Source organism: Arenimonas malthae CC-JY-1, assembly GCF_000747075.1.
Taxonomy (GTDB): Bacteria; Pseudomonadota; Gammaproteobacteria; order Xanthomonadales; family Xanthomonadaceae; genus Arenimonas; species Arenimonas malthae.
In genome coordinates, this window is sequence record NZ_AVCH01000203.1 from 1 (window position 1) to 53,834 (window position 53,834).

The 53,834-nt window shown below is 71.0% G+C and carries 47 protein-coding genes; 18 read left to right on the forward strand and 29 right to left on the reverse strand.

Translation table 11 applies throughout. The annotated features are described in order from the left end of the window. The 11 genes from N790_RS13560 to nirK all read right to left on the reverse strand — a co-directional run. The coding region (locus tag N790_RS13560) for a heavy metal translocating P-type ATPase (protein WP_043805069.1) at positions 1 to 1,742 on the reverse strand (1,742 nt) is incomplete at its 3' end. Next, complete coding sequence (locus N790_RS15390; RefSeq protein WP_052385970.1) at positions 1,739 to 2,236, reverse strand: FixH family protein; 498 nt, start codon at positions 2,234 to 2,236, stop codon at positions 1,739 to 1,741. The genes N790_RS13560 and N790_RS15390, both read right to left, overlap by 4 nt. After that, positions 2,236 to 3,789 carry a 4Fe-4S dicluster domain-containing protein gene (locus N790_RS13570; RefSeq protein ID WP_043805070.1) on the reverse strand — a complete coding sequence of 518 codons (1,554 nt, stop codon included), beginning with the start codon at positions 3,787 to 3,789 and terminating at the stop codon, positions 2,236 to 2,238. The genes N790_RS15390 and N790_RS13570 overlap by 1 nt, the downstream gene beginning before the upstream one ends. A 6-nt stretch (positions 3,790 to 3,795) precedes the next feature. Continuing rightward, complete coding sequence (locus N790_RS13575) at positions 3,796 to 4,089, reverse strand: hypothetical protein (RefSeq protein ID WP_043805073.1); 294 nt, start codon at positions 4,087 to 4,089, stop codon at positions 3,796 to 3,798. Then, positions 4,086 to 5,009, reverse strand: a complete 924-nt coding sequence (gene ccoP, locus N790_RS13580; RefSeq protein WP_043805076.1) for a cytochrome-c oxidase, cbb3-type subunit III — start codon at positions 5,007 to 5,009, stop codon at positions 4,086 to 4,088. Before ccoP ends, N790_RS13575 begins: the two co-directional genes overlap by 4 nt. Beyond that, a complete protein-coding gene (locus N790_RS15795; RefSeq protein ID WP_084062951.1) occupies positions 5,006 to 5,146 on the reverse strand; it encodes a cbb3-type cytochrome oxidase subunit 3 in 141 nt (46 codons plus the stop codon). Before N790_RS15795 ends, ccoP begins: the two co-directional genes overlap by 4 nt. 3 nt (positions 5,147 to 5,149) lie before the next feature. Beyond that, positions 5,150 to 5,755, reverse strand: a complete 606-nt coding sequence (ccoO, locus tag N790_RS13585; protein ID WP_043805143.1) for a cytochrome-c oxidase, cbb3-type subunit II — start codon at positions 5,753 to 5,755, stop codon at positions 5,150 to 5,152. 10 nt (positions 5,756 to 5,765) lie between these two features. After that, positions 5,766 to 7,208 carry a cytochrome-c oxidase, cbb3-type subunit I gene (ccoN, locus tag N790_RS13590; RefSeq protein ID WP_043805079.1) on the reverse strand — a complete coding sequence of 481 codons (1,443 nt, stop codon included), beginning with the start codon at positions 7,206 to 7,208 and terminating at the stop codon, positions 5,766 to 5,768. 131 nt (positions 7,209 to 7,339) lie between these two features. Further along, positions 7,340 to 7,930 carry an SCO family protein gene (locus tag N790_RS13595; protein ID WP_052385971.1) on the reverse strand — a complete coding sequence of 197 codons (591 nt, stop codon included), beginning with the start codon at positions 7,928 to 7,930 and terminating at the stop codon, positions 7,340 to 7,342. Next, complete coding sequence (locus N790_RS13600) at positions 7,927 to 8,706, reverse strand: formylglycine-generating enzyme family protein (protein WP_043805082.1); 780 nt, start codon at positions 8,704 to 8,706, stop codon at positions 7,927 to 7,929. The genes N790_RS13595 and N790_RS13600 overlap by 4 nt, the downstream gene beginning before the upstream one ends. A gap of 1 nt (position 8,707) precedes the next feature. After that, on the reverse strand, positions 8,708 to 10,234 hold the full coding sequence (nirK, locus tag N790_RS13605) for a copper-containing nitrite reductase (protein WP_043805084.1): 1,527 nt from the start codon (positions 10,232 to 10,234) through the stop codon (positions 8,708 to 8,710). A gap of 244 nt (positions 10,235 to 10,478) precedes the next feature. Here nirK and N790_RS13610 point away from each other — a divergent pair, with 244 nt between their 5' ends. Further along, the gene (locus N790_RS13610) at positions 10,479 to 11,678 is read left to right on the forward strand and encodes an alginate export family protein (RefSeq protein ID WP_052385972.1); all 1,200 of its coding nucleotides are present in this window, start codon (positions 10,479 to 10,481) and stop codon (positions 11,676 to 11,678) included. 70 nt (positions 11,679 to 11,748) lie between these two features. On the opposite strand, the gene N790_RS13615 is transcribed toward N790_RS13610, so the two are convergent. After that, complete coding sequence (locus tag N790_RS13615) at positions 11,749 to 13,851, reverse strand: cytochrome D1 domain-containing protein (protein WP_043805086.1); 2,103 nt, start codon at positions 13,849 to 13,851, stop codon at positions 11,749 to 11,751. Positions 13,852 to 14,060: 209 nt separating this feature from the next. On the opposite strand from N790_RS13615, the gene N790_RS13620 reads away from it, so the two are divergent. From N790_RS13620 to fabB, 6 genes are all read left to right on the forward strand, one after another. Beyond that, positions 14,061 to 16,259, forward strand: a complete 2,199-nt coding sequence (locus N790_RS13620) for a TonB-dependent receptor domain-containing protein (protein WP_084062953.1) — start codon at positions 14,061 to 14,063, stop codon at positions 16,257 to 16,259. 176 nt (positions 16,260 to 16,435) lie between these two features. Then, entirely contained in the window at positions 16,436 to 17,290 is an 855-nt protein-coding gene (ubiT, locus tag N790_RS15395) for a ubiquinone anaerobic biosynthesis accessory factor UbiT (protein WP_052385973.1), read from the forward strand. After that, positions 17,287 to 18,321: a quinolinate synthase NadA gene (gene nadA, locus N790_RS13630; protein ID WP_043805089.1), complete on the forward strand. Its 1,035-nt coding sequence runs from the start codon at positions 17,287 to 17,289 to the stop codon at positions 18,319 to 18,321. The genes ubiT and nadA overlap by 4 nt, the downstream gene beginning before the upstream one ends. 2 nt (positions 18,322 to 18,323) lie before the next feature. Continuing rightward, a complete protein-coding gene (locus tag N790_RS13635) occupies positions 18,324 to 19,811 on the forward strand; it encodes an L-aspartate oxidase (RefSeq protein WP_245593793.1) in 1,488 nt (495 codons plus the stop codon). A gap of 66 nt (positions 19,812 to 19,877) precedes the next feature. Beyond that, complete coding sequence (gene fabA, locus N790_RS13640) at positions 19,878 to 20,393, forward strand: 3-hydroxyacyl-[acyl-carrier-protein] dehydratase FabA (RefSeq protein WP_043805090.1); 516 nt, start codon at positions 19,878 to 19,880, stop codon at positions 20,391 to 20,393. A gap of 2 nt (positions 20,394 to 20,395) precedes the next feature. Further along, positions 20,396 to 21,610, forward strand: a complete 1,215-nt coding sequence (gene fabB / locus N790_RS13645) for a beta-ketoacyl-ACP synthase I (protein WP_043805092.1) — start codon at positions 20,396 to 20,398, stop codon at positions 21,608 to 21,610. On the opposite strand, the gene N790_RS13650 is transcribed toward fabB, so the two are convergent. Then, on the reverse strand, positions 21,611 to 22,489 hold the full coding sequence (locus tag N790_RS13650; RefSeq protein ID WP_043805094.1) for a U32 family peptidase: 879 nt from the start codon (positions 22,487 to 22,489) through the stop codon (positions 21,611 to 21,613). Between the two features lie 4 nt (positions 22,490 to 22,493). Continuing rightward, a complete protein-coding gene (ubiU, locus tag N790_RS13655; RefSeq protein WP_043805097.1) occupies positions 22,494 to 23,492 on the reverse strand; it encodes a ubiquinone anaerobic biosynthesis protein UbiU in 999 nt (332 codons plus the stop codon). A 147-nt stretch (positions 23,493 to 23,639) separates the two neighbouring features. Here ubiU and N790_RS13660 point away from each other — a divergent pair, with 147 nt between their 5' ends. After that, the gene (locus N790_RS13660) at positions 23,640 to 24,107 is read left to right on the forward strand and encodes a hypothetical protein (protein WP_043805098.1); all 468 of its coding nucleotides are present in this window, start codon (positions 23,640 to 23,642) and stop codon (positions 24,105 to 24,107) included. Here the strand turns inward: N790_RS13660 and N790_RS13665 are convergent. From N790_RS13665 to N790_RS13690, 6 genes are all read right to left on the reverse strand, one after another. Continuing rightward, positions 24,065 to 25,552 carry a UbiD family decarboxylase gene (locus N790_RS13665; RefSeq protein WP_043805100.1) on the reverse strand — a complete coding sequence of 496 codons (1,488 nt, stop codon included), beginning with the start codon at positions 25,550 to 25,552 and terminating at the stop codon, positions 24,065 to 24,067. The genes N790_RS13660 and N790_RS13665 overlap by 43 nt on opposite strands. Further along, positions 25,549 to 26,616, reverse strand: coding sequence for a PLP-dependent cysteine synthase family protein (locus N790_RS13670; RefSeq protein ID WP_043805101.1), 1,068 nt, complete (start codon positions 26,614 to 26,616; stop codon positions 25,549 to 25,551). The genes N790_RS13665 and N790_RS13670 overlap by 4 nt, the downstream gene beginning before the upstream one ends. Then, positions 26,613 to 28,532, reverse strand: coding sequence for a pyridoxal phosphate-dependent decarboxylase family protein (locus tag N790_RS13675; protein ID WP_043805103.1), 1,920 nt, complete (start codon positions 28,530 to 28,532; stop codon positions 26,613 to 26,615). Before N790_RS13675 ends, N790_RS13670 begins: the two co-directional genes overlap by 4 nt. Further along, positions 28,529 to 28,930 (reverse strand): SirB2 family protein, encoded by a 402-nt coding sequence (locus N790_RS13680; protein ID WP_043805105.1) that lies wholly within the window; start codon positions 28,928 to 28,930, stop codon positions 28,529 to 28,531. Before N790_RS13680 ends, N790_RS13675 begins: the two co-directional genes overlap by 4 nt. A gap of 19 nt (positions 28,931 to 28,949) precedes the next feature. Next, on the reverse strand, positions 28,950 to 30,164 hold the full coding sequence (locus tag N790_RS13685; protein WP_043805106.1) for an NnrS family protein: 1,215 nt from the start codon (positions 30,162 to 30,164) through the stop codon (positions 28,950 to 28,952). Positions 30,165 to 30,246: 82 nt separating this feature from the next. Further along, entirely contained in the window at positions 30,247 to 30,918 is a 672-nt protein-coding gene (locus N790_RS13690; RefSeq protein ID WP_043805109.1) for a Fe2+-dependent dioxygenase, read from the reverse strand. 74 nt (positions 30,919 to 30,992) lie between these two features. On the opposite strand from N790_RS13690, the gene N790_RS13695 reads away from it, so the two are divergent. The 9 genes from N790_RS13695 (at position 30,993) to N790_RS13735 (ending at position 42,952) form a co-directional block, all read left to right on the forward strand. Next, positions 30,993 to 31,931, forward strand: a complete 939-nt coding sequence (locus tag N790_RS13695) for a pseudouridine synthase (RefSeq protein ID WP_052385974.1) — start codon at positions 30,993 to 30,995, stop codon at positions 31,929 to 31,931. Next, positions 31,928 to 32,347 carry a hypothetical protein gene (locus N790_RS13700; protein WP_043805111.1) on the forward strand — a complete coding sequence of 140 codons (420 nt, stop codon included), beginning with the start codon at positions 31,928 to 31,930 and terminating at the stop codon, positions 32,345 to 32,347. The genes N790_RS13695 and N790_RS13700 overlap by 4 nt, the downstream gene beginning before the upstream one ends. 130 nt (positions 32,348 to 32,477) lie before the next feature. Continuing rightward, entirely contained in the window at positions 32,478 to 33,770 is a 1,293-nt protein-coding gene (locus N790_RS13705) for a TolC family protein (RefSeq protein ID WP_052385975.1), read from the forward strand. A 152-nt stretch (positions 33,771 to 33,922) separates the two neighbouring features. Further along, entirely contained in the window at positions 33,923 to 35,074 is a 1,152-nt protein-coding gene (locus N790_RS13710; RefSeq protein ID WP_052385976.1) for an efflux RND transporter periplasmic adaptor subunit, read from the forward strand. A 1-nt stretch (position 35,075) separates the two neighbouring features. Continuing rightward, positions 35,076 to 38,222 carry an efflux RND transporter permease subunit gene (locus N790_RS13715; protein ID WP_043805114.1) on the forward strand — a complete coding sequence of 1,049 codons (3,147 nt, stop codon included), beginning with the start codon at positions 35,076 to 35,078 and terminating at the stop codon, positions 38,220 to 38,222. Positions 38,223 to 38,293: 71 nt separating this feature from the next. Further along, complete coding sequence (locus N790_RS13720; RefSeq protein WP_043805116.1) at positions 38,294 to 40,378, forward strand: copper-transporting P-type ATPase; 2,085 nt, start codon at positions 38,294 to 38,296, stop codon at positions 40,376 to 40,378. Between the two features lie 119 nt (positions 40,379 to 40,497). After that, on the forward strand, positions 40,498 to 41,091 hold the full coding sequence (locus N790_RS13725) for an ester cyclase (protein ID WP_156970095.1): 594 nt from the start codon (positions 40,498 to 40,500) through the stop codon (positions 41,089 to 41,091). Between the two features lie 8 nt (positions 41,092 to 41,099). Next, entirely contained in the window at positions 41,100 to 42,194 is a 1,095-nt protein-coding gene (locus N790_RS13730) for a sensor histidine kinase (RefSeq protein WP_156970096.1), read from the forward strand. After that, positions 42,191 to 42,952 carry a LytR/AlgR family response regulator transcription factor gene (locus N790_RS13735; RefSeq protein ID WP_043805117.1) on the forward strand — a complete coding sequence of 254 codons (762 nt, stop codon included), beginning with the start codon at positions 42,191 to 42,193 and terminating at the stop codon, positions 42,950 to 42,952. The genes N790_RS13730 and N790_RS13735 overlap by 4 nt, the downstream gene beginning before the upstream one ends. A gap of 60 nt (positions 42,953 to 43,012) precedes the next feature. On the opposite strand, the gene N790_RS13740 is transcribed toward N790_RS13735, so the two are convergent. The 9 genes from N790_RS13740 to miaB all read right to left on the reverse strand — a co-directional run bounded on the left by N790_RS13740 (position 43,013) and on the right by miaB (position 53,524). Beyond that, positions 43,013 to 45,292, reverse strand: coding sequence for a nitric-oxide reductase large subunit (locus tag N790_RS13740; RefSeq protein WP_043805120.1), 2,280 nt, complete (start codon positions 45,290 to 45,292; stop codon positions 43,013 to 43,015). 75 nt (positions 45,293 to 45,367) lie between these two features. Continuing rightward, positions 45,368 to 46,117, reverse strand: coding sequence for a helix-turn-helix domain-containing protein (locus N790_RS13745; protein WP_043805122.1), 750 nt, complete (start codon positions 46,115 to 46,117; stop codon positions 45,368 to 45,370). A gap of 19 nt (positions 46,118 to 46,136) precedes the next feature. Beyond that, positions 46,137 to 47,531 carry an oxygen-independent coproporphyrinogen III oxidase gene (gene hemN / locus N790_RS13750; protein WP_043805125.1) on the reverse strand — a complete coding sequence of 465 codons (1,395 nt, stop codon included), beginning with the start codon at positions 47,529 to 47,531 and terminating at the stop codon, positions 46,137 to 46,139. 63 nt (positions 47,532 to 47,594) lie between these two features. Next, positions 47,595 to 48,593: a magnesium and cobalt transport protein CorA gene (locus tag N790_RS13755; RefSeq protein ID WP_043805127.1), complete on the reverse strand. Its 999-nt coding sequence runs from the start codon at positions 48,591 to 48,593 to the stop codon at positions 47,595 to 47,597. 37 nt (positions 48,594 to 48,630) lie between these two features. Beyond that, positions 48,631 to 49,830, reverse strand: a complete 1,200-nt coding sequence (locus N790_RS13760) for a lipoprotein N-acyltransferase Lnb domain-containing protein (protein ID WP_043805129.1) — start codon at positions 49,828 to 49,830, stop codon at positions 48,631 to 48,633. Further along, entirely contained in the window at positions 49,817 to 50,665 is an 849-nt protein-coding gene (locus N790_RS13765; RefSeq protein WP_043805131.1) for a CorC family transporter, read from the reverse strand. Before N790_RS13765 ends, N790_RS13760 begins: the two co-directional genes overlap by 14 nt. Before the next feature lie 71 nt (positions 50,666 to 50,736). Continuing rightward, positions 50,737 to 51,198, reverse strand: a complete 462-nt coding sequence (gene ybeY, locus N790_RS13770) for an rRNA maturation RNase YbeY (protein ID WP_043805133.1) — start codon at positions 51,196 to 51,198, stop codon at positions 50,737 to 50,739. Further along, positions 51,195 to 52,166 carry a PhoH family protein gene (locus N790_RS13775; RefSeq protein WP_043805134.1) on the reverse strand — a complete coding sequence of 324 codons (972 nt, stop codon included), beginning with the start codon at positions 52,164 to 52,166 and terminating at the stop codon, positions 51,195 to 51,197. Before N790_RS13775 ends, ybeY begins: the two co-directional genes overlap by 4 nt. Then, positions 52,163 to 53,524: a tRNA (N6-isopentenyl adenosine(37)-C2)-methylthiotransferase MiaB gene (gene miaB / locus N790_RS13780; protein WP_043805136.1), complete on the reverse strand. Its 1,362-nt coding sequence runs from the start codon at positions 53,522 to 53,524 to the stop codon at positions 52,163 to 52,165. Before miaB ends, N790_RS13775 begins: the two co-directional genes overlap by 4 nt. A 96-nt stretch (positions 53,525 to 53,620) precedes the next feature. On the opposite strand from miaB, the gene N790_RS13785 reads away from it, so the two are divergent. Beyond that, positions 53,621 to 53,834: DUF4124 domain-containing protein (locus tag N790_RS13785; protein WP_043805138.1), on the forward strand; the 214-nt coding region annotated here is incomplete at its 3' end.

Here is a 53,834-nt window from a genome sequence, read left to right on the forward strand (position 1 = left end):
AGGCGCCATGCGCGCCCGTCCACCACGCCGGACACGCCTTGCCCGGGCGCGGCCACCACGTGCGAGGCCACCGGCACCGCGCCGTCGGCGAAGGCGGCGGCCAGCGGGTGGCCGGCGTTGGCTTCCAGCGCGGCGGCGATGCGCTGCAGTTCGACCACGTCGCCGTCGCCGACGGCTTCCGCGCGCACCAGGCGCGGGCGGCCCAGCGTAAGCGTGCCGGTCTTGTCGAGCACCACGGTGTCGGCCTGGGCCAGGGTTTCCAGCGCGTCGGCGCCCAGCGCCAGCACGCCGCGTTTCGCCAGCGCGCCGTGCGAGGTGGCCAGCGCCGCCGGCACCGCCAGCGACAGCGCGCAGGGGCAGCTGACCACCAGCACCGCCAGCGCGATCTCGAACGCGCGCGCCGGTTCCACCTGCCACCAGGCCCAGAACACCAGGCCGGCGGCGATGAACAGCGCCACCACGAAACGCATCGCCACCGCGTCGGCGAAACGCGCCAGCCGCGGCCGCTGCGCCTGCGCCTGTTCCACCGCGCGGGTGAGCTGAGAAAGCCGCGTGTCGCTGCCGGTGCGGGTGACGCGCAGGCGCGCGGCCGATTCGCGGCAGGTGCTGCCGGCGTAGAGCAGGTCGCCCGCGGCCTTGGGTACGGGCACCGATTCGCCGGTGAGCAGGGATTCGTCCATGGCCGCGGCGCGGTCGAGCAGTTCGCCGTCGGCGGGTACGGTGTCGCCGGCAGCCACCTGCACCACGTCGCCCGCGGCGAGCGCGGTGACGGGCACCTGTTCGCGGCCGGCAATGGTTTCGCGCCAGGCCAGGGCGGGCTGGGCGCGCGCCAGCGTGTCGAGCTGGGCGCTGGCCTGGCGGCGCGCCATGCGTTCGAGGAAACGCGCGGCCAGCAGGAACAGCACGAACATCACCGCCGCGTCGTACCAGACATGGGCGCCGCCGCGCAGCGTTTCCACCAGGCTGGCGAAGTAGGCCAGCAGCACCGACGTGGCCACCAGCGTGTCCATGCCCGGGCGGCGGTGGCGCAGCTCGGCCACCATTCCGGTCAGGAAGGGCCAGCCGGAGAAGAACACCACCGGCGTCGAGACCAGGAAGGTGATCCAGCGGAAGAAATCGCGCGTCGCCGGCGCCATTTCGTTGGCGGTGTCGAGGTAGAGCGCCTCGGCGAACATCATCGCCTGCGTGGCGCCCAGCGCGGCCACGCCCAGGCGGGCGATCAGGCGGTTGCGTTCGCGCCGGCGCTCGCGTTCGGCGGCTTCGCCCTGGGCCAGGTGCGGGCGGTAACCCAGTGCGGCCAGGCGCGAGAGTACGGTCGAAAGCGGCGTCGCGGCGGGGTTCCAGCCGATGCGCACGCGGCCGGTGACGGCGTTGGCGCCCACGTCGCAGACGCCCGGCTCGCGCCGCAGCGCGTGGTCGATGAGCCAGGCGCAGGCGGCGCAGCGCATGCCTTCCACCACCACGGTGATCTCGCGGCCTTCGGGCGTGGCCACGGCGTGGCCGGCCTGCACGTCGCCGCGGTCCCAGGCGCTGTAGTCGCCGGGGGCGATGTCGACGCGGGCGCCGTCGGCCTGGCGCAGGGTGTAGTAATCGGCCAGGCCGGCGTCGCGGATCCAGTTGGCGGCGGCGCCGCAGCCGGTGCAGCAGACCAGGCGGTCCTGGTCGCCGATGCGCACCTTCACCGGGTCGGCGGGCAGGGCTTCACCGCAATGGAAGCAGCGCAGGTCCAACGCGCGGTTCACGGCGTGGTGACCGCCGGCTCCAGGCGCAGTTCGGTGTCACCGGGCTGGTAGCGGCCCACCAGGCGCCAGCTGCCGTCGGCGGCCAGCAGGCGCACGTGCCAGCCGTGCGGCGCGGCGATGGATTCGCCGGCGCGCCAGCCGCGCGGGTCGGGCGAGAGCGCGACCTGGCGGTCGAGCGAGGATTCGATCGGGTGCACCAGCTGCAGCACCGGGGCCACCGGGCCGGCGGACTGCCCGAGCACCACCAGCGCGGACTCCGGGCCCAGCGTGAGCGTGGCCGCCAGGCCGCGCGCAGCGGCGGTTTCGTCGGCTTCGATGGACGCCACCTGCACCTGGGCGGTGCGGCGCACCTTGTCGGGGTTGGCGTCGGTGGCGCTGTCGCCCATGGCCACGGCCAGGGTCCAGAAGCCGGCCACCACCGTGGCCGCGGGGATGCCCAGCACCAGCCAGGCCACGGGGTTTCCGAAACGGCTGCGCTTGCCTTCGCCGTCCATCAGAAGGGCCCGAAGAACCGGGTTTCCTCGGTCTCGCTCACGCCCTCGGCGTCGGACTCGACCACGAAGTCCACGTCCACGCGGCCCTTGGCCAGGCCGGCCGGCGCGCGCAGCGTGACGGGCACGGTGAGCACTTCCTCGGCGGCCGCGGCGTGCACGGCGTCGGCTTCCACCAGGGTGATGCCCTCGGGGCCGACCACGCGGATGCGGAAATGGCGCGCCTGCGTGTCCTTGTTGACGATGCGCAGGGTGTAGCCGTTTTCGATGCTGCCGTCGGCGGCGGTGCGGTAGAGCGCGTTGCGGTCGCGCATGACGTCGACGATGAGCGGGCTGCGCTGCACGATGCCCACGGCGGTGCCGATGGCCAGCGCGCACAGCAGCGCGGCGTAGACCAGCACGCGCGGGCGAACGACCTTGTTGGGCTTGCCCTCGACCGCGTTCTGGGTGGTGTAGCGCACCAGGCCGCGCGGGTAGCCGATCTTGTCCATCACCTCGTCGCAGGCGTCCACGCAGGCGCCGCAGGCGATGCACTCGTACTGCAGGCCGTTGCGGATGTCGATGCCGGTCGGGCAGACCTGCACGCAGATGGTGCAGTCGATGCAGTCGCCGAGGTCCTCGGGCGAATTCACCACGGGCGGCGGCGGCAGGCCCGACTGCGCGTCCACCACCAGGCCGGTGGTGGCGCGGGCGCCGAGCTGCAGGTCGGCGGCGCTGCGGTGCTGGGCGGCGTGCACGACGGCGCTGGTGGCCACGTCCACGCCCAGCAGGCCGCGGGCGCGCTCGAGCACGCTGGCCACTTTGCCCTTCTTGCGCGGGCCGCGCGGCTCGCCGCGCATCGGGTCGTAGGCGATGATCAGGGTGTTGCGGTCGAACATGGCGCCCTGGAAGCGCGCGTAGGGGCACATGTACTTGCACACCTGCTCGCGCAGCACGCCGGCGTTGCCCCAGGTGGCCAGCGAATAGAACAGCACCCAGAAGGTTTCCCAACCGCCCCAGGCGAAGGGCAGCAGGCGGTCGGCCAGGTCGCGGATGGGGGTGAAGTAGCCGACGAAGGTGAAGCCGGTCCAGAGCGCGAACACGAACCACAGGATGTGCTTGGAGACCTTGCGCAGGGCCTTTTCGCGGGTCCACGGCGCCTTGTCGAGCTTCATGCGCTTGGCGCGGTCGCCCTCGGTCCAGCGCTCCATCCAGATGAAGACTTCCGTCCACACCGTCTGCGGGCAGGCGTAGCCGCACCACAGGCGGCCGGCGAGGGCGGTGAAGAAGAACAGCGACAGGCCCGCCATGATCATCAGCAGGGCCAGGAACAGGAAATCCTGCGGCCAGAACACCAGCCCGAACACGTAGAACTTGCGCGCCGGCAGGTCCCACAGCACGGCCTGGCGGTCGTCCCACTGCAGCCAGGCGAAGGCGTAGTACATGCCCAGCAGCCAGATCACCGCCGCCTTGCGCAGGCGCTGGAAGCGGCCGTCCTGCTCGCGCGGGTAGACCTTCTTCTCGGAAACGTAGAGGGAGACTTCCTCCACGAGCTCGCTGGGGATTTCCTTGGCCACGTCGGCTCAGTCCTTGGGCAACGGCTTGTTGTAGCGGCTTGCCGGCCGCAGCAGGATCCAGGTGAACAGGCTGCTGCTGGCGGTGCAGGCCCAGAACATGAAGAAGCCGATCGTGTAGCCGACGCCGCGGCTGACTTCGATGTCCGGGAAGGTCATGTCGCGCAGCAGCAGCGGGTCGACGAAGGCGAAGAACACCATCGTGGCCACGCCGGCGGCGAAGAAGCTGGGCCAGAGGATCGCCCCGAGCCGCTGCGCGAGCGGCCGGGGCGGGTGGTCGAAGCGGGCGTCGGCCGGGGTCACGGCGTGGCCTGGGCGGCCGCGTCCTTGCCGTGGGTCAGCGACCACACGTAGGCGCCCACGAGGCGCACGCGGGTATCGCCGATGATCGGTTCATGCGCCGGCATCATGCCCTGGCGGCCCTTGTTGATACCTTCGCTGATGGTGGCGAAGTCGCTGCCATAAAGCCAGACGTCGTCGGTCAGGTTGGGCGCGCCCAGCATCGGGTTGCCCTTGCCGTCCACGCCGTGGCAAGCCGCGCAGACGCCGGCGAAGCGGGCCTTGCCGGCTTCGGCCAGGGCCGGGTCGGCCTTGATGCCCGACAGGCTCTGCACGTAGGCCGTCACCTCGGTCACGCCGACGTCGCCGCCGATGGCCGCGGCCAGCGGCGGCATCGCCGCCTGGCGGCCCTGCAGCAGGGTCGTCAGGATCTGGTCGGGGCTGCCGCCCCAGAGCCAGTCGTTGTCGGTGAGGTTGGGGAAGCCCTTGGCGCCGCGCGCGTCGGAACCATGGCACTGGGCGCAGTGGTTCGCGAACAGGCGGGCACCGAAGGCCACGGCCTCGGGGTGCTTGGCGACCTCGTCGATGGCCATGCCGGCGAAGCGGCCGTAGGCCTCTTCCAGGCGGGCGTCGGCCTCGGCCTTCTCGGCGTCGTGCTCCTTGGCCGAGGTCCAGCCCGAGGTGCCGGCGAAGTTGCCGAAGCCCGGGTACCAGGCCAGGTAGCCGATCGAGAACACGATGGTGATCCAGAACAGGTTGATCCACCAGCGCGGCAGCGGCTTGTTGTACTCGGTGAGGTCGCCGTCCCAGACGTGGCCGGTGGTTTCGGCGGTGTTCTTGCCGTCGTTGCCGCGGCGGCGGGAGGTGACCCACAGCAGCCAGGCGCAGCCGACGATGTTGATGACGACCAGGATGATGACGTAAAGGGACCAGCCGGTGTTCATGGGGTGTTCTCGCTCTGGTCTTCAAGGGGAAGGCGGGCGGCGGCGTCGAACTCGGCCTTTCGCTTCTTGCTGAAGGCCCAGCCCACGCCACCTAGGAAGGTGGCCAGCAGGATGGCGGTGGTGATTCCGGCGATCATGGTTCAGCCCTTGGGTGCGTTCTTGCCGAGGCCCTGGAGATAGGCGACCAGCGCGTCCAGCTCGGACTTGCCGGTGACCACGGCGGCGGCGCCGTCGATCTCCTCGTCGGTGTACGGGTCGCCCAGGCGCTGGAGGGCGCGCATGTTGGCGGCGACCGCGGCCGGGTCCACCGGCGTTTCGGCCAGCCACGGGTAGGCGGGCATGTTCGACACCGGCACCACGTCGCGCGGGTTCATCAGGTGCACGCGGTGCCAGTCGTCGCTGTAGCGGCCGCCGACGCGGGCCAGGTCCGGGCCGGTGCGCTTGCTGCCCCACTGGAACGGGCGGTCGTACACCGACTCGCCGGCCAGCGAATAGTGGCCGTAGCGCTCGGTCTCGTGGCGCAGGGTGCGCACCATCTGCGAGTGGCAGTTGTAGCAACCCTCGCGGACGTAGACGTCGCGCCCGGCCAGCTCGAGCGGGCCGTAGGGCTTCACGCCCGGCAGCGGCTGCACGGTCTCGGCCTGGTACATCAGCGGGATGATCTCGGCCAGGCCACCGAAGGAGATGGCGACGGCGATGAGGATCGCCATCCAGCCGACATTGGTTTCGATTTTCTCGTGGCTCATGTCGGGGTCCTCAGGCGTGGGCTTCGGCGGCCGGCGGCAGCACCGGGGCATCGACCCGGCCCTTCGCCAGCTTGAAGGTGCGGATGGTGTTGACCGTCATCAGGCCCATGCCCGCGATCACCAGCACGCCGCCGATCAGGCGCACCAGGTAGTACGGGTAGTTGAACTCGACGATCTCGGAGAAGGCGTAGGTGAGCGTGCCGTCGTCGTTGGCGGCGCGCGCCATCAGGCCCTGGTAGATGCCGGCGATCCACATCGACACGGTGTAGAGAACCACGCCGATGGTGTGCACCCAGAAGTGCTGGTCGATCATCTTCGTGCTGGCCATTTCCTTCAGGCCCAGGCAGCGCGGGATCAGCATGTAGATCGAGCCGATCGAGATCATGGCCACCCAGCCCAGCGCGCCGGAGTGCACGTGGCCGATGGTCCAGTCGGTGTAGTGGCTGAGCGCGTTGACCGTCTTGATCGACATCATCGGGCCCTCGAAGGTGCTCATCATGTAGAACGAGATGGCCACCACGAGGAACTTGATGATCGGGTCGGTGCGCAGCTTGTGCCAGGCGCCCGAGAGGGTCATCACGCCGTTGATCGCGCCGCCCCACGAGGGCGCCAGCAGGATCAGCGAGAACACCATGCCAAGGCTCTGCGCCCAGTCGGGGATGGCCGTGTACTGCAGGTGGTGCGGGCCGGCCCACATGTAGATGGCGATCAGGGCCCAGAAGTGCACGATGGACAGCCGGTAGCTGTAGATCGGGCGGCCGGCCTGGCGCGGCACGAAGTAATACATCATGCCCAGGAAGCCGGCGGTCAGGAAGAAGCCCACCGCGTTGTGGCCGTACCACCACTGCACCATCGCGTCGACGGCGCCGGAGTAGACCGGGTAGCTGTGCATCGCGCTTGCCGGCATGGCCAGCGAGTTGACGATGTGCAGCAGCGCCACGGCGATGATGTAGGCGCCGTAGAACCAGTTCGCGACGAAGATGTGCTTCACGCGGCGCTTGGCGATGGTTCCGAAGAACAGCACGCCGTAGGCCACCCACACCACCGCGATCAGGATGTCGATGGGCCAGGCCAGCTCGGCGTATTCCTTGCCCTGCGTGTAGCCCAGCGGCAGCGAGATGGCCGCGGCCAGGATGACCAGTTGCCAGCCCCAGAACACGAAGGCCGCCAGCTTGTCGCTGATCAGCCGGACGTGGCTGGTCCGCTGCACCACGTAAAGGCTGGTGGCGAACAGCGCGCAGCCGCCGAAGGCGAAGATCACCGCGTTGGTGTGCAAGGGCCGCAGGCGGCCGAAGCTGAGCCAGGCGGTGTCGAAGTTGAGGGCCGGCCAGTAGAGCTGGGCGGCGATGATCACCCCCACCAGCATGCCCACCACGCCCCAGACCACGGTCATCACTGCGAATTGCAGCACGACCTTGTCGTTGTACGTCTCTGCTTTGTTGTCGAGCGTCATCGGTGTTGTCCCCGTTTACGTGCCGGCGATTATGGGCAGCCCGGATTGCGGCCTGCTTGACCCTAGTCAATTCACGTCGCCCGCGGCGCCTCTCCCAAGGCGGCGGGCCCCCTTGCGGGCAATTTACCCCACTACTTCGCGGCCAGCGCGGCCTTCACGGCGGCCAGGAAGGCCGGGTCGGGCACGCTGCCGAGCTTTTCCGTGCGGGCCAGCACGCTTCCGTCGCGGTCGAGCAGCACCATCGCCGAGGTGTGGTTGAACTCGCCGTCGGCCAGCGCGCGGTAGCGCACGCCCAGCACGGCGGCGAGCTTGCGGACGCCGGCGGCTTCGGTGCGGGCCAGGGTCCAGCGGGCCGGGTCGAGCCGGCGCTTGTCGAAGACCGAGCGGAGGGCGGCCACGTCGTCGCGGGCCGGGTCCAGGCTGACCAGCAGCACGCCCAGGCGGGCGCGTTCGGCCGGCGTGAGCGCGTGTTCCACGCCCTTGGCGCTGTCGATGATCAGCGGGCAGACGTAGCGGCAGGAGGTATAGAACATCGCCACCAGGCGTACCCGGCCGCGGCCGTCGGCGAGCTGGAATTCGCGCCCGGACTGGTCGGTGTAGGCGTCGGACAGGCGGTAGGCCGAATCGCCGGGCAGGGCGGCGGCGGGGGTGGCCGCGGCGGCGGGCAGGGCGCTGGCGGCCAGGCCCAGCAGGGTGGCCAGCAGGAGCTCACGGAGGTTCATGGGGTTTTCCCCGGCAGGTCCCGCGCGCAGCGGAAACCCAGGTTGGCGGTGGTGTCTTCGGCCTGCAGGGCCGAGAGCATGGCCACGCGCATGAGCACGGCGTAATTCTCGCGGTCGTCCATGGACAGGGCGCCGGCGCCGCAGAACTTGAGGTTGTCGGGGTCGCCCTGGTCGCGGTTGTCGGCCGAGACCAGCATGGCGCTGTAGTCCTCGACCCATTCCCAGACCAGGCCGTGCAGGTCGCGCACGCCGTGCAGGTCGGCCGGGCCCTGGCCCACCACCGCCAGCGGGCGGTTCGAGGGCAGCGAGTACCAGGCCAGGATGCGTTCGCGCCAGGCCGGGTCGCTGCGGGCGTCGGCGCGGGTTTCGTCGGCGGCCGCGGCGTATTCCCATTCGGCCCAGGTGGGCAGGCGGGCGCCCTGGGCTTCGCAGTAGGCCTGGGCGGCGAACCAGCTGACGTTCGTGACCGGTTGCGCCGGCAGCGCCGCCGGGCCCAGGGTGGTGGGACCCTGCCAGTGCTTGAGGTAGCGCGGCTCGGCGAAGACTTCCGGCGCCTTCCCGCGCTGCCAGTCGGGATGGCGGCGCACGAAGTCCAGGAACTGCGCGTTCGTCACCGGCAGCCGCTGCAGTTCGAACGGCGCCACCTTCACCTTGCCGCCGGTGTCCTCGTACAGGAGCACCGAGTTGAACTCTCCGCCCGGCAGCCGCGCCCAGCCAGCCCCGGCCGCGAGGCCGGGGCTGGCGAGCAGGGCCAGGGCGAGCCAGGCCGCGCGCATGTCAGTGCGCCGCGCCTTCCGAGCGTTCGGTGCTGGCGCGCACCTTGGCGACCTCGTCCTTGCTCACGCGGCCACCCGGGTTGCCCCAGCTGTTGAGCGTGTAGGTGAGGATGTTGGCCACTTCGTCGTCGGTGAGCTGGCTCATCGGCGGCATCACCGAGTTGTAGTCCTGGCCGTTCACCGTGACCGGGCCGCTGAGGCCGTTGAGCACCACGTTGATGAGCGCGTCGTTGCCCTTGGCCAGGTAATCGGACTGCGCCAGCGGCGGGAACACGCCCGGCAGGCCCTTGCCGTCCGGCTGGTGGCAGGTGGAGCAGGTGCCGGCGAACAGCGCGCCGCCCGCCTTCACCTGGTCCTCGAGGCTGAGCGTGCCGGCCTGCGCGGCCGCGGCGGCCTGCGCCACCGGGGCCATGGAGGCGGCCTTGTCGCCCAGGTAGGTCTCGTCCACTTCCTTGCCCGAGTAGATCTCCGGGTTCTCCGGGCCCTCGACCTTCATGATGGCCAGCGCACCCTTGTTGAAGGCGCGGAACAGCGAGTGGTCGACCAGCACGTAGCTGCCCGGCACCTCGGTGTGGAAGTCGGCGATGGCGGCGCCGCCGGCCGGGATGAGCGTGGTCTGCACGTTCTCCTGGAAGCGCGTGCCGCCCTCGAACCAGACCTTGTCGAAGATCTCGCCGATCACGTGGAAGCTCGACACCAGGTTCGGGCCGCCGTTGCCCACGTACATGCGCACGCTTTCGCCGACCTTGGCCTTGAGCGCGTTGTCGCCGGTGAGCGCGCCTTCCGAGCCGTTGAACAGCACGTAGGTCGGGTTCTCGTCGATGGCGCGCTGCATGTCGAAGGGCGCGTGGCCCTTCTCGCGGTACTTGGTGGTGGTGTAGAAGTCGCCCTGCATCACGTAGAACTCGCGGTCCACCTTCGGCAGGCCTTCGGGCGGCTCGACCAGGATCAGGCCGTACATGCCGTTGGCCACGTGCATGCCCACCGGCGCGGTGGCGCAGTGGTACACGTACAGGCCGGCGTTGAGCGCCTTGAAGGTGAACTGCGAGCTGTGGCCCGGGGCCGTGAAGCTCGACGCCGCGCCGCCGCCCGGCCCGGTCACGCCGTGCAGGTCGATGTTGTGCGGCATCTTCGAATCGGGGTGGTTGTTGAGGTGGAACTCCACCGTGTCGCCCTGGCGCACGCGGATGAAGCTGCCGGGCACGGTGCCGCCGAAGGTCCAGAAGGTGTAGGTGACGCCCTCGGAGATCTCCAGGTCGACTTCGCGCACCTCCAGGTTCACCACCACCTTGGCCGGGTAATCGCGGTCGATGGCCGGCGGCACCAGCGGCGGGTTGGTGAGCACGGCTTCGATGGGTTCGCCCTGCGGCGGGCCGAAGTCGCCCTTGCGCGAGCCGCCGGTGTCGGTTTCGCCGTTGGCGGCGGCCGAGGGCTGGTCGCGGGCGTCGAGGTTGGCGTTGGGGTTGTCGCGGCAGCCGGGCAGGGCCAGCAGGGCGGCGATGGAAAGGGCGAGCAGGTGGCGTTTCATCGTGCTTCTCCGGTCAAGTGTTGTTTCATCAACAATGGCGGCAGCTTCCCGCGAACACGCGCCGGATTCGCTGATTCACGTCAAGCGGATGCGGCATGGCGCAGTCTGCACCCCTTGGCCGGCGAGGGGAACCCCGAGGGCCGGCGAGAAAATCTCGCGGCCGCTTGACGTGGCTCAGTGGCCCGCGGCGCGCCGCGGTGCAGCATCCAGGCGACCCGATACGGGCCGCCTATGGATTCGTGCCATGACACTCGCAAGACAGATCGCGCTGGCGCTGGGTTGCGCCGCGCTGCAGGCCGCGGGCGCGGCCACCGCCGACGCCGGCGACTGGACCGCGAATTTCCGCTACCGCCATGAATCGGTGGACGACGCCGCCTTCGCCCGCGACGCCAGCGCCGACACGCTGCGGCTGCGACTGGGCTGGAGCCGCGGCTTCGGGCAGGGTTGGTCGGTGGGCCTGGAAGGCGAGGGCGTGGCCGAGGTCGGCGACGACTTCAATTCCGGCGCCAACGGACGCAGCGCCTACCCGCTGGTGCCGGATGCGCGCGCGCTTGAAGTCAACCAAGCTTGGCTGCGCTGGCGCGGCGAACGCGCCGGCGCCACGCTGGGCCGGCAGCGCCTGCTGCTGGACAACCAGCGCTTCGTGGGCAACGTGGGCTGGCGCCAGAACGAACAGACCTACGACGCGGTGCTGCTCGAAGCCACGCCGCGCACCGGCCTGACCCTGCGCTACGCCTGGCTCGACCGCGTGCACCGCGTGTCCGGCGACGAAGCCCGCGACCCGCTGGCGCGCGAGCGCGACCTCGACGCGCACCTGGCCAACCTGGCCTGGCAGGGCGGGGCGGGCACGCTGGTGGGCTATGCCTACGTGCTCGAGGACCAGGACGTGGCCACGGCTTCCACCCGCACGCTGGGCCTGCGCTGGACCGGCGAACGCGCACTGGGCGCGGCGAAGCTGGGCTGGGCGCTGGAAGCGGCCCGCCAGCGCGACCACGCCGGCAACCCGCGCGACATCGACGCCGACTATTTCCTGGTCGAGCCTTCGCTCACCGCCGCGGGCCTGGCCTGGAAGCTGGGCTGGGAGCAGCTGGGCGGCGACGGCGCCAATGCCTTCCAGACGCCGCTGGCCACGCTGCACGCCTTCAATGGCTGGGCCGACAAGTTCCTGGTGACGCCGGCCAACGGCCTGGACGACCGCTACGCCTCGGTGTCGGGCAAGTTCGGCCGCGGCAAGCTCGAGGGCAAGCTGGGCTGGACGGTCGCCTTCCACGACTTCAACGCCGACCGCGGCGGCGCCGGCTATGGCCGCGAATGGGACGCGTCGCTGTCGTTCCCGCTGCCGGCCGGCTTCAGCGGCCTGGTCAAGCTGGCCGACTACCGCAGCGACGGCTTCGCCCGCGACACCCGCAAGCTGTGGCTGCAGGTCGAGCGCAACTGGCCGTAGGGACCGCGCAGCGGCGCATGAAAAAGGGCCCCGCGATGCGGGGCCCTTCTTCTTGCGCGGCATGGACGGCTCAGTAGACGTCGTTCACCGTGTTGTTGATGTTGAACTTGCCGGTCGGCGTGATAAGGCGGGCGTCGTCGATGACGGCCTTGAGCTTGAGCGTCTTGTCGTCCACCACCACGATGGCCGAACGCTGGTCCTTGCCGTTCCACACCGAGAACCAGACTTCGTCGCCGGCCGCGTTGTACTCGGGCTGCACGACGCGCTTCGGGCCCTCGCCCAGGTTCGCCCACTCGGCGATCGGCAGCACGGTGTAGCCGGCGTCGAGGTCGTTGATGTTGAACACGGCCACCGACTGCGACACCTTCGCGTCCGGGTTGAGCGGCGTGTCCACCCACAGGTTCGCCGACTTCGGGTGGGTCTTGATGAACAGCGAACCGCCGCCCTGGCCGTGCAGCACCTCGACCACCTTCCAGGCCTGGTCCGGGTGGCCTTCCGGGTCGGTGCCGATGAGCGTGATCTTGTCGTTGCCCAGCGCCGAGGTGCCCCAGACCGGGCCGTACTCGGGATGCACGAAGTTCGCGCCGCGGCCCGGGTGCGGGATCTTGTCCACGTCGATCAGGCCGACCATGCGCTGCTCCTGCGAGTCCACCACGGCGATCTTGTCGCTCTGGTTGGCCGCGGTCAGGAAGTAGCGCTTGGTCACGTCCCAGCCGCCGTCGTGCAGGAAGCGGGCGGCGTCGAGCGTGGTGATCCTGAGGTTGTCGATGTCGCTGTAGTCCACCAGCAGGATGCGGCCGGTTTCCTTGACGTTGACGATGAACTCCGGGTGCTTGTGGCTGCCGACGATGGCGGCGACGCGCGGCTCGGGGTGGTATTCCTGCGTGTCCACGGTCATGCCGCGGGTCGAGACGATCTTCATCGGCTCCAGGGTCGGGCCGTCCATGATCACGAACTGCGGCGGCCAGTAGGCGCCGGCGATCGCCAGCTTGTCCTCGAAGCCCTTGTACTTGGAGGTTTCGACCGAGCGCGCCTCGAGGCCGATCTTGATCTCGGCGACGCGGTCGGGCACCGCCATCCACATGTCGATCAGGTCGATCTTGCCGTCGCGGCCGATGGTGTACACGTAGCGGCCCGAGTGCGAGACGCGGGAGATGTGCACGGCATAGCCGGTCTTGATGATGTTGATGATCTTCTTGGTGTCGCCGTCGATCAGGGCGATCTCGCCCGAGTCGCGCAGCGTCACCGAGAACACGTTCCCGAGGTTGTAGTCGTTCATCTTCCGGGTCGGGCGGTCCTCGACCGGGATGAGCACCTTCCAGCTCTCGCGCATCTCCGCCATGCCCCATTCCGGCGGGTTGGGCGGCGTGTGCTGCAGGAAGCGGGCCATCAGGTCCACCTGCTTGGCCGTCAGCTCGCCACCGGTGCCGAAGTTGGGCATGCCGCCCGGCGAGCCGAAGTTGATCAGCGCGCGCAGGTAGTCGGTGCCGCGGGCCTGGGTCAGGTCGGGCGTGAGCGGCTTGCCGGTGGCGCCCTTGCGCAGCACGCCGTGGCAGCCCGCGCAGCGCTGGAAGAAGATGTCGGTGGCTTCGGCGAACTCTTCCTCGGTCATGTCCGGGGCGCCGGGCGTGCGGTGCATCTTCACGTCGGCGGCGGCGAGGGTGGAGGGCGCGCCCTCGTAGGCGGCCTGGGCCTGGCTGGTGCCCGGGTGGGCCTGGCCCTGGGCCGGGTCGGAGGCGCCGGCGACGGTCTTGCGCGCGGCGGCGACCTGGTCGGCGCTGAAGCGCGTGTCGAGGTCGTTGAACTCGTCCATGACGTGGTTGAGGATGGCGGCGATGTCGGCGTCCGCCAGGTGGCTCATGGCCGGCATCACGGCGTTGTACTCGTTGCCGTTGACGGTGATCTTGCCGTTCAGGCCGGCCAGCACGGCCTGCAGGGCGGCCTGCGGGTCACGCTGGATCCAGTCGGAATCCTTGAGCGGCGGGAAGGCGCCCGCCAGGCCCTGGCCCTCGGCCTGGTGGCAGGCGGCGCAGTTGGCGAGGTAGGCGGCCTGGCCGGCCTCGGCTTCGGATTTCGGCAGGCGCTCGTTGACGACGTCGCTTTCCGCCGCCGCTTGGGCGGACACGGCGCACAGCGCAAGCGCGAGTGCGGTGCTGATCAGCGTTCTTTTCATGGTGGATCCCCGTAGGTGGACTTTCACGTTATCGGCGGCTGGCCCGCCGTCGGGAGAAGCTTGGTCCCGCCATGTGCCGGTCTCCCCTGACCTGCATCAAGCGCAACGAAGATTCAGCGCCTTCACGGACAGCGGTTTGACGGTCGTCAAATCCGCGCGGCTTGCGGGTAACTTACGGTGCCGGCAGACCCCGACACGCGGAGATTTCAATGTCCATGACGACCCTGGCCCTGGCGATGGCCGCCGCGATCGCGGCGCCCGACGGGGGCGACGAAGCCCTGCGCACGCTCGACGCCGTGGTGGTGGTGGGCAGCCGCAGCGCCGAGCCGGTGAAGCTGGTGGTCGGCGCCGTCAGCCGGGTGGACCGCGAGGCCATGGAGCGCCGCGGCGTGCAGACCATCGAAGACCTGGCCCGGCTGGTGCCCGGCCTTGACGTGGGTGCCGACGCCAACCGCTTCGGTGCCCAGGGCTTCAACCTGCGCGGGTTGGACGGCAACCGCGTGAGCGTCGAACTCGACGGCGTGCCGCTGGCCGATGGCTTCGGCGTGGGCCAGTTCGCGCTGGCGGGCCGCGACCTGGTGGAACTCGGCATCGTCGACCGCGTCGAGATCCTGCGCGGGCCGGCGTCCACGCTGCACGGCAGCAAGGCCCTGGCCGGCGTGGTGGCCTACTGGACGCCCGACCCGGCCGAGGCCGAATGGCGCGACGACGCCGACCAGGGGCAGGGCTCGGCCCGCGCCGGCGCCGGCAGCCGAGACCACGGCCGCTGGCTCTCGGGCCGCCTGCTGGCGCGCAGCGACGACGGCCGCCTCGCGGCGCTGGTGTCGCTGGGCCGCCGCCAGGGCGAGGAGATGCGCAATGCCGCGGACGACGCGGCCTTCGCCGCCAATCCCGCCGAATACCGCAACGACAGCGCGCTGGCGCGCTTCTCGCTCGACGCCGGCGCTGCCGGGCGCTGGAGCGCCATCTTCGAGCGCGGCGAAGGTTCGCGCCAGACCGACGTGCAGTCGCTGCTGTTCGGCCCCGGCCGCTTCAGCACCACCTATGCGCTGCTGGGCGACGACGAGTACGAGCGCCAGCGCTACAGCCTGGGCGCCGAATGGGAGCAAGTGGGCGCGCTGGGCCCGGTGCGCCTGCTGCTCTACCGCCAGGACACCACCACCGACCAGTTCTCCGACCAGTACCGGCTGGCCGACCGCGCCACGCCCTTCCTGTCGCGGCGCGAACGGCGCTTCGTGTTCGGCCAGGAAAGCACCGGCCTCGAACTCAATGCGCAGTGGCGCGGCGAATGGCTGGGCGCGGAGCACTGGCAGGTGTTCGGCGTGGACGTCGCGCGGCACGATTACCGCGGCCTGCGCGATGGCATCGAAACCAACCTGGCGACGGGCACCCAGAGCAACGTGATCCTGGGCGAAGTCTTCCCGCTGCGCGATTTCCCCGACAGCCGCGCCACCGAAGTGGGCCTGTTCTGGCAGGACGAGGTGCGCCTGTCCGACGAATGGGCGGTGGTGCCCGGCCTGCGCTGGGAGCGCTATGAACTCGATGCGCGCCCGGATGCGCTGTGGCGGGAGGACAACCCCGGCGTGGTGCCGGCCTCGCTCGACGACGAGTCGGTGACGCCCAAGCTGGGCCTGCGCTGGACCCGCGGTGCGCTCGGCCTGTACGCGCAATACACCCGCGGTTTCCGCGCGCCGCCCTTCAGCGACGTCAACATCGGCCTGAACCTGCCCAGCTTCAACTACGTGGCGCTGCCGAACCCTGGCCTCAAGCCCGAGCGCAGCGAAGGCCTGGAGCTGGGCGCGCGCTGGAACGGCGAGTTCCTGCAGGGCAGCCTGGCGCTGTACGACAACCGCTTCCGCGACCTGATCGAATCGCGCGCGAACATGGGCCGCAACGACAGCGGGCAGCTGGTGTTCCAGTCGGTGAACCGCGACCGCGCCCGCATCCGCGGCATCGAGCTCGAGGGCCGCTGGTACCTCGAATCGCTGGCGGCGAAGGCGCAGGGCTGGTACCTCGACGCCACCGCCACCTGGTCGGAAGGTGACGACACCACGCGCGACCAGCCGCTGAACTCGGTGCCGCCGCCGCGCGCCAGCCTGGCCGCCGGCTTCGAGTCCGCCGACGGCCGCTGGGGCAGCGAACTGCGCCTCACCGGCGTGCAGGGCGTGGATCGCGCCGACCAGAGCGCCGGTGCGCTGTACCTGCCGCCGGGTTACGCCAGCTGGGACCTGCATGCCTGGGCCGAGCTGGGCGAACAGGTGCGCCTGAACCTGTCGGTGTTCAACCTGGCCGACCGCCGCTACTGGGACTGGTCGGCGCTGCGCGGCCTGGCCGCGACCGCCGACGACATCGACTTCTATTCCCGCCCCGGCCGCGGCGCCAGCCTCGGCGTGAGCGTGGATTTCTAGCCCGGGTTGACCGAAGTCAGGGCGCCCCCGGGCGCCCGGTGCCCTAATGCCGCCATGACGGGGCAGGAGGACGCACATGGCCAGGCTGGCGCTTGAACTGGCGCCGGAGCCGGCCGTGCCCGCCCGTTTCCTGCGCACCGCGCCGCCGGCCTCCATTCCAACGCGGGAGACTCCCCATGAACCCTGAACCCAGCGCCCTGGCGCTGCTGCGCCGTGGCATCGACGGACTCGACGACGCCATGCTGCTCCTGCTCGCCGGGCGCCGCCGCCTGGTGGGCGCCGCCGCCACGCTGAAACAGCGCGCCGGCCTGCCACCGCGTGATCCCGAGCGCGAACTGCGCGTGCTGGCCCGCGGCCTGGGCCTGGCGCGCCGCCTCGGGCTGCCGCCGGAACTCGCGCGCGGCCAGCTGTCGCTGGTGATCGCCGACGCCTGGCGCCAGCAGGGCCTGGACGATGCGCAGGACGAGGACGACGACGCCATCGAGGGCGTGGCCATGCGGCCGGCGCTGGCGGGCCCGCCAGCCGAAGGTCCCGCCGAACCACGCCGCCGCCTGCTGCGCTGGCTGCCGCCGCCGAAACGCTGGGCGCCGCTGCTGTCGCGCCTGCCGCAGGCCTGGCAGCAGCGCGCGCTGGAAGCCGCGGTGGGCCGACTGCTGGCCGCGCCGCTGGCCAAGGGCGAGCTGGACTTCATGCGCGGCCGGCGGCTGGGCATCGCGGTTCCGGACCTGGGCCTGTCGTGGGTGTTGGAATTGCAGGGCGACCGCCTGCGCGCCAGCGACGAACCCGCCGAAGCCACCGTGCGCGGCAGCGCCACCGACCTGCTGCTGCTCGCCAGCCGGCTCGAAGACGCCGACACGCTGTTCTTCCAGCGCCGGCTCGAACTGACCGGCGACACCGAGCTCGGCCTCACCGCACGCAACCTGCTCGACCGCCTGCCCTGGGAATCGGTGCCACTGGGTGCGCGCATCGCCCTCAACCGCGGCGCGCGCCTGGCGCGCGACGCCCGCGACGCCTACCGGGAGCAGGCATGAACGCTGCAACCAAACCCCGGGACGACTTCGCGCCGCGCTGGCGCGAGGGCCTGGACGAGGAATACGCCGCGCTCTCGGCCACGCTCGAACGGCTGGTGCCTTGCCTGGAAGTGCCGCTGCACCTGCCGTGGATCGACGCGATCCGCCGGCTCAAGCGCGAACGCGGCGCGGTGCTGATGGCGCACAGCTACCAATCGCCGGAAATCTTCCACGGCGTCGCCGACGTCACCGGCGATTCGCTGGCGCTGGCGCAGGCGGCCGCCACCTGCGACGCCGAGGTGGTGGTGCTGTGCGGCGTGCACTTCATGGCCGAGACCGCGAAGATCCTGGCGCCGCGCGTGAAGGTGCTCATTCCCGACGCCCGCGCCGGCTGTTCGCTGGCCGACGCCATCACCGCCGCAGACGTGCGCGCGCTGCGCGCCCGCCACCCGGGCGCGCCGGTGGTGAGCTACGTGAACACCACGGCGGAAGTGAAGGCCGAGTCCGACGCCTGCTGCACCTCGGCCAACGCCGTGCAGGTGGTGGAGGCGATGGGCGCCGACAAGGTGATCTTCCTGCCCGACCGCTACCTGGGCGCGCACGTGGCCAGCCGCACCGACGTGCAGCTGGTGCTCTGGGACGGCCGCTGCGAGGTGCACGAGACCTTCACCGCCGCGCAGGCGCGGCGTGCCCGCGAACGTTACGACGCGCGCCTGGTGGCGCACCCCGAGTGCCCGCCGGAGGTGCTGGCCGAAGCCGATTTCGTCGGCTCCACCACCGCCATGGGCGCCTGGCTGGAACGCGAGCAGCCCGAACGCGTGGCGCTGATCACCGAGTGTTCGCTGGCCGACAACCTGCGCCTGCAGTTCCCGGCCACCGAATTCATCAAACCCTGCAACCTCTGCCCGCACATGAAGCGCATCACGCTGCAGAACATCCATGCCTGCCTGCGCGACCTGTCCGGCGAAGTCATCGTGCCTGGCGACGTGGCGGCGCGCGCCCGCCGGGCGCTGGAACGCATGCTGGCGGTCGGCCGGCGCGACGCGGCCTGAGCGTGCGAAAGCCGCTGGTGGTGGTGGGCGCCGGCATCGCCGGCCTGTCCGTGGCGCTGTCCGCGGCGCCGCGGCCGGTGTGGCTGGTGAGCCGCGGCCGGCCCGGCGAGGCAAGCGCCAGTGCGCTGGCGCAAGGTGGCGTGGCGGCCGCGCTGGGCGAAGGCGACGACCCGGCGCAGCATGCCCAGGACACGCTCGTCGCCGGTGCCGGCCACAACGACGAGGAAAACGTGCACTGGCTGGTGTCGCAGGCGGCGTCGGCCATCGCGTGGCTGGCCGGGCAGGGCGTGTGCTTCGATCGCGATGCGTCCGGGTACTGCCTCGGGCGCGAAGGGGGCCATGGCCGCCATCGCATCGTGCATGCGCGTGGTGATGCCACCGGCGCGGCCATCGTGGCGGCCCTGGCCGCGCGCGCCGAAACGGCCGCGCACATCACCTGGTTCGACGCACATGCGTTGCAGGGCATCGGCCTGCGGGCGGGGCGGGTGGCGGGCGTGCGCCTGGCCGATGCCGCCGGCGAAACCGTCGGACTGCAGGCCGCCGACGTGGTGTTGGCCACGGGTGGCATCGGCGCCCTGTTCGCCGCCACCACCAACCCGCCCGGTGCCGACGGCGCCGGATTGGCGCTGGCGCTGGAAGCCGGCGCGCAAGCGCGCGACCTCGAGTTCATCCAGTTCCATCCGACCGCGCTCGCCGTGGATGTCGGTGGCCCGCTGCCGCTGCTCACCGAGGCGCTGCGCGGCGCCGGCGCCGTGCTGCGCGACGGCGACGGCCACGCGCTGATGGCAGGCCGGCACCCGCTGGGCGACCTGGCGCCGCGCGACGTGGTGGCACGCGAGGTGTGGCGGGAGCGCCATGCCGGCGGCAGCGCCTGGCTCGACGCCACCGCGCTGGGCGATCGCCTTGCGTCGGATTTCCCCACGGCCCTGGCCATCGGCCGCGCGCAGGGCATCGACCCGCGCCGGCAATGGCTGCCGGTGGCGCCGGCGGCGCATTTCCACATGGGCGGCGTGTCGGTGGATGCGCTGGGCCGCAGCACGGTGCCCGGGCTGCACGCGGTGGGCGAAGTCGCCTGCAACGGCGTGCACGGCGCCAACCGCCTGGCCAGCAATTCGCTGCTCGAGGGCGTGGCCTTCGGGCGGCGGCTGGGCGCCTGGCTCGCGTCGCACGCGTCGGCGCCAGGCGCGACGGCGGACGAGTGGATCACGCTGGGCGACGATGCGCCGCCGTGCGACCTGCGAACGCTGCGCTGCCTGCTCGCGCAGTCGCTCGGACCGGTGCGCGACGGCGACGGCCTGCGCCGCGCACTCGCGGAAATCGCCGCCACGCCCGGTTTGTCGCAGGCGTGGCAGGGCCGGCTGGCGACGCGTTTGCTGCACGCTGCGCTGGCCCGCCGCGACAGCCTGGGCGCGCATTGGCGGGAAGATACGCCGGCCGGACCTTCCATACACCAGCGAATCGCTACGCCTGCGTACGGCGAAATTCCTTGATGCGCGCCGCCGCATGCGCGACATTGGCACGGTTTGGCCCATCTTCCGCACTCCAAGAAGTCCTTGATGAACCTCCCGCATTCCTTCGATCGCGCCCAGCTGCTGGCCTGCGCCAGCGGCGCCATGTTCGGCCCCGGCGGCGCGCGCCTGCCTTCCGACCCGATGCTGATGTTCGACCGCATCACCGAGATCAGCGAGGAGGGCGGCAAGTTCGGGAAAGGCATCATCCGCGCCGAGCTCGACGTGCGCCCGGACCTGTGGTTTTTCGCCTGCCACTTCGTCGACGACCCGGTGATGCCGGGCTGCCTGGGGCTGGACGCGATGTGGCAGCTCACCGGCTTCTTCCTGCCGTGGCTGGGCGAACCGGGCCGCGGCCGCGCGCTCGGCGTGGGCCAGGTGAAGTTCACCGGCCAGGTGCTGCCGACCGCGAAGCTGGTCAGCTATGAAATCGACATCCGGCGCGTCGTGCGCGGCCGCCTGAAGATGGTGATCGCCGACGGCCGCACCCTGGTGGACGGCCGCGAGATCTACACCGCCGAAGAGCTGCGCGTCGGCCTGTTCACTTCCACCGAGGCGCTGTGAGCATGCGCAAGGTCGCCATCACCGGCATGGGCATCGTGTCGTGCCTGGGCAATGAACTCGACGACGTCTCGGCCGCGCTGCGCGCCGGGCGTTCCGGCATCCGCCACCAGCCCGAAGCCGCCGAACGCGGCCTGCGCAGCCAGGTGGGCGGCGCGCCCGTCATCGACCTGGCGTCGCGCATCGACCGCAAGGCGCTGCGCTTTATGGGCGACGGCGCGGCGTTCGCGCACGTGGCCCTGCAGTCGGCCATCGCCGACGCCGGCCTGGGCGAAGCCGACATCCGCAACCCGCGCACCGGCCTCATCGCCGGCTCCGGCGGCGGTTCGACGCAGTGGCAGGTGGAAGCCGCCGACCTGCTGCGCGAGCGCGGCGTGCGCAAGGTGGGCCCGTACATGGTGCCGCGCACCATGGGCTCCACCGTGTCGGCCAACCTGGCCACGGCCTTCGGCATCCAGGGCGTGAGTTATTCCATCGCCGCCGCCTGCGCCACCTCGGCGCACTGCATCGGCGCCGCGGCCGACCTGATCCGCGCCGGCCGCCAGGACGTGGTGTTCGCCGGCGGCGGCGAGGAACTGCACTGGACCCTGAGCCTGCAGTTCGACGCCATGGGCGCGCTCTCCACGCACCACAACGAACACCCGAAAACCGCCTCGCGCCCCTACGACGCCGGCCGCGACGGCTTCGTCATCGCCGGCGGCGCCGGCATGCTGGTGCTGGAGGACTATGACCGCGCCCACGCCCGCGGCGCCCGCATCCACGCGGTGCTGGCCGGCTACGGCGTCACGTCCGACGGCGCCGACATGGTGGCGCCCTCGGGCGAAGGCGCGGTGCGCTGCATGCACATGGCGCTCGAAGGCGTCGATGCCCCGGTGGACTACCTCAACACCCACGGCACGTCGACGCCGCTGGGCGACCTGGTGGAGCTGCGCGCGGTGCGCGAGGCCTTCGGCGAAAACATCCCGCCGCTGTCGTCCACCAAGGCGCTGTCGGGCCACTCGCTGGGCGCCGCCAGCGTGCACGAGGCCATCTACTGCCTGCTGATGATGCGCGACGGCTTCATGGCCGGCTCGGCCAACATCGAAACGCTGGACCCGCAGGCCGAAGGTTTCCCCATCCTGCGCGAAAGCCGCGACGCCGTGCTCGACACCGTGATGTCGAACAGCTTCGGCTTCGGCGGCACCAACGCCACGCTGGTGTTCCAGCGCGACCGCGGCTGATCAGCCCGCCGGCAGGCCCGGCTTGCCGGGCTGGCCGTGCCAGTAGCCGTTGACCGCGCCCCGGCGCGGCGGCGGCAGCGGCGAACGCCGCGCCAGGTCGAAGTGTTCGACCACCGAGGCCATGTCTAGCGCCTGCGGGTAAAGCCGCAGCACGTCGACGCCCAGCGCGCGCAGCGCCGGCAGCTCCGGCCCGAGGTCGGTGGTTTCCTCGCCCTGCACCTGGATGCCGTTGATGCGCAGGAAGGGTTCGCCTTCGCGCGTGGCCAGCGGCAGGCCGTCGGGGTGTTCGATGCAGCGGAAGCCGCAGGCGTCCTTGGCCACGTCGAGCGCGCGCGCCGTGAAGCAGCGCGCCGAATATGCCAGCGGCAGCCGGCCCCAGGCGATCACTTCCAGCTCCGGGCGCGCCAGGCCGTCGGCATCGAGCGCCGCGAGCAGGTCGTCCAGCAGCGGCAGGCCCTGTTCGACGCCCGGCACCCAGCGGCGCAGGCCATCTTCGGCCAGCATGGTCAGCGCGCGATGGTTGTAGACGTTCAGGCTGGGCCCGGCCACGAAGGGCCGGCCGCGCTCGCGGCACAGCTGCACGGTGGTCAGGTCGTTGGCTTCGACCAGGAAGCGGCCGTCGTCGAGCATGCGGTTCACGGCATTGAGCTCGGATTCGGCCTCGACCAGGGCCAGGCTGGAGAGCACCACGTCCTTGCCGGCGCCGGCCAGTTCCGCCGCCAGTGCGATCCAGTCGCGGGTGCCCAGTTCGCGGCGCTTGCTGCACACCGTTTCGCCCAGGTAGACCACGTCCACCGGCCAGCCGGCGGCTTCGCGGTAGAAGGCGAGCGTGCGCTCGCGCGGCCAGAAGTACTGCAGGGGTCCGAGGCTGAGTTTCATGCGGTCAGTGCCAGGCGCGGTGGTAGGGGCCGAGGGTGGTCTGGTGGCCTTCGGCATGGGCCGACAGCGCCTGCTGCCAGCGCGGCTGCGCCGACCAGTTCGCCGGGTCGGCGCGATGGCGGTCGATGGCCTCGCGCCAGGTGCGGGTGACCGCGCCGACATAGGCCACGCCGCGCTGGCGGCCTTCGATCTTCAGCGCCGCGACGCCGGCCCTGGCCAGCTGCGGCAGCAGTTCGAGCGTGTTGAGGCTGGTCGGTTCCTCCAGCGCGTGGAAAACCTCGCCGCCCACGTCGAAGCGGCCCTTGCACACCGTCGGGTAGGCGGCTGGCTCGCCCGGCGCGTAACGGTCCATCAGCAAGCCGTTCAGGCGCACGCCGCGCTGGCCGTCGGCGTGCTCCTCCCAGCGCACGAAGCGCGCCGGCGAACACACGCCGTGGCGGTTGGGCGAGGCGCCGGTGACGTAGCTCGACAGCTGGCAGCGGCCCTCGACCATGATGCACAGGCTGCCGAAGGCAAACACCTCCAGCGGCACCGGCGAGTGTTCGCACAGGCGCTCCACCTGCTGCAGCGACAGCACCCGCGGCAGCACGGCGCGGCTGATGCCGAAGCGCTCGTGCATGTAGCGCAGCGCCGGCGCGGTGGTGGCCGAGCCCTGCACCGACAGGTGCCGGGCCATGTTGGGGTGCTCGCGTTGGGCGTGGTCGAGCACGGCCATCTCGGCGGCGATGATGGCGTCGCAGCCCAGTCCGGCGGCGTGGTCCACCGCGGCCTGCCAGGCGCGCAGGCGGGCGGTTTCGGGGTAGGTGTTGAGCGCCAGGTAGACCTTGCGGCCGCGCTGGTGGGCGTAGGCGATGCCGGCCCGCAGTTCGGCCTCGTCGAAGTTCAGGCCCGGGAAGGCGCGGGCGTTGGTCTGGTCGCGGAAACCGGCGTACACGGCGTCGGCGCCGGCGTCGATGGCCGCCTGCAGGGCCGGCAGGTTGCCGGCGGGACACACCAGTTGCATCGCGGACTCCGCGCCGTGGACAGGGGCCACATGCTCGCCGCGGCGGCCTGGCCTGTCGTTGACCTGCGTCAGTTACGGGCGCGCCCGCTCGGGGCAGCATGGGGGAAAGCGGCCCGATGCGCCGCGCGACGAACCCGAGGAACCCCCATGTCCCGCCTGAGTTTCGCGATCTGCCTTGCCCTGCTGCTGCCGCTGCCGGCGCTGGCGGGCGAACACGCCCACGCTGCCGACCCGCACGCCCACGCGGCCGCCGCGCCTTCCGGCGATGCCGCCGCGCCGGCGGCCCGCTGGCAGCCCGACGCGCCGCTCAGCCGCGGCATGCAGCGCGTGCGCGCCGCCACCGCGGCGCTGGAACACGGTGAACACGGCCACCTAGAAGCCGCGCAGGTGCAGGGCATCGCCGCCGAGTTGCGCGCGGCGGTGGACGAGATGTTCGCCAACTGCCGCCTGGACCCCGAACCCGACGCGGCCCTGCACCCGCTGCTGGCGCGCGTGCTCACGGCCAGCCGCGCACTGGCCGGCGGCGAATTCGACCAGGCGGCGCTGGACGAGCTGCGCGCGGTGCTGGCGCGTTACCCGCAGCTGTTCGAGGACGCGGCCTGGATGCCGCTGTAAAGCGCTTCGGCGCGGCGTTCCGCGGCCGGGTCGGGCACGATCGCCTCGCTCCAGGCGCGCGAGGTCTCCGCCGGCCATTTGCGGGTGGCGTCCAGCCCCAGCTTCGAGCCGAGGTTGGGCACCGGGCTGGAGAAGTCGAGGTAGTCGATGGGCGTGTTTTCCACCAGCAGGCTGTCGCGCGCCGGGTCCACCCGGGTCGACAGCGCCCACAGCACCTGCGGCCAGTCGCGCACGTCGATGTCGTCGTCGGTGACGATGACGAACTTGGTGTAGGTGAACTGCCGCAGGTAGGACCACACGCCCATCATGATGCGGCGTGCGTGCCCCGGGTACTGCTTGCGGATGCTGACCACGGCGATGCGGTAGGAGCAGGCTTCCGGCGGCAGGTAGAAATCGACGATCTCCGGGAAGATGCGCCGCAGGATCGGCACGAACACCTCGTTGAGCGCCGAGGCCAGCACCGAAGGTTCGTCCTCGGGCGCGCGGCCCATGTAGCTGCCGTGGTAGATGGCGTCGCGGCGCAGGCGCAGGCGTTTCACCGTGAACACCGGGAATTCGCCCTGGGCGTTGTAGTAGCCGGTGTGGTCGCCGTAGGGCCCTTCGAGCGCGGTGTCGCCGGGTTCGATGAAGCCTTCCATCACGATCTCGGCGCCGGCGGGGGCGTCCAGCCCGGTCAGTTCGCTGTGCCAGACGCGCGTGCGGGCGCCGCGCAGCAGGCCGGCGAATTCGTACTCCGACAGCGTGTCGGGCACCGGCGCCACGGCGGCGAGCATGGTCGCCGGGTCGGCGCCGATGGCCACCAGCACCGGGAAGGGTTTGCCCGGGTGCGCGGCGCGGAAATCGGCGAAATCCAGCGCGCCGCCGCGGTGCGGCAGCCAGCGCATGGCCACGCGGTGGCGGCCCAGCACTTGCTGGCGGTAGATGGCCACGTTCTGGCGCGGCTGGCGGGTGCCGCGCGTGACCACCAGGCCGAAGGTGATGAGCGGCGCCACGTCGCCGGGCCAGCAGCGCTGGATGGGCAGCATGCCGAGGTCGATGTCCTCGCCTTCGAGCACGACCTCGTTGAAGGCGGCGTCCTTCGTGGTGCGCGGCGCCACCAGCGCCAGCTGCGCCAGTTCCGGCCAGCTCGACAGCGCCTGGCGCAGGTTCGGGGGCCAGCGCGGTTCCTTCACCGCCGCCAGCAGCTCGCCCAGTTCGCGCAGCGAGGCAAGCGGGCGTCCGCCCAGCGCCAGCTCGATGCGGTCGCGGTGGCCGAACAGGTTGCCCAGCAGCGGGTGCCGCGAGCCCACCGGGTTTTCCATCAGCAGGGCCGGGCCACCGCGCCTGAGCGCGAGCCGGCACAGCGCGGTGCTTTCGAGGTCGGGATCCACCGGCTCGGCGACGCGGCGCAGCTGGCCGCGGCGTTCCAGCACGCCCAGGAAACCGCGCAGGTCGGCGTGGCTCATGCCGGCGTTGTGCCCAGCCGCGCGCGCAGCGCCTGCAGCGCCGGCGCCAGGGCGATGCCGTGCGCCTGCAGCCAGCCCGGGTCGAACAGGGTTTCGGCATAGCGCTCGCCGCGGTCGCAGAGCAGGCTGACGATGCTGCCGCGCTCGCCGCGTTCGCGCATGCCTTCGGCCAGGGCCAGGCAGGCCACCAGGTTGGTGCCGGAACTACCGCCGTAGCGCCGGCCCAGCATGTCCTCGAGCAGCCAGGCGCCGGCGATGGCATCGGCGTCGTCCACTTCCTGCACGGCATCCACCACGTCGAACAGGAAGCCCGGTTCGACGCGCGGCCGGCCGATGCCTTCGATGAGCGTGGGCGCCGTCGCCACCGCGGCCGGGCTGCGCGTGCGCCAGCCGTGGGCGAAGGCGCCGCCGGTGGGTTCGGCCACGCAGGTACGGGTGTCGAGCTGGCGGTAGCGCAGGTAGCGGCCGATGGTGGCCGAGGTGCCGCCGGTGCCGGCGCCGCAGACGATCCAGGCCGGCTCCGGGTGCGGTTCGCGTGCCATCTGGGCCAGCACCGATTCGGCGATGTTGTTGTTGCCCCGCCAGTCGGTGGCGCGTTCGGCCAGCCCGAACTGGTCCAGGTAACACAGGCCGTCGTCGGCGGCGCGTTCGCGCGCCAGCCGGCTGGCGTCCACCCCGGCCGGCACCAGCACGCATTCGGCGCCGAGCGAGTGGATCAGGCGCACCTTGGCCGGCGCGGTGCAATCGGGCATCACCGCCTGGAAACGCAGGCCCAGCAGGCGCGCGAACCAGGCCTCGGAGATGGCGGTGCTGCCGGAGGACGCATCGATGACGCCCTGGCCCTCGCGCAGGCGGCCGTTGCACAGCGCATACAGGAACAGCGACCGCGCCAGCCGGTGCTTGAGGCTGCCGGTGGGGTGCGAGGCTTCGTCCTTGAAGTAGAAGTCGATGCCGGGGAAGGCGGGCAGCTCCAGCCGCAGCAGGTGGGTGTCGGCCGAACGCGCGGCTTCCTGGGCCAGGCTGGCCAGGGCCTGCTTCAGCCAGTGGCGGTCGGCGGCGCTCATGGCGTGGCCACCAGCGCGGCGGCCGTGCGTTCGAGGTATTCGAAGTACATCTCCAGGTAGCTGATGCCGTTGCCGGTGTCGAGCAGGAAGGGGTTCATCAGCGTGTGGCGCAGGATCACGATGCGGTCGTCGTCCTCGCCGCCGGCGTCGAGCGTGGCCGGGTCGAGGTCGAGCGAGGCGAGTACGCGCGCGGTGTCTTCCGCGCCCAGGATCTCCGGGCGCAGCGTGGTCATGGAGCCGAAGAACTCGCGCGCCTGCAGCGGCTGGCGCGGGTCGTAGCTCAGGCGCTCGTGCAGGGCGCGCACGAAGCGGTTCATGGTGGCCACGTCGCGGTTGCCGGCGGGGTTGAGCGCCAGGCAGATGAGGTTGCTGTCGGGCTCGAAGGGCACGCTGCAGTGCAGGCGGCCGGCCAGCCGCGCGGCGAAGCGCGTGGCCGCGGTGCGGAAGGCGCCGGTGGCCAGGATGGACTCGCGCGGCAGCGCGCCGAAGTTCTGGTGGTCCAGCGGCAGCACGCGGTGGGTCACGTACACCGCCGCGGGGGCCGCACCGGGCTTGGAGCCTTCCGGGATGTAGCGGCCGAGCTGGCGGTAGCGGCGGAAGAAATCGCCGTCTTCGCCGGGGCTGAAGACGTAGTCGGCGTCTTCGGCCAGCAGGGCCATGGCGCGCTGGTCGCGGCACAGGAAGGCGCCGGCGCCGTAGGGGATGTAGCCGAGCTTGTGCGGATCGACGGTGATCGAATCGACCTTCGCCAGCGCGCCCACGGCGGCGTGCACTTCCGGCGCCGGGAAGTCCTGGAACTCCTCGCGCATGTCGGAGAGCTTGCGCAGGCTGCCGTCGGGCTCGCGGAACAGCGTGGCCAGGTAGCCGCCCCAGGCGGCGTCCACGTGCACGCCGAAGCCGAGGCCTTGGGCGGCCCAGCGTTCGCGCGCGGCCACCAGTTCGTCCACCGGGTCGATGGTGCCGAACTCGGTGCTGCCCAGCACGCCCACGCACAGCAGCACGGGCTGGCGGTCGCGCCGGCAGCGTTCCAGGATGTCCTCGAGCGCACCGGGGTCCAGCCGCATGCCGCGCTCGGGCACCAGCTCGAGCTGGGCGCGGCCCAGGCCCATCAGCTTCATGCCCTTGGACCAGGAATAGTGCGCGGTCACCGGCGCCAGCACGCGTGGCGAGCGCAGGGTGGGGTGGCGGGCCAGGAAGTCGGCCAGGCCCAGGGTTTCCAGCCGCCGTGCGGCCAGCGCGCGGCGCCAGTGCCGGCGTTCGGCCGGCGTCTGCTGCGCCAGCCAGCCATTCCACGCCTCGAGCAACGCCACGGTGGCAGACGGCGTGAGGTTGAACGCCGCTTCGTCGTCGACGGGCAGGGCCAGGCCGGGCGGCGCGGCGGCGCGCAGCGCCACGGGGAAGGCCTTGAGCGCCAGCGCCAGCCGCAAGGCCTGGAAGTTCGCCAGCGTGCCGCCCGAGGTGAGGTGGCCAAAGGCGCAGTCGGGGCGCGCCGGGTCGTCGACGAAGCCGAACATGCGCGCCAGCTGCAGGCCCACCTTCAGTTCGAGGTCGATGGTGACCGGCGCCGCGTCGATGCTGACGTTGTTCGGGTTGTAGGGCAGGGTGAGGAACTGCGCCGCCAGTCCCGGCAGCAGCAGGTCGGACACCATGTGGCCGATGTAGCGCGGGCTGTGGAAGGGCACCGAGCGCTTGAGCGAGGCCGACAGCGCGTGCAGTTCGCGGCGCATGCGCGCCTCGAAGTCGCGGAAGGCCGGCTCGCCGGCGGCGCCGGTGGGGATGGCCGGCGGGTCCTCGGGGTGGAAGTTGCGGCGCCAGTAGACGTGGTCGCGCAGGAATTCGACGACCAGCTTTTCCAGCAGCGTGTCGTTCTCGCCGTAGGGGCCGAGGAAGCAGGGATGGATGGCGGGCGAGGTCACGAGGCGAGGCCCTGCAGCAGGCCCAGCGGATGGTGCGCGCGGGCCACGAAATACATGAAGGCGAAGGTGGCCAGCGCGGCCGCGTAGAACAGGGCGCGGGATCGCTGGCTGCGCGCGCGCTTCAGCGCCAGGCTGCCCAGCACCACGTAGACCACCAGCAGGCCCAGCTTCACCGACAGCCAGGGCACCACGAAGGGATTGAGCTTGAGCGCGGTGAGCAGCATCAGCGCGGCGGTGAGCAGCACCGTGTCGATGGTGTAGCTCAGGTAGCGCAGCGGCGCCGCCATGGCCCACTTCACGCCGCCCAGCACCAGCGCGCCGCGCAGCGCGAACAGCCCGCCGCTGGCCAGCACCGCGGCGATGTGCACCATCTTGATCTGCAGGTAGAACGCGAGCATCCGAAACTCCGGTGGAAGGTCAGCCCGGGCGGCCGTCGATGCGCGGCGTGGCGTAGATCCACAGCGAGCGCAGCACCCAGGGAAGGAAGACGAGCAGCCAGCCGAGGCCGGCGGCCAGGAACCACGGCGCCGGGTTCGCGGCCAGCTCCGACCCCACGCGCAGCACCGCCACCGCCTGCATGCCGATGAAGGCCAGCGCCGGGACGCGCCCCAGCACCAGCGGGCGGCCCGAGTGGCCCTGCGTCACGCGCGTGACCATGGCCACCAGCAGGCTGCCGAAGAAACCCACCGACACCGCGTGCACCGGGCCGCGGCCCAGGGTGAATTCACCCGTGCCCAGGAACCACAGGCTCTGCGCGGCATACAGCGCCAGCGCCATGGGCAGCCAGCCGTAGCCGACGAACAGCACGCGCAGCAGCGCGGGAGCCTTGCCCCGCGGCCACCAGCGCCAGAGCATCAGGCCGTGCAACGCGAGCAGCGGCAGGTCCACCAGCCACAGCCACTGGTAGAGATGCGCCAGTTCCAGCGCCAGGTGGCCCAGCCACAGCGGCCAGCAGGCGGCCAGCAGCCACATCGGCCGCCAGGCGCGGTAGCCCGCCACCACGTTGCCGGCGAAGAACGGGAACATGCGGTGCGCCACCGTGGAATAGATGGGCACCAGCAGGCCGAAAGTGCCGATCTTGAGCATGGCGAAGGCCAGCCTCGGCTCCTGCGGCAGGTGCAGGTACACCACGAAGGCCAGCAGCCCCGCCAGGCCCATCACCAGCGCCGCGAAGCACGACACCGCGTGCCAGTTGCCGCTGCGGTCGCGCAGCAGCCAGCCGGCCAGCACGGCCATGGCGGCCAGCCATCCCGCCAGCGTGTTCACCACGCCGACGTGCAGCAGCAGCGCCGAGCCCGACAGCAGGCCCGCCAGCGTCAGCGCCTGGCCGGCGACCAGGCCCAGGCCCACCGGCAGGTAGTGCCAGCGGCTGGCCTCCACCTGGCCCATCCAGCGCGGGAATACGGTGAGCAGGAAGCCGAAGATGAAGGTGGGCAGCACCTGGTACTGCATGACGAAGGCATGCATCCAGCCGGCGGGCACGCTGGGCGTGGGCAGCAGGCCGCCCAGCCAGCCGGTCCACCAGGCCATGGCGGCCAGTACGTTGGCGGCGCCCACGAAGAACAGCAGGCGGTGCGGGGCCGCCGCGATGGCGGCCAGCGGGAAGGGGGAAGCTTGCGGCAGGGCAGCCATGGCGGGCTCCTGGTGACGTGCCGCCATGGTGCGGGCACGGCCGCGGCCGCGCCTTGATGCAAGTCAGTCGCAACGCCCCCGGTCAGGGTTCGGCGTGGCGCCGCAGCAGGTTGAAGTAGGACTTGTTGATCAGGTCGAGGGCGCGCTGGGTGCCTTCCTTGCCGATCAGGTGTTCCCGCGCCTCGGACAGGTCGTAGAGCATCTCGCGCACGGCCGGTTCGCGCACCAGGCTCTGCACCCAGCCCACCACCGCCAGGCGTTCGCCCTGTTCCACCGGCCGCACGCGGTGCAGCTGGCCGGTGGGGTAGCAGATGGCCGAGCGGGCGGGCAGCTTGTAGGCCGATTCGCCGCTGCCGGTTTCGAAGGCCAGTTCGCCGCCCTGGTAGGCGTCGGGCTCGTTCAGGAACAGGGTGAAGGAGACATCGCTGCGCACGTGGTTGGGTTCGCCCATGATCGGCGCGTCCACGTGCAGGCCGTAGGCCATGCCGGGCTGGTAGCGGCTGACCAGCATGGCGGCCAGCCGGCGCGGGTGGGCGATGCCCATGAAGGCGTCGCAGCGGCCAAGGGCCTGCATGACCACGGCGGAGATTTCCTTCATCACCGGGTGGTTCCAGGGGATCTGCTGGTTGTTCTTGGCCTTCTGCAGCAGTTCGCCCGTGGTGGCCTTGCCGTCGGTGAAGGCGACGGTGCCGGCGAGCCGCTTGATCAGCGCCAGTTCGTCGGGGGTGATCAGTTCCGGGAGGGTCAGGATCATGCGGGGCTCGTGGCGGTCGCGGGTTTCCGGGGCCCAGTGTAGGGCCTCGGCCCGACGGCTGGCACACTGGCGCCGTGCGAAAACGACCCCCGGCCATCGATGGGCTTGCCGCCAGCACGCTGCAACTGCCACCCGGGCCCTGGCCCACGGTGCTCGACGGCCTGTGCGCGCGTTTCCCGGCCGTGCCGCGCGCGGACTGGCTGGCGCGTTTTGCGCGCGGGCGGGTGCTCGATTCTTCCGGCGATCGGCTGGCGCCGGACACGCCGTACCGGATCGGGCTGGAAGTGCACTACTACCGCGAAGTGCCCGACGAGCCGCGGATTCCCTTCGAAGAAACCGTGCTCTACGCCGACGCCGACCTGCTGGTGGCCGACAAGCCGCATTTCCTGCCGGTGACGCCGGCGGGCGTGCACGTGCATGAAACCCTGCTGGGCCGGCTGGTGCGCCGAACCGGCAACGCCGGCCTGGTGCCACTGCACCGGATCGACCGGGAGACGGCGGGGCTGGTGCTGTTCTCCGTGAACCCGCGCAGCCGAGCGGCCTACCAGGCGCTGTTCCGCGAGCGGCGCATCGAAAAGCATTACGAGGCGGTGGCGCCGGCCTTGCCGGACATATCGTTTCCCTGCGTGCGCACCAGCCGCATCGTGCCGGGCGAGCCGTTCCATCGCATGCAGGAAGCGGAGGGTGCCGCGAACAGCGAGACGCGCATCGACGTCCTCGAGCGTGGCGAGGGCCTCTGGCGTTACGCGCTGTCGCCCGTCACGGGCCGAAAGCACCAGCTGCGCGTGCACCTGGCCGCGCTGGGCGCGCCCATCGCCAACGACCCGCTGTATCCCGCGCCGGCGCATCGCGGGCCGGGCGATTTTTCGGCGCCGCTGCAGCTGCTGGCGAAGCGGCTGGTGTTCACCGACCCGCTCAGCGGCGTCGTGCGCGAATTCTCCAGCCAGCGGCGGGAACTTGATCGAAATCAGCACCCGATCCACCCGGCCGGGAGTAAGGTAGGCCCACGATGAAGCGCCTGCGCCAAACCCACCTGCGTGCCCGGCTGTCGCTGCTGGCGATGGTGGCGCTGCTGTGGACGCAGTTCGCCATGGCCAGCCACCCGGCCTGCACCCTGGCGAGCATGGTGATGTCCGGCAGCCACGCCGGCATGGCCATGGCGGACGAGCCTGCGCCCGCGCCCTGCCATGAGGCCCCGGCCCCGGACGCCGACCTTCCCGCAGGCTGTGAATCCCATTGCAGCCGCAGCGACCTGGCTACCGACGCCTCGCGCGTGCTCACCGTGCCCGCGCTCGGCCCGCTGCCGGCGCCGCCCCTCCTGCTGGCCCTGGCGCATTCGCCCCTGGCTCCGGGCGGAACGCTGCCGCCCGGCCCCTTGCGCTCCTGGCACCGCCCCACCGCCCATCCCGCCAGTCTCCTGCTGATTTGATCCGTCGCCGATGACCAGGCCGCGCGCCCTGCGCCCGGCCTGGCCAACCCGGCGCGGCCGCGTGCGCGGCCGGCGTCGCCCGACCTCTCCTGCGCGTCTCCCGGTGCGCAGAACGTGCAAGGCGATCACCATGCGATCAATCACCTTTCCCCCGGGCCGGCGAAATGCCGCCCGCAAACGCGCCGCTGCCGTCCTGGCGCTCGTGTTGGCGTTGGCGCCGACGCTGCTGGCCGCCGCGCCGGTCCCCGGCGCCGACCTGGCCTCCGTGCGGAGCTGGCTGCTCGCGCACAATCCCGAACTGCGTGCCCTGCAGGCGGAGGCCGGGGCGGCGCAGGCCAGGGTGCTGCCCGCCGGGGCACTGCCCGATCCGATGGCCGAAATCGAACTGATGGGCATCGACCCCGACCGCCCCAGCCTGCTGCCGGCCAACGTCGAAACCACGACCTGGCGGCTCAGGCAGTCGTTCCCGATGTGGGGCAAGCGCGGACTGGCGCGTGACGTCGCCCGCCGGGAGGCCGACGCCGCGAGCCTGGACCGCGAGGCGGCCGCCCGCGACCTGCTGGCCCGGGCCGAGCAGGCTTACGTGCGCTTCTGGCACGCCCGCGAAGCCGTGGCGGTGTTGGACCGGCAGATCGAACTGCTGGGCCGGATGGAAGAGGTCGCGCGCCGCCGCTATGCGCTTGGCGTGGCGGCGCAACAGGATTCGATCCGGGCGCAGGTGGCCCGCACCGGCCTGCAGGGGGAACGCATCGCCCGCCTGGCCGGGCGCGACGAGACGGCGGCGATGCTCAATGCCGTGCTGGCGCGCCGCGCCGACGCCCCGCTGGCCGAACCGGCGGCGCCGCCGGTGCTGGCGCTGCCTGCCGACACTCTGGACGGCGCCCTGGCCTTGCTGGCCGACGCAGGCCACCCCGCGCTGCAGGCCAGCGCCGCCCGGGCCGGCGCCGCCGACGCCGCCATCGAGCTGCAGCGTCGCGCGCGTTACCCCGACCTGGGCCTGGGGATCGGCGCCCTGCAGCGACAGGACCGCGTCGAGGGGTACGAAGTGATGCTGTCCGTCGACATCCCGCTGCAGCAGGGCGCCCGCCGCGAACGCGAACGCGAGGCGCGCCTGCGGGGCGACGCGGCCCGGGCCCGGTCCGACGCACTCGTCGCGGAACTGTCCGGCCAACTCGGCCAGGCCTGGTCGCAGGCCCGCGGCGCGGGCGACCAGCGCCGCCTGATCGAACGGACGCTGATGCCCCAGGCGCAGGCCAACTTCGAGTCGGCCCTCGCCAGTTACCGCGTGGGCGAAGTGGATTTCGGAACCCTGCTCGAAGCCCTGGAGGCCTGGCAGGGCGCGGACCTGGCGCGGCTGGACGCGCGCCGCGACGAATTGCTGGCCGCCGCCGCCGTGCGCGCGATCACCGGAGGTGTGCAATGAACGGAGTGAAGTGGAGTGCGCTGGCGCTCGCCCTGGGAGCGGCAGTGGCGGTGGGTTGGTGGACGGGGCGTGCATCGGCGCCGGCGGAATCGCCGCGGCGGGACGCCACGGCGGAACCCGTCGGCCGCGAGGTCCTGTACTACCGCAATCCCATGGGTCTTCCCGACACCTCGCCGGTGCCGAAGAAGGACTCGATGGGCATGGACTACCTGCCGGTGTATGCCGACGAGGCGCCCGCGCCGGAGCCGGGGGCCGTGCTGCTGTCGCCGGAAAAGATCCAGCGTTTGGGCGTCCGCACGGAAGTGGCCGTTCGCGAGTCCCTGGCCACCCGGGTGCGGGCGAGCGCCACGGTGGCGGTGGACGAAACCCGCGAGTTCGCGGTCGCGCCGCGTTTCGAGGGCTGGGTCGAAACCCTGCACGCCAACCAGACCGGCATGGCGGTCCGGCGCGGCGACGCCCTGGCAACGGTGTACAGCCCCGAACTGGTCGCGGCGCAGCAGGAGTTCCGGGTGGCCGACGAGGCCGCGGCGCGGCTGGCAGGCAGCGACCCGGCCGGCGCGGAAACGATGCGCCGCCTGCGCGACGCCGCCCTGGCGCGCCTGCGCAACTGGGAGGTGTCGGGTGCCGGCGTGGCCCGGCCGGGCAGCGGGGCGCGGCTGGTGCTGTCGGCCCCGGCCGATGCGGTCGTGGTGGAGAAGCGCGTCGTGCAGGGCGAACGATTCGAACCGGGGCAGACGATCCTGCGCCTGGCCGACCTGTCCTCGGTCTGGGTGGTGGCGCAGGTACCGGCCTCGGCGCTGGCGGATATCGCCGTCGGCGACGCCGCCCGCTTCGCGACGCCCAGCCTGCCCGGGCAGGATTTCGAGGGCGAGGTGGACTTCATCCAGCCCCTGGTGGATGTCGGCAGCCGGACCCTGGGCGTCCGCATCGCCCTGGAGAACCCGGAGGGCCGGCTGAGGCCGGGCCTGTTCGGCGACGTCGAGCTGGTGGGGCGGGCGACGACGCCCGTGGTCGTGGTCGACCGCTCGGCGGTGATCGATTCGGGCACGCGCCAGGTCGTGCTGGTGCAGACCGCGCCTGGCCGGTTCACGCCGCGCGAAGTGCGCCTGGGTTCGCGGGCCGGCGACCGGGTGGCCGTGCTTTCGGGCGTGTCGGCCGGCGAAACCGTCGTGGTCTCGGCGAATTTCCTGATCGATGCCGAGAGCAACCTGCGTGCCGCCCTGGGCGGCATGGCGCCCGGCGAGGCGGGCGGTCCGGAGGCCCCGGCCGAGGACCCGCATGCCGGCCACACGGGAGGCCACTGACATGCTCGCCCGTCTGATCGAATGGTCGCTGCGCAACGTCTTCCTGGTGCTGGTGGCGACACTCGCCGTCACCGGTGCAGGCCTGTATGCCCTGGCGAGGACGCCGCTCGACGCGCTGCCCGACCTCTCCGACGTGCAGGTGATCGTGTTCACCGAGGTGCCCGGCCAGGCGCCGCAGGTGGTGGAGGACCAGGTCACCTACCCGCTGACCACGGCGATGCTGTCGGTGCCGAAGTCGAAGGTCGTGCGCGGCTTCTCCTTCTTCGGCGCGTCCTTCGTCTACGTGATCTTCGAGGACGGCACCGACATCTACTGGGCGCGCTCGCGCGTGCTTGAATACCTGGGAACCGTCTCGAAGCAGCTCCCGGCCGGTGTTTCGCCGACCCTGGGTCCGGATGCCACCGGCGTGGGCTGGGTCTACCAGTACGTCCTCGAGGGCAGCCAGCGTTCGCTCGACGAACTGCGCGCGGCCCAGGACTGGTACGTGCGTTACCAGCTGGCCAAGGCGCCGGGCGTGGCCGAGGTCGCCAGCGTTGGCGGCTTCGTGCGCCAGTACTCGGTCACCGTGGACCCGGGACGGCTTCGCCAGTACGGGGTTCCGCTCGCCCGGATTTCCGAGGTCATCGCGGCAAGCAACCGCGACGTGGGTGGCCGCGTGCTGGAGATGGCCGAGACCGAGTACATGATCCGCGGCCGCGGCTACCTGCGTGGCATCGAGGACATCGAACAACTGGTGGTCAAGGCCGATGGCGGCACCCCGGTGCGGGTGGGCGACCTGGCCACGGTGGAACTGGTGCCGGACGAGCGCCGTGGCATCGCCGAGCTCGACGGCGAGGGCGAGGTGGTCGCCGGCATCGCGGTGGCCCGATTCGGCGAGAACGCGCTGGCGGTGATCGAAGGCCTGGAAGCGAGGATCGCCGAGATCGCCCCTGGCCTGCCGGAGGGCGTCTCGATCCGCGCCGTGTACGACCGCTCCGACCTGATCCACCGCGCCATCGCCACGTTGCGCTGGACGCTGGTGGAGGAGGCCCTGATCGTCGCCCTGGTGTGCGTGGTCTTCCTGTTCCACGTCCGGAGCGCGCTCGTGGCGATCATCATGCTGCCCGTGGGCGTGCTGGTCGCTTTCCTGGCCATGCGCCTGCTCGGCATGAACTCCAACATCATGAGCCTGGGCGGCATCGCCATCGCCATCGGCGCCATGGTGGACGCCGCGATCGTGATGATCGAGAACGCCCACAAGCACATCGAGCGCGACAACGGCCGCACGCCGCGCCTGGCGCTGATCATCGCCGCCTGCCGCGAGGTCGGCCCGGCGCTTTTCTTCAGCCTGGTAATCATCACCGTCTCCTTCCTGCCCGTGTTCGCCCTGGAAGCGCAGGAAGGGCGGCTGTTCCATCCGCTGGCCTCCACCAAGACCTTCGCCATGGCCGCGGGCGCGTTGCTGTCGGTGACCCTGGTCCCGGTGCTGATGCTGCTGTTCGTGCGCGGCCGGATCCTTCCCGAGGCCCGGAACCCGGTCAACCGCTTCCTCGTGGGGATCTACCGGCCGGTGATCAACCTCGTGCTGCGGCACAAGGCGGCCACGGTCGGCGCGGCGCTCCTGGTGATGGCGGTGTCGGCCTGGCCCGCGTCCCGCCTGGGCAGCGAATTCATGCCGACGCTCAACGAAGGCACCCTGCTGTACATGCCCAGCTCGCTGCCCGGGATGTCCGTCACCAAGGCGGCGGAACTGCTCCAGCAGCAGGACCGGATCATCAAGGGCTTCCCGGAAGTCGAATCGGTCTTCGGCAAGGCCGGGCGGGCGCAGACCGCGACCGACCCGGCGCCGCTGGAGATGTTCGAGACCGTCATCAACCTCAAGCCCGAGGACCAGTGGCGCGAGGGCATGACCGTGGACAAGCTCATCGCCGAAATGGACGCGGCGCTGCAGTTCCCGGGCGTGGCGAACTCCTGGACCATGCCCATCAAGGCGCGCACCGACATGCTGGCCACCGGCATCCGCACGCCGATCGGCATCAAGGTCTTTGGCACCGACCTGGCCGGGATGGAGCGCCTGGCCCGGCAGATCGAAGCGGCCGTGCGCACGGTCCCCGGCACCACCAGTGCCTACGCCGAGCGCCTGACCGGCGGCTTGTACCTGGACATCGAACCCGACCGCCGGCAGCTGGCGCGCCATGGCTTGCCCGTGGGCGACCTGCAGGACGTGGTGGCCACCGCGCTGGGTGGCGACGTGGTCACGCGCACCGTGGAGGGCCGCGAGCGGTTCGGGGTGGTCGTCCGCTACCCGCGCGGGCTTCGCGACAGTCCCGAAGCCATCGCAAGCCAGGTGCTGGTGGCGACGCCCGGCGGCGCGCAGGTTCCGCTGGGCGAGCTGGCCGACCTCCGCATCCGCCGGGGCGCGCCGTCGATCCGCACCGAAAATGCCCTGCTGTCGGCCTACATCTACGTCGACACCCGGGACGCAGACCTGGGCGCATACGTGAAGGCGGCGCAGGCGGCCGTGGCGCGGGACGTCGCCTTCCCTCCGGGTTATTACGCGACCTGGAGCGGGCAGTACGAGTACATGCAGCGGGCGATCGCGAAGATGAAGGTCGTGGTGCCGGTGACCCTGGCCATCATTTTCCTGCTGCTCTACCTCAACTTCCGCCGCGTCGGCGAAGCACTGATCGTGATGCTCTCGGTGCCCTTCGCCCTGGTCGGTGGCGTGTGGCTGCTCTGGGCGCTGGACTACAACCTGAGCGTGGCCGTGGCCGTCGGCTTCATCGCCCTGGCCGGCGTCGCGGCCGAAACCGGCGTCGTGATGCTGATCTACCTCGACCAGGCGCTGGAAGCCCGGGCCGAGGCACGTCGCGCGCAGGGCGGGGCGCTTTCCGCTGGCGACCTCGCCGAGGCGATCGTCGCGGGCGCGGTGGAACGCGTCCGCCCGAAGATGATGACCGTCGTGGCGATCATGGCCGGCCTGCTGCCGATCATGTGGAGCACGGGCACCGGTTCGGAGGTGATGCGACGCATCGCGGCGCCCATGGTTGGGGGTATGGTGTCGTCGACGGCGCTGACGCTGGTGGTCATCCCGGCGATCTATGCGCTGGTGAAACAACGCGCGATCTCCCGCGCCAACACGAGTCTTGCCGGAGGAGGCCTGCCATGAGCCACCCGCACCGACCAGGAAACCCGGAACGGCCCGGGGGCGCGGCCCCCGGCACGCGCTACACCTGCCCCATGCATCCCGAGATCATCCGGGACGCGCCCGGCACCTGCCCCAAGTGCGGCATGGCGCTGGAGCCCATGGTGCCCAGCGTCGAGGACGAAGAATCACCCGAGCTCGCCGACTTCACCCGGCGGTTCTGGGTCACGCTTCCGGCGACCCTGGTCGTCCTGGCGCTGGCCATGGCCGGGCATCGCTGGGGCGCGCTGGACGCCGCCACGCGGACCTGGATCGAGCTGGCGCTGTCGACGCCCGTGGTGGCCTGGGCGGCGGCGCCGTTCTTCGCCAGGTGGGCGACGTCGCTGCGCACCGGCCAGCTCAACATGTGGACGCTGATCGGCACCGGCGTGGGCGCGGCTTACCTCTACAGCGTGGTCGCCACCGTCGCGCCCGGGATCTTCCCGCCTTCGTTCCGCGAACACGGCCGCGTGGGCGTGTATTTCGAAGCGGCGGCCGTGATCGTGTCGCTGACCCTGCTGGGCCAGATGCTGGAGCTGCGGGCGCGCTCGCAGACCTCGGCGGCGATCAGGGCCTTGCTCCGGCTCGCGCCCAAGACGGCGCGGCGCATCCGTGCCGATGGCAGCGAGGAGGACGTCGAGGTCTCGCAGGTGCACGTCGGCGACCGCCTGCGCGTGCGCCCGGGCGAGAACGTGCCCACCGACGGCAGGGTCGAGCAGGGCCATTCCAGCGTGGACGAGTCCATGATCACCGGGGAATCGTTGCCGGTGGCCAAGGGGCCCGGCGACCCGGTGATCGGCGCCACGCTCAACACCTCGGGCAGCCTGGTGATGGTGGCCGGCAAGGTCGGCGCCGACACCATGCTCAGCCAGATCGTGCAGCTGGTGGCCAACGCCCAGCGTTCGCGCGCGCCGATGCAGCGCATGGCCGACGTCGTTTCCTACTGGTTCGTGCTGGCGGTGCTGTCGATCGCGGTGCTGACCTTCTTCGCCTGGGGCCTGTTCGGGCCGGAGCCGGCCTGGGTGTACGCGGTGCTCAACAGCGTCGCCGTCCTCATCATCGCCTGCCCCTGCGCCCTGGGCCTGGCCACGCCGATGTCCATCATGGTCGCCACCGGGCGCGCAGCGGGCGCCGGCGTGCTGTTCCGCGACGCCGAGGCGATCGAGAACCTGCGCAAGGTGGACACGCTGATCGTGGACAAGACCGGGACGCTCACCGAGGGCCGGCCGGCGTTCCGCACCGCCGCCGGCGCCGCGGGCTGGGAGGCCGGTGAAGTCCTGCGGCTGGCGGCCTCGCTCGACCAGGGCAGCGAACACCCGCTGGCCGCCGCCATCGTCAATGAGGCACGGGAGCGCGGACTGGCGCTGTCGGAGGCGGAGTCCTTCGAGTCCGCCAGCGGCATTGGCGTGCGCGGGCGGGTGGCGGGCAAGGCGCTGGACCTGGGCAACCATGCGCTGATGGCCGAGGAGGGCGTCGATGTGGGCGGGCTGCTGCCGCAGGCCGAATCCCTGCGCGCGGAGGGCGCCAGTGTGATGTTCCTGGCGGTGGAAGGGCGCGCAGCGGGGCTGGTCGCCGTGGCCGACCCGGTGAAGGCCAGCACGCCGGCCGCCCTGGAAGAGCTGCGCCAGGCCGGCCTGCGGCTGATCATGGCCACCGGCGACGGCGAGACCACCGCGCGCGCCGTGGCAAGGGCGCTGGGCATCGACGAAGTGCACGGGGAAGTGCGTCCGCAGGACAAGGCCGACCTGGTCGCGGCGCTGCAGCAGCAGGGCCGGCGGGTGGCCATGGCCGGCGACGGCATCAACGACGCCCCGGCGCTGGCCCGCGCCGATGTCGGCATCGCCATGGGCACCGGGACGGACGTGGCCATGTCCACCGGGCAGGTCACCTTGGTCAAGGGCGACCTGCGCGGCATCGCCCGCGCCCGCCGGATCTCCCAGGCGACGGTGGCGAACATGAAGCAGAACCTCGGCTTCGCCTTCCTCTACAACGCCCTGGGCGTGCCTGTCGCGGCGGGCCTGCTGTACCCGTCGTTCGGCCTGTTGCTCAGTCCGATGATCGCGGCGCTGGCGATGAGCCTGAGTTCGGCCTCGGTGGTGGCCAATGCGCTGCGGCTGCGCCGGGTGGGCGGCCACGCCTGACGGGACGGAGCTCCTGCCCCCGGGACCGCCCTGTCCACGGGGGGGCAGGTGACCGCCGCCTCCGCTTGCCACGCCGCAGCCTCCACCCGTCACAGGAGGCCTGCCGGCGCGGCGGCGCCGTGCCCATCATCCGCTCCACGCAATCGTGCGTATCGGAGCTGGCCATGAAATTCAGACAAACCCTGCTGTCCGCCTTCGCCGCGTTCGTGGCGCTTACCGGCGTGTTGCCGTGTGGCGCAGCCACCGCCGACGGCGTGCACCCTTCGACGCCCGAACAGAACAAATCGCTCGCCCGCCGGGTGTACGAGGAGGGCCTCAACCAGGGCCGGTTCGACGTGCCCTATGCGCCGGACTTCGTCGGCCACGGCGGTGCGCGGACCTTCACCCACGCCCAGGGCATGGCCGAAGCCAAGGGCTGGCGCGATGCCTTCCCCGACCTCAACATGCGCATCGACCTGATGGTCGCCGAGAACGACATGGTGGCGGTGCGCTGGACCGCGACGGGGACCAACACCGGCACGGGCAACGGCATCCCCGCCACGGGCCGGAGCGTGGAAACCCACGGCACCACGATGTTCCGCATGGCCGACGGGCGCATCGCCGAAGAGTGGACCTGCGCCAACTCGCTTGGCCTGATGCGCCAACTCGGTATGCTGCCGGCACCGGCCGCGGCGCCCGCGACCGGCAATGCCGCCAAGGGTGGAACCCGCTGAGGGCAGTGATGGGCAAGCGCGTTGGACGTTCGGGCGGGCCCCCGGTGGAATACCGGGGGCTTGCCGTGCTGGCGGCCTGGACGCTCGTGGCGATGCTGCTGGCGGGCCAGGCCTGGTTTGCCGCGAACGTGCGCGGCGAATCACTGGCCTGGGGGCGCGCCAGCCTCGTCTGGCTGGCCTGGGCGGCCACGTGGGCCGCGCTCACGCCGCTTGCCCTGCGCCTGGCGGCGCGCTTCCCGGTGGAACGGCCGCGCCTGTTCCCTTCGCTCGCGGTCCATGCGTTGTCGGCACCGGCCTTCGCCGTGGCCAGCCTGGCCCTGTTCGCCCTGCTGGCGCCGCTGGTCGGCGCGTCGAATGCCGAACCCACCTGGCTGGCCACCTTGCGCCGGCTGCTGGGCACGACCTTCCTGCTGAACCTGCCGGTCTATTGGCTCGTCGTCGGCGCGGCGCAGCTGGAACGGCTGGTGCGGACGGCGCGCGAAAACGACCGCCGCCAGCTGCAACTCGAGGCGCAGCTGGCCGACGCGCGGCTGCAGGCGCTGCGCACCCAGCTGCAGCCGCACTTCCTGTTCAATGCGCTCAACACCATCTCGGTGCTGATGCGCGAGGACGTCGATGCCGCCGACCGCATCCTGCTCCAGCTCAGCGCCCTGCTGCGCCGGCTGCTCGACAGCGGCGAGGAGCACGAGGTGCCGCTGCGCGAGGAGCTCGACTTCCTCGGGAGTTACCTCGGGATCGAGCGGGCGCGTTTCGACGGGCGCCTGGACTACGAAATCGCCGTGCCCGACGAGCTGCTGGAGGCCCGGGTTCCCAACCTCGTCCTGCAGCCCCTGGTGGAGAACGCCCTGCGCCATGGCCTCGCCGCGCGCGCCAGGCCGGGCCGGATCGAAATCAGGGCCCAGCGGCAAGGCGACGATTTGCAGCTGTTGGTGCGCGATGACGGGCGCGGCCTTCCCCCGGGGGCGAGCGAACGCGTGGGCCTGTCCAACACGCGGGCGCGCCTGGCGCTGATGTACCCCGGCAGGCACCGCTTCGACCTGCGCAACGCGCCGGATGGCGGCGTCGTTGCCGAAATAATCATTCCGCTGCGGACCCGGCCATGAGCATCCGCGTGCTGGTCGTCGACGACGAACCCATCGCCCGCCGGGGCCTCCTGCGGCTGCTCCGGCAGGAGACGGACATCGAGGTCATCGAGGAATGCGGCGACGGCGAAAGCGCGGTCGACGCCATTGGCAGGCTTGCGCCGGACCTGGTGTTCCTGGACGTGCAGATGCCCGAGCTCGATGGTTTCGCCGTGATCGAGGCGGTGGGCGCCCAGCGCATGCCCGCGGTCATCTTCGTCACGGCCTTCGACCAGCACGCCGTGCGCGCCTTCGATGCGCAGGCGCTCGACTACGTGCTCAAGCCCATTGATCCGGCGCGTTTCCGCCGCGCGCTGCAGCGTGCGCGCGAGCGCCTGGCCAGGCTGGACGGCGACTTCGTGCGCCGCGTGGCGCTTGCCCTGGGCGAAATCGACCGGAGCGGGGCGCCGCGCCATCCCGACCGCCTGGCGATCCGCTCCGAAGGCCGGGTGCGGCTGGTGGATGTCGGCGAGGTCGAGCGGCTCGTCGCCGCGGGGAACTACGTCGAAGTCCACGCCGGCGCCAGGCCGCACCTGATGCGCGAGACCATGGCCAGCCTCGAGGCGCGGCTCGATCCCGCGTGGTTCGTCCGCATTTCGCGCGCCGCCATCATCGGCATCGGCCATGTCCGCGAAGTGCAGCCGCTGTTCAACGGCGACTTCGTCGTGATCCAGAAAAGCGGCGCCAAGGTGAACGGAAGCCGGCGTTACCGGGCGGCGCTGGAGAAGTTGCTGGGCTGAAAAAAACGGGGCCGCGATGCGGCCCCGTCGAGGGTTGTCGAACCCGGGGATGCGCCATCCTTAGCGCGCGGTCTCGACGCCTCCCTCCACCTTGGCCGGGGCCGTGCGGGGCGCGACCCACAGGCGCAGCACGAACCAAGCCAGCGACAGCGCGCCGATGCTGAAGATCGTGTCGCCCGGAACGCGCATCCACACCAGCATGTCGATGATCGGCCGCTGCATGAACTCGGCCGAGCGGGCGAACCAGTAGCCTTCGCCGATGGCCGCGTTGAGCTGCAGGATGCCGATGGGCAGCAGGGTGAACAGCGCCATGCCCGCCAGGCCGATGTTCATCGCCCAGAAGGCGGTGCGCAGTGGCGCTTCCGGCCAGATCGCGTTCGGCTTCATGCCGCGCAGGCAGAACAGCATCAGGCCGATGCCCAGCATGCCGTACACGCCGAACAGCGCGGTGTGGCCGTGCAGCGGGGTCAGGTTCAGGCCCTGCATGTAGTACAGCGGCAGCGGCGGGTTGATGAGGAAGCCGAACAGGCCCGCACCCACCAGGTTCCAGAACGCCACCGCGGTGAAGAACAGGATCGGCCACTTGTAGCGCTGCATCCACGGCGTGGCATGGCCGAGCTTGTAGGTGTGGTAGGCCTCGAAGCCCACGTAGGCCAGCGGCACCACTTCCAGCGCCGAGAACGAAGCGCCCAGGGCGATCACCGCCGTCGGGGTGCCCGTGAAGTACAGGTGGTGCAGGGTGCCCAGCACGCCGCCGGCCATGAACACGATGGTGGCGAACAGCACGGCCACCGTGGCGGTCTTCACCTTGATCAGGCCCAGCTTGGTGAACAGGAAGGCGATGACCGCCGTGGCGAAGACCTCGAAGAAGCCCTCCACCCACAGGTGCACCACCCACCAGCGCCAGTACTCCACCATCGACAGGTGGGTGTGCTCGCCCCACAGCAGGCCGGCGCCGTAGAACAGGCCGATCGCCACCGTGGAGAGGAAGAGCAGGGTGGTGATGGACTTCGACTCGCCGCCCTTGCGGATGGCCGGCACCAGGCAGCGGCCCACCAGGGTCAGCCAGATGCCCAGGCCCAGGAACAGGAACCACTGCCAGAAGCGGCCCAGGTCCACGTATTCCCAGCCCTGGTGGCCCCACCAGAAGTTCTTCTCCAGGCCCAGCTTCTGCATCACCGCGAACCACTGGCCCGCGAAGGAACCCACCACGATGATGATCAGGCAGACCCAGAGCACGTTCACGCCCAGCGCCTGGTACTTCGGTTCATGCCCGGAGATGGCCGGGCCGATGTACAGGCCCATGCCCAGCCAGGCCGTGGCGATCCACAGCACCGCCAGCTGGGTGTGCCAGGTGCGCGTGAGCGAGTAGGGCAGGATTTCCGACAGCGCGAAACCGTAGGCTTCCTGGCCTTCCACCTGGTAGTGCGCGGTGACCGCGCCGAGCAGGATCTGGGTCAGGAACAGCGCCACCACGATCCAGAAATACTTGGCCGTGGCCTTCATCGACGGCGTCACCACCACCTGCGCCAGCGGGTCGGCCAGCGGCAGCTTCGGGTCTTCGTCGCGCTCGTGGTTCACGGCGTAGTGCCAGCCCAGCAGGGCCACGCCGGCGATCAGGAACAGCACGCTGAACACCGTCCAGCCCAGCAGGTGCGGCGGCGGCGTGTTGCCCACCACCGGGTCGTGCGGCCAGTTGTTGGTGTAGGTGATGTCCTTGCCCGGGCGCTCGGTGACGGCGGTCCAGGCGGTCCACCAGTAGAACGCGGTCATCTGGCGGCGGTGCTCCGCGTTCGGGACGGTGTCGTCCTTCATCGCATAGGCCTCGCGCAGCACCTTGGTGGCCGGGTCGTTGCTGAACAGGCTCTGGTAGTGCGCCGAGACGTTGGTGATGGCGGCCAGGCGGTCGGCGTCGATGGTGATGGTGCCGCTGCCTTCGTCGAAGGTGTTGGCGCGCATCATTTCCTGCAGCCGGGCTTCGAGCGCGGCCTGCTCGGGCTTGCCCAGCGAGGCATAGTCGGGCGCGGAATGGTCGGCGCGGGCCCAGCGGTCGAGGATGTCCACGGCCTCGCGGTGCAGCCAGTCGGCCGTCCAGTCCGGGGCGACGTAGCCGCCATGGCCCCAGATCGAGCCCAGCTGCTGGCCGCCGATGGACTGCCAGACGGTGCGGCCGGTCTGGATGTCATCGCGGGTGAAGACCACCTCGCCCGAGGTCGTGACGACCTTCTCGGGGATGGGGGGCATGACACGGTGGATCTCGCTGCCGACCCAAAGCAGGGCGGCGAACGAGACCGCGAGCAGGACGGCTAGCGCTGTCCATAGTTTGCGGGTACTGCTCATGACGGCTCTCCTGACAGGATGCCGCCATGCTCGTCACCGGGGCCCGCCCGGTCACTGACTCAGGTCAAGTGGCCTTCAGTTCCGCAGGACCGCCCGGGCCAGCTCTTCCAGGCCGGCGGGGTTGGTGATTTCCAGCTCGCGCCGCTCCACCTTGACCAGGCCGTCTTCCTGCAGGCGCCGCAGCACGCGGCTCACCGTTTCCGGGGCCAGGCGCAGGTAGTTGGCGATGTCGGTGCGGGTCATGGTCAGGTGCAGGCGGGTGGCAGAAAAGCCGCGCTGCGCGAAGCGCCGCGACAGCGCCACCAGGAAGGCGGCCATGCGCTGGTCGGCGCTGTAGTCGCCGGCCAGCAGGGCGGCCTTGCCGATGTCCTGGCTGAGCAGCTTGAACAGCTGCGCCTGCAGCCCCGGCATGCGGGTGGCCAGCAGGGCCATCTTCGGGAACGAGAACCGGCACAGCATCACCGTGTCCAGCGCCACCGCGTTGCAGGGGTAGCGGGCCTCGGAAATGGCGTTGAGGCCGATGATTTCCCCGGGCAGGTGGAAGCCCAGCACCTGCTCCTGGCCGGTGGCGTCGAGCACGTAGGTCTTCACCGTGCCGGCGCGCACCGCGGCGATGGCGTTGAACTCGTCGCCCTCGCGGAAGATGTGTTCGCCTTCGTGGAAGGGCCCGATGTGCTCGACCAGCACGTGCAGGTCCATCAGCGACGACTTGTCGTACCCCTGCGACAGGCAGGCGTCCGAGAACGCGCAAGTGCTGCAGAAATGCAGGGCGTCGCCGTCGTCGGCGATGGGGTTGTGCCGCGGGCGGTGGGCCGGCGGGCTCACGGGGACACCCCGGCCGGGCTCAGATGGCCTTGGAGAAGCGCGCGGGTTCGGCCTGGGCCTGGTGCAGGTAGCGGTCGAAGCATGCCGCGATGATACGCAGCAGGAGCCGGCCGCGCGAGGTCGCCGTGATCCGGGTGGCCGAGACCTCGACCAGGCCGTCGGCCTGCAGGGGCAGCAGCCGGGCCAGGTCGTCCTGGAAATACAGGCCGAAGTCGATGGCGTGGCGCTCCTCGAGCTCGGGGATGTCCACCTCGCCCTGGCACATCAGCTGCTGGATCAGGTCGGCCCGCAGCACGTCGTCGGCGTCGAGCTGCATGCCGCGCCAGGTGGGCAGGCGGCCGTTGTCGATGGCGATCTCCCAGCTGGGCAGGTCGCGCGGGTTCTGGCTGTAGGTGTCGCCGACGTGGCTGATGGCGCTCACGCCCATGCCCACCAGGTCGCAGTCGGCGTGGGTGGTGTAGCCCATGAAGTTGCGGTGCAGGCCGCCCTTCTCCTGGGCCACCGACAGGTCGTCGCCGGGCAGGGCGAAGTGGTCCATGCCGATGTAGCGGTAGCCCGCGGCCGAAAGCTTCTCGATGGCCAGCTGCAGCAGGCCCAGCTTGTCCTCGGCGCTGGGCAGCAGGGCTTCGTCGATCTGCTTCTGCGGGCGGAACAGCTGCGGCATGTGCGCGTAGCTGTAGATGGCCAGGCGGTCGGGGCGGGTGGCCACGACGGTGTCGAGCGTGCGGCCGAAGCCCTCGCGGGTCTGGCGCGGCAGGCCGTAGATCAGGTCCACGTTGACCGAACGGAAGCCATGCTTGCGGCAATCGTCGATCACGGCCTGGGTCTCCTCCACCGACTGGATGCGGTTCACCGCGGCCTGCACGGCCGGGTCGAAGTCCTGCACGCCCAGGCTGGCGCGGTTGAAACCCATGAAGGCGAGGGCCTCGATGTCGCCCTTGTTGATGAAGCGCGGGTCGAGTTCGATCGAGAAATCGCGCGCCGGCGACTGGCTGAAGCGGAAGTGGGTGTTGAGGCTCTCGAGCAGCTCGCCGATCTGGGTAGGGCTGAAGAAGTTCGGGGTGCCGCCGCCGAGGTGGATCTGCAGCACTTCGCGGTCGCGGTCGAACAGCGGGCCGAGCAGGGCCACTTCGCGCACCAGGCGCGCCAGGTAGGTCTCGGCGCGGGCCAGGTCGCGAGTGATGATGCGGTTGCAGCCGCAATAGAAGCAGGGGCTGAAGCAGAACGGCACGTGCGCATACAGCGACAGCCGGCGCGGGATCGGGTCGTCGTTGCTCAGCCTGGCCGCCTTCGCGAACTCCGCCGGCCCGAAGCCCGGCTTGAACTGCGGCGCGGTCGGGTAGGAGGTGTAACGGGGACCCGGCCGGTCGTAGCGGCGGAGCAGGTCGGCGTCGAAGGGGGGGATGGCAGCCATGGCAGGCAGACTAGCCGCCCGTGCCGTCCCCGTCCTTGACACCGGTCAAGCCGCGGTGTGCGCTCAGATCCATTTGGCGCGGCGCAACACGACGAAAAGCCCGGCCACCACCGCCACCGTCGCGCCCACCAGGATGGCGTAGCTGTAGCGTCCGCCCAGCTCGGGCATGTGCCGGAAATTCATGCCGTACCAGCTGGCGATGAGCGTGGGCGCGGCCAGCAGGCCGGCCCAGCCGGCCAGGCGTTTCACCACTTCGCCCTGGGCCACGGTGACCAGCGCCAGGTTCACCGACATGGCCGCGGTGAGCATTTCGCGCAGGGTGTCGGTGGCGTCGTTCACGCGCAGCGTGTGGTCGTACACGTCGCGCAGGTAGAGCCGCATTTCCTCGCCCACCAGGTTGGTGTGCACGCGGGTGAGCTGGCCGGTGATGTCCTGCATCGGGCCCACCGCCAGCCGCAGCCGGGTGAGTTCGCGCTTGAGGTCGTAGAGCTTGCGCACGGTCTCGCGGCTGAAGCTCTCGGCGAAGATGTCCTGCTCGAGCGCGTTGAGCTTCTCGCGGAAGTCGTCGACGATGGGCAGGTAGTTGTCGACGATGAAGTCGAGCACGGCGTACAGGCCGTACGTGGGGCCGATGGCCAGCAGCTCGGGTTCGCGTTCGCAGCGGGCGCGCACCGCGTTGTAGGACAGCGAGGTGCCGTGCCGCACCGTCACCAGGTAGCGCGGGCCGACGAAGATGTGGGTTTCGCCGAAGGAAACCTTGCCTTCCAGCGCCTGGGCGGTATGCACGGCGATGAACAGCGAATTGCCGTAGGCCTCGATCTTGGGTCGCTGGTGGGCGTGGTGGGCGTCCTCGATGGCCAGGTCGTGCAGGTCGAATTCCTCCTGCAGCTTGTCGAGCAGCGATTCCTCGGGTTCGTACAGGCCCACCCAGACGAAGCTGCCGTCGTCCACGGCCAGCACGTCGCTGATTTCGTCGAGGGTGATGTCGCGGCGGGCGCCGTCGCGGCCGTAGCGGACGCAGTTGACGACGCAGGCGGGCGAAGGCTTCTGGGCGTTTTCCATGCCGGCATCATCGGCCGGCATGGGCGCGCGGGCAAGGTCAGCGCTTGGGGTCGAAGGTGCGCAGCAGGGCCCAGTGCAGCGGCAACAGCAGCAGCACCCATTCCACGTTCTGCTGCGGCAGGAAGGGCAGGAATTTCATGAAGCCCGCCACCGCGGCGCCACCGGCCACCACCCACAGCAGCGGCGCGAACCGGCGCGAGGGCTCGCGGCCGCGCAGTCGCGCCCAGCCGCCCGGCAGCAAGGCCAGGCACAGCGGGCTGAGCAACAGCAGGTTTTCGTTGCCGTGCGCGGCCACGTGCGCGGTGCCCAGCCACAGGAAGGCCAGCGTCAGGCCGGCGAGGCCGGCGACCCCCCAGAAGGCGAGCGCCCCGGCGGCCAGCGCACGCGGCGCGCGGCGGCCGGACCACAGCACCAGGCCGGCCAGGGCCAGGCCGGCCAGGAAGGCCTGGCCGCGCAGGCGCGGGGCTTCGGCGGGCGGCTGGCCGATGCGGTGCGGCAGCAGGGATTCTTCGCTGGCCACCAGCGGGCGGCCGTCCTCGAGCTTCACTTCGCGCAGGGCGTCGCGCAGGCGCATGGGGATGAAGGATTCTTCCCAGCGCGACAGCGGGCGGTCGGCATAACCGGCCAGGCCGACGTGGAAACCCACCGCCATCCACGGCGCCGGCGCGGCCAGGCGCACCGATTCGCTGCGGAAGGTGTTGCCCTGCGAGCGGCCCGACAGCTGCGCCTTGAGCGCGCCGCCCAGGGCCTGGTCGAGCGCGTCGCGCACCTTGGTGGAGCAGTTGGCGGTGTAGTAGTCGTAAGTGTAGCGGGCGTTTTCCGGGCGCGCGTGCAGGGCCAGCGCGGCGGCCAGGGCGTCCGCCTGTCCCGGCGCCAGGTCGAGCCACTGCACCACCACGCCGCGGCCGGATTGCTCGTAGCCGTACAGGTCGTGGTCCAGCGACAGCACTTCCAGCCGGTACTCCATGCGGCCGCGCACGAAGTTCCAGTGGAAGCCCGGTTCGTCGAGGTCGAAGAAGCCGAAGTTGTAGGACAGCGGGCCGGGGCCGGCCGGGTCGTCCACGACGATGGCGTTGTGGCCGAAGCGCTCCCAGAAGATTTCGCCCGGCTCCATGGTGAGCACGCCGATGCGCGGCGCCGCCGCGGCCAGGCCGGGCAGCAGCCAGGCCAGGCACAGCAGCAGGAGCACGGGCAGGGGCAGGGCGGCCGCGCCGCGGCGCCGCTCAGGCTTCCGCATGCACGCTCACCACGAAGGTATGCACGCGCCGGCGGTCGGCGCGGCCCACGCGGAAGTGGAAGCGGCCCAGGGCCAGTTCCTCGCCCGCCTCGGGCAGGTGGCCGATGGCCGCGGTGACCAGGCCGCCGATGGTGTCGTATTCGTCGTCCGGGAAATCGGCGCCGAACTGCTCGTTGAAGTCGCCGATCGGGGTGAGGGCGTCGACCATGAACTGGCCGTCGGCCTGGGCGGCGATGAGCTTGGCTTCGTCGGCGTCGTCGTGTTCGTCGTCGATCTCGCCGACGATCTGCTCGAGCACGTCCTCGATGGTGACCAGGCCGGCGACGCCGCCGTGTTCGTCCACCACGATGGCCATGTGGTTGCGCGAGAGGCGGAACTCCTTGAGCAGCACGTTCAGGCGCTTGGATTCGGGGATCAGCACCGCCGGGCGCAGTAGTTCGCGCACGCTGCCGGGGCCGCCGTCGGCCACCATGCCGCGCAGCAGGTCCTTGGCCAGCAGGATGCCGAGGATCTCGTCGCGGTCTTCGCCGTGCACGGGGAAGCGGCTGTGGCCGGATTCGACCACCAGGCGCATCAGGTCCATGAACTTCGCGTCCACGGGCAGGGACACCATCTGCGAGCGGGGCACCATGATGTCGCCGACCTGCTGCTCGGACACCGACAGGGCGCCCTCGAGCATCTTCAGGGTATCGGCGCCGAGCAGGCCGTTGGCCTGGGCCTCGCGCAGGATCTCGACCAGGTCTTCCCTGGTCCGGGGTTCGCCGGAAAAGGCCAGGCTCAGGCGGTCAAGCCAGGAGCGGCGTTCCGGCAGGCTACTAGGGGAATCTTCGGACATCTCGGTAGGGCAGGCGCCACGGGGGCGGAGCGCCCGATTCTACCCGGAACCCGCGACGGGTTCATTTCGGCTCAATAGGGGTCGGGCAGGCCCAGCCCGGCCAGGATCTCGCGCTCGAGCTGCTCCATGGCCTCGGCCTCGCGCTCGTCCTCGTGGTCCAGGCCCAGCAGGTGCAGCACGCCGTGCACGGTGAGGTGGGCGTAGTGGGCGGCCAGGGGCTTGCCCTGGTCCTGGGCTTCCTTGGCCACCACGGGCGCGCAGATGACCAGGTCGCCCAGCAGGGGCAGGTCGACGCCCTCGGGCAGGTCGGCCGGGAAACTGAGCACGTTGGTGGCGTAGTCCTTGCCGCGGTAGTGCCGGTTCAGGGCCCGGCCTTCCTTGGCGTCCACCAGCCGGATGGCCAGGTCGGCCCGGCGGATGCGGCCCTCGGCGGCCGCGGCGGCCCATTTGCGGAAACTGGCGGCGCTGGGCAGGCCCTTGCGGGGCAGGCCGTAGCTGACGCCGACATCGAGCTGCACCGGACCCTTGGTCATTCCTGCGACTCCTTCCCGTCCCGGGCATCGTAAGCCCGGACGATGCGCGCCACCAGCGGATGCCGCACCACGTCGTGGGCGGTGAAGAAGGTGAAGCTGATGCCCTCCACCCCGCGCAGCACGTCGATGGCGTCGCGCAGGCCGGACTTCTGGTGCTTGGGCAGGTCGATCTGGCTCAGGTCGCCGGTGATCACCGCGGTGGACCCGAAGCCGATGCGGGTGAGGAACATCTTCATCTGCTCGATGGAGGTGTTCTGCGCCTCGTCGAGGATGACGAAGGCGTCGTTGAGCGTGCGGCCGCGCATGTAGGCCAGCGGCGCGATCTCGATGACGTTGCGCTCGAGCAGCTTGGCCACCTTTTCCACGCCCAGCATTTCGTACAGCGCGTCGTAGAGCGGCCGCAGGTAGGGGTCGACCTTCTGGCTCAGGTCGCCGGGCAGGAAACCCAGCTTCTCGCCGGCCTCCACCGCCGGGCGCACCAGAAGCAGGCGCTGCACGCGGCTTTCGTTCAGGGCCTCGACCGCCATGGCCACCGCCAGGAAGGTCTTGCCGGTGCCGGCCGGGCCGATGCCGAAATTGATGTCGTGGGTGGCGATGGCGTGCAGGTATTTCGCCTGGTTGGCGCCGCGGCCACGCACCGTGCCGCGCTTGACCCGGATGGTCACTTCCTGCGGCGAAGGGCCCTGGTCGAGCCGCTCGAGGTTGGCCTGGCCCATGCGCAGGTGGATCTTGTGCGGGTCCAGGGTTTCGAAGGCAGTTTCCTCGTAGAGCGCGCGCAGCAGTTTTTCCGCCGCCTCCACCGCCGCCTCGTCGCCGGTGACGCGGAACACGTGGCCGCGGTTGGCCACTTCCACGCCCAGGCGCAGTTCCACCAGGCGCAGGTGTTCGTCGGTGGGGCCGCACAGGTTCGCCAGGCGGACGTTGTCCTCGGGTTCGAGCGCGAAATCGCGCTGGCCGCGCTTGCTCATGCCAGCGCCTCCCCGGCCACCGCCACCACTTCGCCGCGCAGCGAATTGGTGCGGGCCTCGGTGATGCGCAGGTCGACGAACTGGCCCACCAGGCGGCGCGGGCCGGGGAAGTTCACGTTGCGCATGTTTTCGGTCTTGCCGGTGAGCTCGGCCGGGTCCTTGGCGCTGGGGCCCTCGACCAGCACGCGCTCGATGCCGCCGACCATGGCCTCGGAAATCCTGCGGGCATTGGCGTTGATGGCGGCCTGCAGGCGCTGCAGGCGGGCGTTGGCGACGTCGGCGGGTACTTCGTCGTGCAGGTTGGCGGCCGGCGTGCCGGGGCGGCGCGAGTAGGCGAAGGAGAAGCTCTGGTCGAAGCCGATGTCCTCGATGAGCTTCAGGGTGGCCTCGAAGTCGCGCTCGGTTTCGCCGGGGAAGCCGACGATGAAGTCCGAGCTGATCACGATGCCGGGCTTGGCCTCGCGCAGGCGGCGGATCTTTGCCTTGTACTCGAGCGCGGTGTGGCCGCGCTTCATCGCCGCCAGGATGCGGTCCGAGCCCGACTGCACGGGCAGGTGCAGGAAGCTGGCCAGCTGCGGCACGTCGCGGTGGGCTTCGATCAGGCTGTCGGTGAACTCGACCGGGTGCGAGGTGGTGTAGCGGATGCGGCCCACGCCCTCGATCTGGGCGATGGCGCGGATGAGCAGCGCCAGGTCGGCCTCGTCGCCGTCGGCGGTGGCGCCGCGGTAGGCGTTGACGTTCTGGCCCAGCAGGTGGATCTCGCGCACGCCCTGCGCGGCCAGCTGGGCGCATTCGAGCAGCACGTCGTCGAAGGGCCGGCTCACTTCCTCGCCGCGGGTGTAGGGCACCACGCAGAACGAGCAGTACTTGCTGCAGCCCTCGATGATGGAGACGAAGGCCGTGGGGCCTTCCGCGCGCGGCTCGGGCAGGCGGTCGAACTTCTCGATCTCGGGGAAGCTCACGTCCACCTGCGGGCGGCCGCTGTCGCGGCGGGCGTCGATCATGCCGGGCAGGCGGTGCAGGGTCTGCGGGCCGAACACCAGGTCGACGAAGGGCGCGCGCCTGAGGATGGCCTCGCCCTCCTGGCTGGCCACGCAGCCGCCGACGCCGATCAGCACCGGCTTGTCCTTCTTCAGGTGCTTCCAGCGGCCCAGCTGGGAGAACACCTTCTCCTGGGCCTTTTCGCGGATCGAACAGGTGTTGACCAGGATGACGTCGGCCTCGGCCTCGTCCTGGGTCAGTTCCAGGCCGTGTTCGGCGGCGAGCACGTCGGCCATGCGGGCCGAGTCGTACTCGTTCATCTGGCAACCGTGGGTCTTGATGTAGAGCTTGCCTTTCGAAGGCGAAGTCCCGGGCATGGCGGCGGTTAATCCGTTCCGGAGGGGGGCGGTATTGTAGCGCGGGGCCGGGGCGCCACTTGGCAAGCGGCCCCGGCAGGAGTAAACCTCGCGCCCATGAACCTCCGTCGCGCCCTGCTGGCCTGCCTGCTGGCCGCCGCCGCCTTCCCGGCCGCGGCGGGCACGCTTTACCGGTGCACCGGCGCCGACGGCATCCCGAACTACACCGGCCGGAAGATCGCCGGCGCCAGCTGCAAGGTGGTGTCCACCTTCAGCCAGGCCGATGCCCGGCCCCGCGCCGCGGCGCCGTCGGCCGCCGCGGCCGGTGGCG

Excerpts from the sequence above, each read along its gene's own strand:
- N790_RS15390 (WP_052385970.1), bottom strand. The coding sequence starts at position 2,236 with ATGGACGGCGAAGGCAAGCGCAGCCGTTTCGGAAACCCCGTGGCCTGG.
- ccoP (WP_043805076.1), bottom strand. The coding sequence starts at position 5,009 with ATGAACACCGGCTGGTCCCTTTACGTCATCATCCTGGTCGTCATCAAC.
- N790_RS15795 (WP_084062951.1), bottom strand. The coding sequence starts at position 5,146 with ATGATCGCCGGAATCACCACCGCCATCCTGCTGGCCACCTTCCTAGGT.
- ccoO (WP_043805143.1), bottom strand. The coding sequence starts at position 5,755 with ATGAGCCACGAGAAAATCGAAACCAATGTCGGCTGGATGGCGATCCTC.
- ccoN (WP_043805079.1), bottom strand. The coding sequence starts at position 7,208 with ATGACGCTCGACAACAAAGCAGAGACGTACAACGACAAGGTCGTGCTG.
- N790_RS13595 (WP_052385971.1), bottom strand. The coding sequence starts at position 7,930 with ATGAACCTCCGTGAGCTCCTGCTGGCCACCCTGCTGGGCCTGGCCGCC.
- N790_RS13600 (WP_043805082.1), bottom strand. The coding sequence starts at position 8,706 with ATGCGCGCGGCCTGGCTCGCCCTGGCCCTGCTCGCCAGCCCCGGCCTC.
- nirK (WP_043805084.1), bottom strand. The coding sequence starts at position 10,234 with ATGAAACGCCACCTGCTCGCCCTTTCCATCGCCGCCCTGCTGGCCCTG.
- N790_RS13610 (WP_052385972.1), top strand. The coding sequence starts at position 10,479 with ATGACACTCGCAAGACAGATCGCGCTGGCGCTGGGTTGCGCCGCGCTG.
- N790_RS13615 (WP_043805086.1), bottom strand. The coding sequence starts at position 13,851 with ATGAAAAGAACGCTGATCAGCACCGCACTCGCGCTTGCGCTGTGCGCC.
- N790_RS13620 (WP_084062953.1), top strand. The coding sequence starts at position 14,061 with ATGTCCATGACGACCCTGGCCCTGGCGATGGCCGCCGCGATCGCGGCG.
- ubiT (WP_052385973.1), top strand. The coding sequence starts at position 16,436 with ATGAACCCTGAACCCAGCGCCCTGGCGCTGCTGCGCCGTGGCATCGAC.
- nadA (WP_043805089.1), top strand. The coding sequence starts at position 17,287 with ATGAACGCTGCAACCAAACCCCGGGACGACTTCGCGCCGCGCTGGCGC.
- fabA (WP_043805090.1), top strand. The coding sequence starts at position 19,878 with ATGAACCTCCCGCATTCCTTCGATCGCGCCCAGCTGCTGGCCTGCGCC.
- fabB (WP_043805092.1), top strand. The coding sequence starts at position 20,396 with ATGCGCAAGGTCGCCATCACCGGCATGGGCATCGTGTCGTGCCTGGGC.
- N790_RS13650 (WP_043805094.1), bottom strand. The coding sequence starts at position 22,489 with ATGAAACTCAGCCTCGGACCCCTGCAGTACTTCTGGCCGCGCGAGCGC.
- ubiU (WP_043805097.1), bottom strand. The coding sequence starts at position 23,492 with ATGCAACTGGTGTGTCCCGCCGGCAACCTGCCGGCCCTGCAGGCGGCC.
- N790_RS13660 (WP_043805098.1), top strand. The coding sequence starts at position 23,640 with ATGTCCCGCCTGAGTTTCGCGATCTGCCTTGCCCTGCTGCTGCCGCTG.
- N790_RS13665 (WP_043805100.1), bottom strand. The coding sequence starts at position 25,552 with ATGAGCCACGCCGACCTGCGCGGTTTCCTGGGCGTGCTGGAACGCCGC.
- N790_RS13670 (WP_043805101.1), bottom strand. The coding sequence starts at position 26,616 with ATGAGCGCCGCCGACCGCCACTGGCTGAAGCAGGCCCTGGCCAGCCTG.
- N790_RS13680 (WP_043805105.1), bottom strand. The coding sequence starts at position 28,930 with ATGCTCGCGTTCTACCTGCAGATCAAGATGGTGCACATCGCCGCGGTG.
- N790_RS13685 (WP_043805106.1), bottom strand. The coding sequence starts at position 30,164 with ATGGCTGCCCTGCCGCAAGCTTCCCCCTTCCCGCTGGCCGCCATCGCG.
- N790_RS13690 (WP_043805109.1), bottom strand. The coding sequence starts at position 30,918 with ATGATCCTGACCCTCCCGGAACTGATCACCCCCGACGAACTGGCGCTG.
- N790_RS13700 (WP_043805111.1), top strand. The coding sequence starts at position 31,928 with ATGAAGCGCCTGCGCCAAACCCACCTGCGTGCCCGGCTGTCGCTGCTG.
- N790_RS13705 (WP_052385975.1), top strand. The coding sequence starts at position 32,478 with ATGCGATCAATCACCTTTCCCCCGGGCCGGCGAAATGCCGCCCGCAAA.
- N790_RS13710 (WP_052385976.1), top strand. The coding sequence starts at position 33,923 with ATGGGTCTTCCCGACACCTCGCCGGTGCCGAAGAAGGACTCGATGGGC.
- N790_RS13715 (WP_043805114.1), top strand. The coding sequence starts at position 35,076 with ATGCTCGCCCGTCTGATCGAATGGTCGCTGCGCAACGTCTTCCTGGTG.
- N790_RS13720 (WP_043805116.1), top strand. The coding sequence starts at position 38,294 with ATGCATCCCGAGATCATCCGGGACGCGCCCGGCACCTGCCCCAAGTGC.
- N790_RS13730 (WP_156970096.1), top strand. The coding sequence starts at position 41,100 with ATGGGCAAGCGCGTTGGACGTTCGGGCGGGCCCCCGGTGGAATACCGG.
- N790_RS13735 (WP_043805117.1), top strand. The coding sequence starts at position 42,191 with ATGAGCATCCGCGTGCTGGTCGTCGACGACGAACCCATCGCCCGCCGG.
- N790_RS13740 (WP_043805120.1), bottom strand. The coding sequence starts at position 45,292 with ATGAGCAGTACCCGCAAACTATGGACAGCGCTAGCCGTCCTGCTCGCG.
- hemN (WP_043805125.1), bottom strand. The coding sequence starts at position 47,531 with ATGGCTGCCATCCCCCCCTTCGACGCCGACCTGCTCCGCCGCTACGAC.
- N790_RS13755 (WP_043805127.1), bottom strand. The coding sequence starts at position 48,593 with ATGGAAAACGCCCAGAAGCCTTCGCCCGCCTGCGTCGTCAACTGCGTC.
- N790_RS13760 (WP_043805129.1), bottom strand. The coding sequence starts at position 49,830 with ATGCGGAAGCCTGAGCGGCGCCGCGGCGCGGCCGCCCTGCCCCTGCCC.
- N790_RS13765 (WP_043805131.1), bottom strand. The coding sequence starts at position 50,665 with ATGTCCGAAGATTCCCCTAGTAGCCTGCCGGAACGCCGCTCCTGGCTT.
- ybeY (WP_043805133.1), bottom strand. The coding sequence starts at position 51,198 with ATGACCAAGGGTCCGGTGCAGCTCGATGTCGGCGTCAGCTACGGCCTG.
- N790_RS13775 (WP_043805134.1), bottom strand. The coding sequence starts at position 52,166 with ATGAGCAAGCGCGGCCAGCGCGATTTCGCGCTCGAACCCGAGGACAAC.
- miaB (WP_043805136.1), bottom strand. The coding sequence starts at position 53,524 with ATGCCCGGGACTTCGCCTTCGAAAGGCAAGCTCTACATCAAGACCCAC.